Origin of the sequence: Tamlana sp. I1, assembly GCF_015355625.1 — a bacterium.
In the GTDB taxonomy this organism is placed as follows: Bacteria; Bacteroidota; Bacteroidia; order Flavobacteriales; family Flavobacteriaceae; genus Pseudotamlana.
Genome location: NZ_JACLAF010000014.1, coordinates 57672 through 115342 on the forward strand (window position 1 = coordinate 57672; position 57671 = coordinate 115342).

Here is a 57671-nt window from a genome sequence, read left to right on the forward strand (position 1 = left end):
TTGTTTTATGGCAAATTTAAAAGAAATACGTAACAGAATATCATCGGTATCTTCAACCATGCAGATAACCAGTGCCATGAAAATGGTATCGGCTGCAAAGTTAAAGAAAGCCCAAGATGCTATTACGGGCATGCGTCCTTATTCAGATAAACTTACTGAACTTTTACAAAACTTAAGCGCTACTTTAGAAGGTGATTCTAAAAGTAAATATGCTGAAGTTCGTGAGCTAAAGAAAGTGCTTATTGTGCCAATTACTTCTAACAGAGGATTAGCAGGTGCTTTCAACTCTAATATTATCAAAGAGGTTACGCGTTTAACTTCAGAGAAGTATGCGAATAAAGATGTTTCTTATTTAACAATTGGTAAAAAAGCAAACGATGCTTTCAAAAAAACCAATAAAGTTATTGCTAATAAAAGTGATTTATTTGACGATTTAACCTTTGAAAATGTTTCTGAAATCGCCGAGGTTTTAATGCAAAAGTTTATTGATGGTGAGTTTGATAGAATTGAGATTGTTTACAATCAATTTAAAAACGCAGCTACTCAATTTGTAACAACCGAGCAATTTTTACCAATCGTTCCTGTTGAAGGTGGTCAAGCAAGCGATACTTTTTATATTTTTGAACCTTCTCAAGAGGAAATCATTGAGCAATTAATCCCTAAGTCTTTAAAAACTCAGTTATATAAAGGGATTAGAGATTCGTTTGCTAGTGAGCACGGTGCGCGTATGACAGCCATGCACAAAGCAACTGACAACGCTAAAGAGTTAAGAGATCAACTTAAATTGACCTATAACAAAGCACGTCAAGCTGCCATTACTAACGAGATCCTTGAGATTGTTGGTGGTGCCGAAGCGTTGAACAATTAGAATTTTTCTACTGAATTTAGTTTCAGTACTCAAACATACAAAGCCTCACTTTTTAGTGGGGCTTTTTCATTTTCATAGAAATTTATACAACTGTAACAATTCTTTGCTTAACGTTTTGTAATACCGTACTTTTAACACAATTAACAAGACATTCTTGGGCGCACTTAAAAATTTATTCAAACAGACATTCATCTATGGTTTAGCCACGGTTTTACCACGAATGTTAAGCTTTTTATTAGTCCCGCTTTATACCACTAAAGGGATTCTTTCCTCGGTGGCAGAATACGGTGAGATTTCTGTGATTTTCTCATATTTTGTGCTTTTTAATGTGGTTCTAGCCTACGGTATGGAAACTGCGTTTTTTAGGTACTTCAATAAAGAGGACGATACTAAAAAGGTAACAGGTACGGTTACCATTTCATTAATAATATCTTCTTTAAGCTTTTTTACGCTAGCCATACTCTTTCAAAATCAAATCGCCCAACTTATTGAAATTAAAGTAAAATACCTTCAATTGGTGTTTTGGATTTTACTTTTGGATGCCCTAGTGATTATTCCATTTGCCTGGTTACGCGCTAACCAACAGCCCATGCGTTACGCCGCTATTAAGATTTTTAATGTGATTATTAATATCGGATTGAATTTATTCTTTTTATTAGCCTTGAAGAATTTAGTGACTAAAGGCGTTGTTTTTGAAAGTTTGTATATTCAAAATTTCGAAGTGAGTTATATTTTAATCGCAAACCTGGTGGCGAGTGGAGTAACTCTTTTATTAATGCTTCCATTTTATATTCGCGTTACCTATACTTTCGATTTTAGTTTATGGAAAAACATGATGAAGTATGCCATTCCTGTATTAATTGCGGGCGTTGCTTTTTCTGTTAACGAAACTTTCGATAGAATTCTTTTAGACCATCTTTTGCCGGCCGATGTTGCAAAAACACAAATTGGTTTATATTCGGCATGTTATAAGTTGGCCTTGTTTATGACACTTTTTGCAACGGCCTACCGTTTGGGAGTTGAACCTTTTTTCTTCAGCAATGCAAAAACAAAAAACCCTCAAAAAAATTACGCGACTATTTTAGAGTTTTTTGTCGTTTTTGGTTCTGTAATTTTGCTTGGCGCTATTGTGTTTGTCGATGTTTTAAAAATTATAATCGTTAGAGGACAAGGCTACTGGGAAGCCATGTGGATTGTTCCTATCATTCTTATCGCCAATTTTTGTTTGGGCATTTACCACAACCTTTCCGTGTGGTATAAAATCACCGACCGCACTAAATTTGGCGCTTATATTTCAATTTTTGGGGCTTTAGTGACCTTAGGTTTAAATTTTTGGCTCATCCCTATTATTGGGTATCGCGGGTCGGCTATCGCTACTTTAGCAGCGTATGCATCCATGATGTTTTTATCGTATTATTTCGGAAGAAAATATTATCCCATTCCATACAATTTGAAAAAAATTAGCCTTTATATGGGGGCTTCAATAAGTCTTTCCTTGCTTTCTTTTTATCAATTTAGGGGGAATTATGTTATCGGAATTTCGATGTTAATTGTATTTTTGGGAATCGTTTATTTCTCCGAACAAAAAGTGATTAAACAACTATTAAGCAGAAAATCATGAAAATTAAAATCATAAACAAATCCACACACGAGTTGCCTAATTATGAAACTTTGGCTTCTGCAGGTATGGATTTAAGAGCAAATTTATCAGAATCAAGAGTTTTAAAACCTTTAGAACGTAGTATTGTAGGCACAGGATTGTTTATAGAATTGCCAGTTGGTTACGAGGCACAAGTACGCCCTAGAAGCGGTTTGGCTGCCAAAAAAGGCGTAACGGTTTTAAATGCTCCTGGAACGATTGATGCCGATTACAGAGGAGAAATAGGCGTGATTTTAGTCAACCTTTCCAACGAAGATTTTACCATTCAAAACGGCGAGCGTATCGCACAAATAGTGATTGCAAAACATGAACGCGCCGAATGGGAGCTTGTTGAAGAGCTTACTGAAACCGATAGAGGCGAAGGCGGCTTTGGAAGTACTGGAGTGAAGTGATAATAGCCCCTTTAATTCCCCAAAGGGGAAAACTCAGAAGGGGATAAAAAAATAAAAATAATTTAAACATAATAGATTCTCCCCTTTGGGGAGATTAAGAGGGGCAGTATGAAAATAATAGTACCAATGGCGGGACGCGGTTCCCGTTTAAGACCACACAGTTTAACCGTACCAAAACCATTAATTCCAGTTGCTGGACAACCTATTGTGCACCGGTTGGTAAAAGATATCGCTAAAGTTTTAAAACAACCCATAGACGAAATCGCCTTTGTTTTAGGGGATCCCGCTTGGTTTGGCGACGATGTGGTGTCTAGTTTAGAAGATTTAGCTAAAAGTTTAGGAGCCAAAGCTTCCATTTACCGTCAGGACAAACCTTTAGGAACAGGCCACGCTATTATGTGTGCTAAACCATCGCTTTCTGGGCCAGCCGTTATTGCTTATGCCGATACCTTAATTCGTGCGCAATTTGATTTAGATCCTAGTGCCGATAGTGTGATTTGGACCAAGCAAGTGGATAATCCAGAAGCTTATGGTGTTGTGAAATTAAACGCAAACCAAGAGATTGTAGAATTGGTTGAAAAACCAGAAACCTTTGTTAGCGATCAAGCCGTTATTGGCATTTATTATTTTAAAGACGTAGCGGTTTTAAAAGGAAAATTACAAGAAATCCTTGATGAAAACGTTATGAACGGAGGCGAATACCAGATTAACGATGGTATTAAACGTATGATGGCTGAAGGGAAAGTTTTTAAAACAGGAACGGTTGATGAATGGATGGACTGCGGAAACAAAGCCATTACTATTGAAACCAACCAACGCATGTTAGGCTTTTTACAAAATGATGGTGAAGAGCAACTTATTGCAGATTCGGTTACTTTAGAAAACGCTACTATTATCGAACCTTGTTTTATAGGCGAAAATGTTGTGATTAAAAACGCTACTGTTGGTCCGTTTGTATCGATTGGAAACGATAGTGTTATAGAGAATTCAACCGTTAAAAACAGTTTAATTCAAACGCATACAAGTATTAAAAATGCTACTCTAGAGGAGGCTATGGTTGGAAATCATGTAAAATATAACGGGGAATTTAGGAGCATTAGTATCGGTGATTATTCTGTTTTAGACTAATTCCTGCGAAGGCAGGAATCTCATAGAGCTGAGTTGCGAATATCAATTTATCCTAAAAGTCTTGCTGAGCATGTCGAAGCATCATTTTAATATAAATTTTCATTAACGCCATATGTACATTGTTATTTATAGGTTTATAGTCAAACAAAATCTAGATCAGGATTTCATTAAATATTGGAAAGGTCTTACCGATTTAATCTATAAATATGAAGGCAGTCTAGGGTCTAGGCTACATAAGGAGAAACCAAATCATTATATCGCTTATGCCCAATGGCCTAGTAAAACAGTATTTGAAAACTCAGGCGGTAAATTACCAATTGAAGCGAATAGGTACAGAGACGCCATGCGATTAGCTTGTGAGAAGATTGAAATTAGTAACAAACTAGAAGTTATAGAAGATTTACTAACGGATAAAATACATGTTTAAAATATAGCTTAAAGTTACATTGAAACTGATTAGTTTTGTTTTAATTATTGAAGCATCATAAAAAATGAAAAATAAAATCTACATCCTTTGTTTGCTTTTCGGAATGCTATTGTTTCCGCAGGTAAACTATGCTCAGGTTGATTTTAATAAAAAGCCAGATGATGATTTAGGCAATAATGAAGATGAATTTCAAGAACTTTTTTATGAAGCTTTAAAACAAAAAGGTATTGAAAACTACGATAGAGCTGCTGAAACATTTCTAAAATGTATTAAAATAGACAAATCGGTGCCTGTGCTTTATTTCGAATTGGGAAAATGCTACAACCAGCTTAAAAATTTTGGTGCTGCTGAAGATGCTTTTGAAAAGGCTGTTGATAAAGACCCTGAAAACGAATGGTTTTTAGATGAATTATATGGGTTTTACGCCTCACAAAACGAACATGCCAAGGCGATTAAAACCGTAAAGCAGTTGGTAAAATACCATCCGGATTACAAAGAAGATTTAGCTGCATTATATGTGCGCACCGAAAAATACGACGAGGCTTTAGAGATTTTAGATGCTTTAGATGCCGAATTTGGCACGACCATGAGTCGTGATATTATGCGAAATCGTATTTACGAAGCTACCGGGCGTAAAAAGGACCAGATAAAAAACCTTGAGGAACGTGTTGAAAATAACCCCGAAAAGGAATCGAATTATTTGGCTTTAATTTATAGATACAGCGAAAATAACGAAAAGGAAAAGGCTTTTGAAACCGCTAAAGAATTGCTTAAGGCCAATCCGAATTCGCAGTTAGTACATTTGGCTTTGTACAAGTTTTATTTGGATGCCAATGATGCTGAAAACGCTATAAAATCTATGAAAATTGTAGTTTCTAGCAACGAAATAAAACCCGAAGCGAAACTAAAAGTACTTACCGATTTTATAAGTTTTGTAGGTGAGCATCCCGAATATGAAGCCGATTTGGTAGAGGCGACAGCACTAGTTAGCGATGCCAATAATAGCAAAACCGTTATGGAGTTGGGACAGTATTATTTGTCTAAAAACGATAAGGAAAAAGCACTTGCTTATTTTGAAACCGCTTTGCGACTAGAGCCTAATAATTTTAATATGATGCGCAACGTGATGTTGCTTTATGTAGATTTGCAAAAGTTTGAATTGGCAAAAGAAAAAAGTGCCGAAGCTCTAGAAAAATATCCTTCGCAACCTTTGTTTTATCTTATTCATGGCGTATCGTTAAATGCTTTAAATGAGCCAAAACAAGCCTTGGAATCTTTAGAAATGGGATTGGATTTTCTGGTTGAAGACAGCCAAATGGAAGCCGATTTTTATGTTCAAATAAGTAAAGCCTATACCTTGTTAAACAATACAACAAAAGCCAAAACGTTTAGTGATAAAGCCAAACAAATACAATCTTCAAATTAATGCGTAAACACTTATTTTTTAGTTTTAGTTTAGTTTTTTTATGTCTGTTTAATTGTAAATCTTCCAAATCAATTAAATCGGGCGAAGCAAACTATAAATTATCCACAAAGCAATTAATAAAGGAGAACGAAAAACGTGTGGCCGACTTTAAAACGCTGCAATCAAAACTTAAAATAACCTATACTCAAAACGGAAAATCGCAAACCTATTCGGTTAGTTTTCGCGCTAAAAAAGATGAAGTGTTATGGATAAATGCTCCTTTTTCAGTAATTAGAGCCTTAATTACGCCCGAAAAAGTGAGTTTTTACAATAAGTTAGACAATACTTATTTTGATGGCGATTATCAATATTTAAGCGATTTATTGGGTACCCAACTCGATTTTCAAAAAGTGCAAAACATTCTTTTTGGCGAATCTTTATATCCTTTAAAAAGTACTGATTACACCTCGGAAGTTTCAGATGGTTCCTATGTTGTAAGTCCGAAAACGCAGCGCGCCCTTTTTGAAATCTTCTTTTTGTTAAGTCCGAAAAACTTCAAAGTAACCTCGCAGCAAATTTCACAGCCTTCAGAATTCAGACATTTACAAGTGGATTATTTATCGTATCAAACCCTCGAAAATCAGCTTATTCCAGAACGTGTTAAAGTGATTGCTGTAGAAGCCAATGAGGAAACCCTTATCGACTTAGAATTTAAAAGTGTGTCTTTAAATGAAGATTTTAGGTTTCCGTTTAAAATTCCATCAGGATTTAAAAAAATTGAACTTTAAATGAAGCTATCAAATCCCTCATATAAAGCCTTTTTTTTAAGTTTGGCACTTCTTTGTTGCAGCATAAGTTTTGCGCAAAGCAACAAGCAAAAACAGCTTGAATCGCGTCGCCAAGAGCTGCGTCGTGAAATTCAGAAAATAAACGAACTTCGTGTTGAGCACAAGTCCAAAGTACAATCGGAATTGAGCTTAATTGAAGATTTCAATTATAAAATTAACGTGCTGTCTAACTTAATCAAAGTTACCAATCAGCAAGCTAATTTATTGTCGCGTGAAATTAATTCGAATCAGAAAATTATTTCCGATTTGCGAACCGAATTAAAACAACTTAAAGAAGATTATGCAGCGATGATTGTGAAATCGTATAAAAGTAGAAATCAGCAAAGCCGTATTATGTTTTTGTTGTCTTCTGAAGATTTTAAACAAGCCTATAAGCGTATTCAATACATCAAACAATATTCTAACCATCAAAGAAAACAAGGCGAATTAATTAAAGCAAAAACAGCAGAATTACAAGCTACAAACACGCAATTATTAGAGCAACAGGAATTGAAGAAGAAGCTTATTTCCGAAAATAAAATCATTCAATTATCCTTAGAAAAAGAGCGTAAAGACCATCAAGCTTTAATGGAATCTATTAAAAAGAATTTATCGATGTATGCCGCTCAAATTCAGCAAAAACAGCGTGAAGCCGATAAAATAGATAAGGAAATAGACCGCCTTATTAAAGCTGCTATTGCTAAATCGAATGAAAAGGCTGGTAAAAAATCGAGTTCAGAAAGCTTTGCTTTGACGGCAGAAGAAAAGGTGTTGGCCTCCAATTTTATTGCTAATAAAGGGAAATTACCTTGGCCTGTAGAGCGCGGCGTGGTGCGTTTGGGCTATGGTACGCAGCGTCATCCTATCGATAATTCGTTAACCATTAAAAGTAATGGAGTGCGTATTGCAACGGCAAAAGGAGCCAAAGCAAGAGCGGTTTTTGAAGGGGAAGTGAGCGAAATATTAAGAATGAAACACGTGAATCCTATCGTTATGATTCGTCATGGTAACTACTTAACCATTTATAAAAACTTATCGACCGTTTATGTAAAAAAGGGCGATAAAGTAACCACCAAACAAGAGATTGGTGAAATTGCTACTAATTCAAGCAACGGCGAAACTATTTTAAGTTTTATCTTATCGAAAGGCAGAGAAACCGAAAATCCTGCAAGTTGGATTTATAAGATGTGATTTGGTTTTTAGTTGGTTTTTGAACTTGCAGGGATAGTATACTTTGAATGTGGGGATTCGATGTTTGAGATTTAGTTAATAGACCATTTTTATAGAAAAATTAAGGTTATGTCCAACTACAACTACCACAGTTTTAAACCTTCAGATTACGATTTTAAAAACTTTAAAGGGCCAAAAGCTGGCGAAAAATACATCGATTTTAAAGCCACAACCTTAGAAGGAAAACAGGTCGCCTTATCCGATTACTTAAACAAACCTATTGTATTGGATACAGGCAGCATAACCTGCCCCATGTATGCAAACACCCAGAAGGACATGAATGCCTTAAAAGCCGCATATCCCAATTTTCATTTTTTATTGCTTTATGTTCGCGAAGCTCATCCTGGAGCTAAAACCAAGCCTATTAAGACTATGGCAGAGAAATTAATTCATGCAAAATCAACCTGTGAATTATATCCAGAAACTAGAGCTATTTTAGTGGACTCATTAGATGGTCACGCCCATTTACTTTACGGGGGCATGCCCAATATGACTTACGTAATTGGTACCGATGGTATTGTAAAATTTAGAGCCAATTGGACGAATATTGAAGCCTTAAAAAAAGTTTTAAATAACATTAATAAAATAGAACCCAAAGCCTATTATCCCGTTGTAAAACCACCACTAAACATTGCTTTAAGAACCTTATTAATAGGTGGTGTTAGAGCCTTATTTGAGTTTATGGTGAATTTACCAAAGTTATTAAAACAACATAAAGACGCGGGTTCGATGTGATTTGAGTTGAAATCATGAAAGTATAATTAACGCTTTAAAAATAATCAGTAAATTAACATACGTTTACTGATGTAATTATTTTAAGAACTAAACCATTAAATGAAACACTTACTCCTCTTTTGTCTTATCAGTTTTAATGTCTATGCACAATCTACGCAAGAAAAATTTTTCAGAAATAAATATGAAGAATTCGATTATTACGCTAAGCCAAATAAAAACAATAGTCTATCGGAATATTTTAGAAATCATATCAACACAAAATTGCTTGAAGCTGTAAAGTTTCCAGCAAATGATGCCTATAAAAAACGCATATTTTTAACCTTTAAATTTGATTTTAATAATGCAGTTAGAGAAGTAGAAGTGAATTCTCCTTATTCAGAACTGAATGAAGGCATTAAAAAGGCATTTATGAAATATAACATTTCGAATCTTCATATTCCTGAAAAAAATAGTTTGAATATTTATGTATTACAGATTATTTCAAAAGAAGGCGATCATGCCATAATTAATTGTAGCAGTAAAGTTGTTTATGATAGATATCCTGTTTTTGAAGGTTGTGAATCTATACCTACCTACAGCCGAATGAAACGTTGTAATGATAAACAGCTTGAAAGGTATGTTGTTAAGTATATTTCTCCAAAGGAAATTATGGATGCAAAAGTGATTGGAACTTTGAAACTGCAACCCAAATTTTTAGTAGATAAAGCAGGGGATATTAAAAATATAAAATCGAAAGCGCCTACAGAAGGTTTAGCAGCCGAATTAAATCGGGTTTTAGCATTAATGCCTAGAGTGAAATATCCGCCTACACGAAATGGACTTCCAACGAATATGACCTATAACGGAAAAGTTGTTTTGCAAATAGAAGGTGTATCTGATGAATATGAAAAAGAGATTGAAAGCTCAAATGATTCCATTTATAGCCCTAATAGTGATTTAGCACTTCATTTTAAAAAGTTTTTAACTGAGAAAGACCTTAAAAGTGTTGTTTTTTATAAGAATAATAAGGATGTAAGCATTTCTTTTAGCGTTGATAAAAAGGGCAAATTGGTGCATTTTAAAGCAAACTCTAAAGACCAGAATTTTAATGATAAATTAATTAAAATTTTTAAAAAATTTCCCGCTGAAAAATTAAACATTAAGTCAACTAGTGTTTTAGAATTATTTAGGTTTAATGTGATAACAAAAGGCTATACTAAAAATAGTATTGAATGTAATGAAAACCCCATGGTACTTATTAGTCCCATTTTTAGTGAAAAATGTGCAAAATCAAAAAACCCAGCGGAATTACGAAAATGCATGTCTGTCAAAATAAGTAAAATTGTTGAAAAACGGTTTGATACAAGTTTAGCCCAGGAAACTAAGCTCACAGGAAATATAAAGATATATTGTATTTTTAAAGTAGATACTAAAGGCAAGATTGTAGATGTAAGGGTTAGAGCTCCAAATCCCTTTTTAGCAAACGAAGCCGAAGAGATTTTAAACAGTATTCCAAACTTATACAAGCCAGGTTATTTAAACGGAAAACCTGTTACTGTACCTTTTAGTTTACCTATCAATTTTAGCATTAAAAAACCAGAAATTGGTGAGCCTTTTAAAACATCGAATAAAGTGACCAAGTAGAGCTAAAATATTTTTGGAAAATAAAAAATCTATAGATTTTTTTACAAATTTTTATAAAAACCAACACCCTTAACTCATGCCAAAATCCAGCAGTTCCATTAGAGAAATTACAAAAGCACCCCTCGATTTTGTAGAATTAAATCTTGATTCTAAACGTTTAAAAGAACTTAATCCAGTAATTAAAGACTGTTTAAATTTAGAAATTCTTTCGCTTCAAGCTAATAAATTAACTTCTATTCCTGATTGGATAGGTGCATTGTCTCAATTAAAAACGTTGGAATTAGGAGGCAATCAATTAGAAAGTTTGCCTGAGGAAATTGGCTCTTTAACCCAATTAAAAACATTGAGTTTAGGTGGCAATCCTATTAAAAAATTACCTGATACCCTTGGTGATTTAAAAAACTTGGAACAACTAAAAGTAGATGATGGACAGTTAACAAGTTTTCCAGACTCTTTGGGTGCCTTAGCAAATTTGAAGGTCTTGGATTTATTTAGAAACCCTATAAAAACCTTTTTAGAAGATGTTTCAGGGTTAGCAAAGCTGACTTCCTTAAATGTCTCTCAAACACAATTGAGTGCGTTTCCAAAAAGCATTTGTTCATTAACAAATTTGGAGTATTTAGCCATAAGTTCGGATGCGATTACAGCAATTCCAGAAGACATTAAAAACCTAAGTCATTTAAAACAATTTGTTTTATCGGGTTGTCCTATTACGGCGTTTCCAGAAAGTATAAGTCTGCTTAAAAATCTTGAAGAACTCAGTTTATACGACACAAAAATACCTGTAGAAAGTGCCAAAAGTCTCTTTGAAAAAATGCCAAACTTAGTTAGGCTAGAGCATCCAGACGCGTATCTTTCACGCTAGAAACTATTTTTGAAAACCTTTTACTCAAATAAAGCCTTTAACTCGGTGGCGTCTTGAGGTTTCATTTTTCCGGCTAGAAGTAAACTCAGTTGTTTTCGGCGTAAAGCAGCTGCAAAACGTTCTTTTTCTAAATCGGATTCCGGTTCCACTTGCGGAACAGCAATGGGTCTGCCTGTTTCATCAACAGCCACAAACGTGTAAATGGCTTCGTTGGCTTTGGTGCGCTCGCCAGATTCGCGGTCTTCAATCCAAACATCAATAAACACTTCCATAGAGGTTTTAAAAGCACGCGACACTTTAGCTTCAACAGTAACCACACTACCTAAAGGAACGGCTCTATTAAACGCGACGTGGTTTACAGAAGCCGTTACTACAATGCGTCTAGAATGTCTTCTAGCGGCAATACTAGCAGCACGATCCATTCTAGCTAACAATTCGCCTCCAAACAGATTGTTTAAAGGATTGGTTTCACTTGGTAGCACCAAGTCGGTCATTATTGTTCTAGATTGTTGAGGTGTTTTTGTTGTCATCTCCGTGTTTTTAAAGTGCAAAGGTACTGCGATTTATGCGATTTTTTTGGGTTTACAGTATTTCGATGGGATTTTTACCAACTATGAATTGTTACCCGTTATTTGTTTGTAATCTACCTTGTAATACCTGTTAATTTTTTTCATAAAAAGTAACATTTACAAGAATTTGTTACAGCAATTAACTTCCGTTTATGTCATTATTGCTGGTTTTAATCTTAAAAAAAGTGCGTAGATGTGGTTTATTTCTGAAGGCTTTAAAATTGATAAAAATGCATCATTTTACGAAAATTCTAGTAGCCTTTCTTTTTAATACCAAATCGGTACTGAAGTCCTGTTAATATAAAACGCTGGGCATCCGAAAGGCTATATTCCCCTCTAAACATCCAATTTTTATTAATTTGTAGATTAAACCCCATTTGAAAGGTAACGGTTTGAACAAGGTCTTTTTTGATGTTATAATCTATTTCTGTTGTAAACACACCGCTATCATTAACCTTATCTTCAATGGTTTGCAAGGCTTGATTTTGAGCTTGTAATTTTATTCTTTCTGAAGCTGAGGTGTTTGGGTTGTCTATAATGTCTTGATTGCTTGCAATTTTACTATCTACAGTTTCATTAAATTTGGTGTCTATATCGGGGAAAACTTCGTTGAATTTAATATTTCCTGTACTTCCTCGGGCGCCAACAAAATCTCTGTACATCACACCAAGATACGGGGCAATAGTAAAGTCTTTATTCTTTTTTGAGAGCTTAAAATTATGTCCAAATCTTCCTGAGAGTGTCGCGTAGCCAATTTGATTATCTAGTAACTCGGTGCTAGTTCTAGAATAGTTAAAATCGATGCTCGTAAAATAGCCATGCCATCCAAAAATGGTGGTAGCTCCAATACCATAGGAAAATGCATCAAAATTTACATGTGATGAGAATTCTGGGAGCTGTAAGATAATTTCACCTTCCAAATCTTTCCAGGTTGGTTGGAGCGATACATTGGTTCCTCCTGATACTGTTGATACCAACGCGTAAACATTTAGAAAAGGTAATATCCAAGCGTCGGCTCTAAAATTTAAACCATTAGTTGTCGCACTAACCTGTTTGAAGTTTAAGGTTTCAACGTTTACAATATTTGTGAGATCATGACCATCAATGGATAAACCAAATTCTGTGATTTCTAAATCCATGAAGGTGTTCACATAATTTAAATTCAAACCAAACGGAAGCTGAAGCTGGTCTGCCATGCCACGTTCTGCTACTTTATCTCCCCAAATAGGTAACACATAAGGAAAAGTTATAGAGTCTTGAGTTTGGGCTAAGGATTTAACGGGTAAGTATAGTGTAACAAGAAATAGAACTATAAATCGCTTCATATTAAATACGCGGTTTGATACATGGTTTTATGCGCTCTAAAGTAATTAAAACTGTGCACTTCAGTAAAAAATATTTTATTTAAGTTAAAAATAGGTCTTGAATTTTAACTTTTGAAGATCGTGGGTAGGTGTGAAAACATCAGGTATTTCTGAATTAATTACCTGATTTTATTATGTGTACTAAATAAATCACACGTAAGTGTACAAAAAACTAAGCTGTATTTTAGAATCAGCTTGCGTGTTATAAAAAGGGTGTTTAAAATGGTGGTTTTGAGTCTTAATCTAAGGCTTTTACCAACAACCAAGCATCAGAATTATGCGTGTTTTTAATATTACGCAAAGCTTTTAAAGCGTCTAGTCGGTCTTCGTAACTCGCATAAACCACTTGGTGTAAACCGTATTTGTTTACGCCAATTTTTCTTGCGCTAAAACCTTCAGATTTTAGTTCGTTAACTTTTTTATCGCAGTTTTCTTCAACTCTAAATGCCCCAGCAATAATGTGGTAATTTCCAGTTTGTTTGGTCACATTTATGGTTGCTGCAGGAAGCGGATTTAAACTAAAAGTCGCTTGTTGTATTTTGGTATCCAATTGTTTTGTCGCTTCTTCTTGTGCTAATTGATTATGTGTTTCAATTTGATTCACATAGAAGTTAGAAGCCCCAAATCCGCCTAAAGTCAAAGCAATTAAGGCTACTGCCGCATATTTTAAATACGGTTTAGACTGGCGTTTTTCTGGCGTAACAGCAATAGGAATAACTTTCTCGATTTTTTCAACCTCTTGTTTTAAAACTTCACGAGTTACAGCAGGTGTTGTAAATTGTGATAAGCCAAAAGCATCGGTTAAATAATTAAGTTGGTAAGTTGGTTCAAATAAAATTTTACCTTCTTTATTAAAAACAATGTCGCCAATGTTTTTAAAAGTAAGCGTTTCGCCTTGTGTTAAATACGATTTTATAATTCGAACACGTTTGGCAATTTTTTTGTTTGCAACTTCGAAAGGGATTTTTTCTACATCGGCAATATAATGTGCTAATAAGCCATCGTTTTGCTGAATTTGCTCATTAAAAGACAATACTTTTTTAGGCGCATGAAAGGCATTGGTGTCGGCATTTATGGTTGCCGATACAGATTGTGTTAAAAATGCACCAAATTCTGGAATGGTAACACACTCATATCTATAGAGTAAGTCGCTAATGTAAGTTTCTAATTGCATAACTCAAAGTTATAAAATTATAGTTTTATATGAAATTTAGGCTTAACTATTTATTAACAGTGTGAAAATTAATTTATTTTAGTTTAAAAATCAATGAGATAGGATGACAGAAAATGATTTGCTTTACACGCTTGCGCTCCAGCATGTACCCAATATAGGCGATGTAACTGCTAAAAAACTAATTGCCCACTGCGGTTCTGCGGAAGCTGTTTTAAATGAAAAAAAGCACAATCTGCTTAAAATTGATGGGATTGGACAAGTTATTTTGAGTGAATTGCATAAACCACATCATTTAAAGGAAGCCGAAAAAGAACTTACATTTATTAGAAACAACGCGATACAAGTATCTTATTTTGAATCTGAAACGTATCCTGAAAAGCTTAAACATTGTATTGATGGCCCCATTTTATTATTTCAGTCGGGAAAAATTAATTTAAAGCAGCAGCGTATTATTAGTATTGTTGGCACTCGAAAAATTACAACAAACGGTGTGGCTTTTTGTGAAGATTTAATTGAACAGCTTCTGCCTTATAATCCTGTTATCGTTTCTGGTTTTGCCTATGGTACCGATATTACAGCACATAAAGCAGCGATGAAACACGGCTTGCAAACGGTGGCTTGTTTGGCGCATGGATTAAACCAAGTGTACCCTAAAGTGCATAAAAAGTATATGGTAGGTATGGAAGAAAACGGTGGTTTTTTCTCCGATTTTTGGAGCGATGCTGTTTTTGATAGGAATAATTTTTTAAAGCGAAACCGGGTGATTGCCGGTTTAAGCGAAGCTACTATTGTTATTGAATCTGCCGAAAAAGGCGGAAGTTTAGTAACAGCCGATATTGCGAATTCTTATAACCGCGATGTTTTTGCCGTTCCCGGAAGAACCACCGATAGTCAAAGTTTGGGCTGTAATAATTTAATAAAACATCAAAGAGCACACATGCTTACCACGCCAGCAGATGTGCCCTATATTTTAAACTGGGAATTAGAGGATGCTAAAAAACCAGCCATACAAAAACAACTTTTTGTGGAATTAGATGCTTCGGAAAAATCGATTTATAGTTATTTAAAAGACAACCAAAAACAGTTATTAGATGTTATTGCTTTAGAATGCCAGTTGCCAATTTTTAAGGTAGCAAGCATTCTATTAAATATGGAGTTAAAGGGTGTTGTGAGGCCTTTGCCAGGGAAGCTGTTTGAGGTGATTTAATTCCTGCGAAGGCAGGAATCTTATTAGCAATACTTAGGTTTTTAAAAGTTTGTTGTCATTCTAACGAAATATGAGGAAGAATCTGTTCGTGTAACTATTGAAACGCTAGTTACACAAAGGTTCACAGAGTTATTTTTCATCTAAACATTATGAAAACCAAAAACGTTCAAAATCAACAGAAAATAATTCTATTGAAGTCGAACGTTTTAAATCTGGTATTTATATTTATAAGATTCCTGTTTTCTCAGGAATTAGAAGCCTACTTTTTCACGAACCCTTCCTAAAACCTCGTTTGCTACCAATTTTGCTTTTTCGGCACCAATGGTTAAAGCGGCATCAATTTCGTTGAGGTTATTCATATAGTAATTATAACGCTCGCGTTGAGTAGCGAATTTTTCAACAACTAATTCATATAATGCCTGTTTGGCGTGACCATAACCATAATTGCCGTTTTCATAATTGGCTTTCATGGTTTCTATCTGTGCCTCATCAGCTAATAATTTATAAATGGCAAAACAGTTACAGCTTTTCCAATCTTTTGGGTCTTCAAGTGCTGTACTATCGGTTTGAATGGCCATAATTTGCTTGCGCAATTTTTTATCGGTTTCAAAAATATTAATGGTGTTGTTTCTACTTTTACTCATTTTTTCACCATCAATCCCTGGAATAAGCATGATGTTTTCTTCTACTTTTCCTTCAGGCAATACAAAAACCTCTCCCATTTTAGCATGGAATCTAGAGGCTACATCGCGGGTCATTTCAATATGTTGCAATTGGTCTTTTCCAACAGGAATAATATTGGCATCATAAAGTAAAATATCGGCTGCCATAAGCATAGGATAGGTAAAAAGCCCTGCATTAACATCTTCTAATCTATCGGCTTTATCCTTAAAACTATGCGCTAAGGTTAAACGTTGGTACGGAAAAAAGCAGCTTAAATACCAAGACAACTCTGTAGTTTGTGGCACATCGCTTTGTCTGTAAAACACAGTTTTTTCAATGTCTAATCCAAAAGCTAACCAAGTCGCGGCCACCGAGTAAGTGTTTGTTCTTAAGGTTTCTGCGTCTTTAATTTGTGTTAAAGTATGCAGGTTTGCAATAAATAAAAAGGATTCGTTTTCAGGATTATTAGCCATGTCGATGGCTGGAATAATTGCGCCTAAAATGTTTCCTAAATGTGGTGTTCCTGTACTTTGAATGCCTGTAAGTATGCGTGCCATATATTTTTTATAAAGCGCAAATTTAAAGATAAGTTGGACAATAAAAAAAGTGGCAGACGCCACTTTTAAAAATAAGCTCTAATATGTTTACTTTTTAAATAAGCTGGCGATAAATAATATAACGCAAGCACCAATGGCACCGGTTAAAACATCACCAATAAAGCCATCGATAAAAGAAATGCCAAGTGTGGCAAATAACCAGTTACCTACTAGTCCGCCAATAATACCAATAACGATGTTTAGTAAGATTCCGAATCCGCCACCTTTCATTAAATTTCCAGCTAACCAGCCAGCTAGTGCTCCAATTAGTAAAGCATAAAGTAATCCCATAATATCTATTTTTAGTGAACTCGTTTTGACTTTTTCTATTTCCTAAAAAATGTTTAAAATTCACCCATATTTTGCTGTTTTTATTAGCCGTAGCGCTACTATGACTTTCTAAAAACACCTCATCTGGTCAAATTTTATTTCATTTTCGGTTAAACATAAAAAGTCAAGATGAGTTCAGTTAGTATGTTTTAAAGATAATCAAATTATAATAGTATTTTTGAAGCTTATGAAAATTCTGAAATACATATTTTGGATCCTCTACCGTATTTGGTTTTACATTTTAGTGTGTTTGCCAATACTTATCTTGTTTCCGTTTTTAATACTATCTATTTTAAAGGAATCTTGGTATCCTTTCTTTTTTAAGTTGGCGCGTATTTGGGCGAAATTTATTTTAATAGGCATGGGCTTTGTTCCAATTATTAAACGTGAAGAAGCTTTAGAAAAAAGCAAAAGCTATATGTTTATTGCTAATCATACCTCTATGGCAGATATCATGCTCATGTTGGTTACGGTTAAAAATCCTTTTGTGTTTGTTGGGAAAGCCGAGTTGGCTAAAATTCCGTTATTCGGATTTTTTTATAAGCGTACTTGTATTTTGGTAGACCGCAGTTCGGCAAAAAGCAGGCATGCTGTTTTTTTAAGAGCTCAAAAGCGCTTAAAATCGGGTTTAAGTATTTGTATTTTTCCTGAAGGAGGTGTGCCCGAAGAACATATTGAATTAGATACCTTTAAAGATGGGGCTTTTCGACTGGCGATTAATCATCAAATTCCAGTGGTGCCATTAACGTTTGCCGATAATAAGAAGCGATTTTCCTTTACTTTTTTTAGCGGAAGCCCTGGTCGTATGCGTGTGAAGGTGCATAAACTTATTCCAACCAGTGGTTTAACAACTGAAGACACCAAATGGTTAAATAACAAATCTCGTGAGGTTGTTTTGAAACAGTTGGCGGTTTTTCAGTGAAAAGTGAAAAGTGAAAAGTGAAAAGTGAAAAGAATTTTCTTAACTACCTAGATTAAAAATAGAATTTATACTTTTTAAGAGCCAAGAGTGCATATATAAATATACTGTTTAAATCCAATTATTCACATGTGATTGCTCACAGAAAAATACAATTTGAAATCGTTTTTTTAGCTATGTTTAGCTAGTTTTTCAAATGAAAACCTTTAAATATTCATTAAATAGCCTGTTAAATTTTGTTGTCTTTTTAGCTCTAGTTTTTTCCGAAGTCGGTAACGCGCTAATTCAACGCCTCCAGTAGAAATATTCATAACTTCAGCAATTTCTTTAGTCGACATATTTAAAAGCAAATAGGTGGATAAATCCAATTCTCTAGGAGAAATTTTAGGGTGTTTCTCTTTAAGCCGTTTTAAAAAATCGAAATGCACATTTTTTATGTGTTTTTCTAAATCTTTCCAGCTGCTATCATTATTAATTTCTTTTATAATACCGCTTTTTAGCTTTTCAAATTTATTTTTAGTGGCTTCATTTAACGCATCTGTTTCAATGGCTTTTAGTTTGTTAACAATTCCTTTTAGCAGTTTGTTTTGTTTGGCAATTTGCAAAGAGTTGTTTACCAGTTGCTTGTCTTTAGTTAATATTTTTGTTTGTAGTTTTTCGTTTTTTAAAGCTTCAATTTCTTTTTCTAAATGGTGTTGCTGTTTAATAATTTTAGACTCTTTTTCAAGGTATAATTTACGCTGCTCTATGGTTTCGTAATATTTGTTTTTTCTAATTTTTAATTTGGCATTTCTAGATGTTAAATAGAAAGCAAGGGCAATTATTAACAAGTAAGCTAAATAGGCTAAAAAATGACGGTACCATGGCGGGGCAATTGAAAAGGTTAATAGTGCTTCTTTTGAGGATACACCATAACTGTTTTTAGCTTTAATTTTCATGGTATATTGGCCCTCCCTAAGGTTGGTGTATTCCTTCATGGTAGTGTTGGACCAGTCACTCCAATGTTTGTCGTAATCCACCAATTGGTAACTGTATACCACGGTGTTTGCGTTTTCATAAACAGGTGCCGCAAATGTGAATTTTATATTGTTTGCACTATATGGAAGCGCTAACTCGGGAGTTTTAGTTTTAAGGTTACCAAGATTAAGGGTTTTCTCGCCATATGAAAAACTTTTAATGCTCAGCAAAGGCTTTGTGGTATAATCTTTATTGAAATCGAAATCGAAATGCGCCAAGCCATCGGTTAGGCCAATAAAAACATTGTTTTGATCTAAAGTGTAAACCGAAATATAATTAGAAACGAGGTTGTCTGTTAATTTTGAAAATGGAGCTGTTATATCTTCATAGTTTAAAGAGTCTGTTTTTTTTAGCACGCCTAAAGATTCCTTGTAATTGTACCATAAATTCCCGTTAAGGTCTTCTGTAACAGAGTTTATTAGGGGTTTGTCTTTAAATAAATTGGAGATATTTTGATCTAAAATAAATGTATTTTGATTTTTTTCGTACCGATAAAACTTATTATTAGTTTGAAAATAAACGGTGTTATCAATTTTTTGAATGCTATGTATGTCATTTGTGTTTGGAGCTAATTGATTGATAACTTTTTGAGTATTTACATGCTTAAAATCTTTAGATAGATTGAGCTGATAAATTAAATTTTCTTTAAACACCCATAAATACGACTCCGATAACTCGTAAGTATTAGATTCTTTATCGAATCCAGATATTTGATCGATGTATTTTATGCCCGTATCTGTTTTTTCAAATAAAGCAAAACCATCATAATTCGCACCAATTATAAAGTTTGTATTACTAGGAATGGTTTTAAAATTATAATAGCCTTTGGAGTCTAGTGTATTTACTACTTTTCCGCCTTCAATAACTAAAGCCCCTTGGTTGTTTGCGCAAATTAATTGATTATTTATAACTTGTACATTCCAGCTTTGTGCTGTGGTTCCTTCAACTAAAACAAAACGATCGTCCTCGTTAAAATTGCTGCCCCAAGGATGGTAAAATACGCCCTGATTGGTCGCAATGTAAATATTGTTTTTGTAAATGGCAGTGCCATAAACGGTACTAATGTTATAGTTTACGCCAAAGAAAGTAAGCGGCGAATTTTCATTTATATAGGTGATACCGTTATCTAAGCCTAGCCAAATATTGTTTTGGTTGTCGACAAATGAACTTAATATGGTGTTGTTTTGAAGTCCCTTATCTAAATTTAAATGTTGAATAATTTCGCCATCGGTATTAACAATAATCATTCCGTTTAAAACCGTGTTCAATGCGATCGTATTATTATTGTATGTGGTGCCGCCTAGCGAATTATTTTCTTTTAAAAAGTCGTTGGCCTTAGTTTTCCACGGGGTAACGGTTTTGAAATCGTAAATAAATGCGCCTTTTTTTAGGGTGGTAATGAGTAGGGTGTTATTAGGCATTTTAAAAAGTCCCCAAATTTCTGTTTCGTTTAAAACATCTGTGCCCTTAAGTTTTTTTAAGATACCATTTTGGTATTGATGCAGACCAAATTTAGTGTCTTGTAAATATAAAATATCATCTATTTTAAATGAAAATTGAAATTGGTGTGGTGCTTCTAAGTAGTTTATACTGTTACTTTCTTTATTGTAAATGAAGGCTCTTTCGAAGGATTGGAAAATAATTTCATCATGCATCATATGAATTTTCCAAATGTGACCAAACTCTAATTTGTTAGCCTCTTCAATTAAAGGGGTAAGTGTCTGGTATTGGAGTATTCCGTTTTCATCCGATTCAAAATAACCCAAGTCATTATAGCTACCCACATAAATTCTGCCACTTTCAGAATCAATATTAAGGGCACGAATGGAGCTGCCTTTGGGAAGTTGATGATTTTGCCAAGTTACACCATCAAACTGCAGTAAACCTTTGTTGTTAGCAAAATAGATGTTGTTTTTCTGGTCTTGAGCAATATTCCAGTTTTGAGTTCCGGCGAGATAATCTGTTTTCTTAAAGTTTTTAATATTAGGGATGCCAAGTGTTTTAACCTGAGTGTAGCTAATTAGACTATTTAAGAAAAGGCATATTGAAAAAATAAATTTTAAATAAGTGTGCATTTTAAAAATGGTTTTATTTAAAGAATTACATGTGTTTTTTTATTTAACAAAGGAGGGATTTTTGGCTTATTTATCTAATATACATGAAATCTTCAATTTGTAGTATTAAATTAATATTTAATATTTAATTAACAATCTATTTTTTAAAATTAAATCACTGAAATTCAGTTAACTAATTTTGTTTTGATGTGTTTTTGTAAATGTAATATTTTATTTTGATGTGTTTTTGTTACAGGTTTAAATGTGAGAATATGAAAATTTAAACCTTATAATTGTGACAAATTAATAAACAATAACTTGAAAAATTATGAAAATTAAACTAAACAAATCTTTGATTTTTTGTGTTTTGTCTATTCTCTATTCTAGTTTAACATGGGCGCAGTCGCTTAATGTAACTGGAGAAGTTTATGACGTAGACGGTGTGCCAGTAACCGGGGCTTCCGTTTTAATAAAAAACACGCTTAATGGAACTGTTGTCGATTATGATGGTAAGTTTCAATTGGAAGTGCCTAAAACAGGCATTTTAGTAATAAGTAGTATTGGGTATGTTACTCAAGAAATTCCTGTAGCAGGACAAACGCAATTAAAAGTTGTATTGAAGGAAGACGTTGAAAGTTTAGATGAGGTCGTTGTCGTGGGGTATGGAACCCAAAAGAAGAGTGTTGTAACTGGAGCTATTTCTGGAGTTAAATCATCCGATTTGGAAGATATGCCAATTACTCGTGTAGAGCAAGCTTTACAAGGTCGTGCTTCTGGTTTAACCATCGCAGCAAATTCGGGACAACCTGGTTCGGCTTCAACAATTCGAGTAAGGGGTATAACTACCTTTGGTAATAACGAACCACTTTGGGTAGTAGACGGTGTTGTGGTTGATGCCGGAGGTATTGGTTATTTAAACCAATCGGATATTGAGTCGATTGAAGTTTTAAAAGATGCAGCTTCTCAAGCCATTTATGGGGCGCGTGCAGCAGCAGGGGTTATTCTTGTAACGACTAAAAAAGGTAAAGAAGGCAAACTTTCTGTTAATTATAACGGTTATACAGGGGTGTCTGCACCAGCTAGAAAGTTAGATTTATTAAATGCTAGAGAGTATGCTACTTTAATGAACGAGAAATACGCTAATGGATACAATAAAGCCATTAACGGAAATTTCCAATTGCCTTTTGCTAATCCAGATGCTTACGGAGAAGGAAGCGATTGGCAAGATGCTATTTTTAACAATAGTGCACAAAGACAAAACCACGAGTTTAGTATTAGTGGTGGTAATGAAAAATCTATATTTTATGCCTCTTTTGGGTTGTACGATCAGGAAGGTATTGTGTCCAGCAATATTTCTAATTATAACAGAAAGAGTATTCGTTTAAACTCAACTCATAAAATATCAAAAGTTATTACTTTCGGTCAAACTCTTGGTTACTCTCATGAAAAAAATATAGGTATTGGAAATACAAATAGTGAATTTGGAGGGCCTTTAAGTTCAGCAATAAATTTAGATCCTATTACACCTATTGTAGAGCGCGATCCAAATTTGGCTAATGCAGCACCTTATAACAGAGCTGAAGGTGGAATTTTTAGAGATGCAAACGGTTATCCATACGGTATATCTTCTTTAGTAACTCAAGAAATGTCTAATCCTTTAGCGTATGCACAAACCAGATTAGGAAATCACAGTTGGGCAGATAATTTTGTTGGGAATGCTTATTTACAACTTGAGTTTCTTGATGGTTTAAAAATTAGAAGTACCATTGGTGGTAAATTAGCATATTGGGGTGATGAAAATTTCACACCTGTAGCGTATTTAAATTCTACTTATATCGTTCCAGAAAACAGTTTGTATAGAAGTTCTAACAAAGGTTTTGGTTGGAATGTAGAAAATACGGTTTCGTATACCAAAAGCATAAACAATCATAATTTTAGTGTTTTAGTTGGACAAGGTGTTTATGTTGAGAATATAACCGATGGCCATAATGTAACTTATAAAGATCTGCCAATTGATAGTTATAAGGATGCTTCTTTTAATTATGATATTCCTTCAGATCGTATAACCGCTTCTGGGTACACTAATGCCGAGCATATTGTAACTTCATTGTTTTCTAGATTAACTTATGATTACAAAGAAAAATATTTGCTAACTGGTATTATACGTCGAGATGGTTCATCTCGTTTTGGATCTAACAACCGTTACGGAGTGTTTCCTTCGTTTTCTTTAGGTTGGGTGCCTACAAATGAAGATTTCTGGCCAGAAAATGATGTTTTAAATACTTTAAAAATTAGAGGAGGTTACGGTGTAACGGGTAGTGATGCTATTGGAGATTTTAGGTATTTAGCCACCATTGGAGATGGAAGGAACTATACTGTTGGAAACGGTTATGATGGCGCAGTAACCATTGGTAATAGTCCAAACGCACCATCTAACCCAGATTTAAAATGGGAAGAAACATCGCAAACCAACATTGGTTTCGATTCTCGATTTTTTAATACCATCACACTTAGTTTAGATTGGTACACTAAAAAAACTACAGGGATTTTACAGGATATTACCTTACCAGGTTACGTAGGTTCTGGGAGTCCTGCAGGAAACGTAGCAGATATGGAAAACCGTGGTATCGATATTGAATTGGGTTACAATAAAACCTTTGGAGATTTTAACATCTCTTTAAATTCTAATTTATCATTGTTAGAAAACGAAGTAACCTATTTAGGTAGAGATGTTGATTACTTAACCGATGGGACACAAACCATTCAATCCAGTAGCTACCCAATTACAAGAACCCAAGTTGGGCAACCTGTGAACTCATTTTTCGGATTTAGAACGGATGGGATTTTTCAAAATCAAGCAGAAATTGATGCTTATGTAAACGAATCGGGTAGCCGTATTCAACCAGATGCTGTTCCTGGAGATTTCCGTTGGAGAGATGTAGATGGAAATGGAACAATTGATGCTGACGACCGTGATTTCTTAGGAAGCTCTATTCCTAAATTCTCTTACGGATTAACATTAAACTTGACGTATAAAAATTTCGATTTCTTAATTTTTGGTCAAGGCGCAGGAGGAAACAAAATCTTTCAAGGTTTAAGACGATTAGATATAGGAAATGCCAATTATCAAACTGCTGCTTTAGGAAGATGGACCGGAGAAGGTACATCAAATACCTTTCCTAGATTAACATCAAACGATACCAATAAGAACTTTAATAACCCGTCTGATTTTTATTTAGAGGATGGCGATTATTTCCGAATTAAAACCATTCAATTAGGGTTTTCTATGCCTAAAAATGTTATAGAAAAAATAGGTATGCAAAACCTTAGACTTTATGTTACGGGCGAAAACCTATTCACTTTTACAAAATATACAGGTTTCGATCCAGAAATTGGTGGCGGTGTTATGGGAATAGATAGAGGATTTTATCCACAAGCTATTTCTGGGTTATTAGGATTAAATGTAACATTTTAAAAAAGACGAAGATTATGAAACGAAATAAAATACTATCATCAATAGCCGTTTGTAGCCTTCTATTTTTAGGAGCGTCTTGCAGCGAAGAATTTTTAGCGGTTGAACCAAAAGGAACACCTTTAGAAGATAATTATTATAAAGATGCCGATCAAGCATATTCAGGATTAATAGCCGTATATGATGTTTTAGGGAAGTATTCTAGAGGCTTTGAAAACATGATTACCTTTTTTAATGCAGGATCAGATGATTTTTTTGCAGCAGGAGGTGGTGCAACAGATGGAGCTGGAATTCATGCTATAGATGATTATAGCATAGACGAAACAACCATTCCAAACAGTTACTGGAACGATTATTATGCCGGAATTTTTAGAGCAAATGTATTATTAGAAAAGCTTCCAAATGTACCAATGGATGCCGCTTTAAAAGCAAGATTCACTGCCGAAACAAAAGCTTTGCGTGCATTTTACTATTTTGAATTGGTGCGTATGTTTGGAAATGTGCCACTTATTTTGGCGCCAATTCCACCTTCAGATATTTATAATTTGATGCAAGCCACGCCAGCTGAAACTTATGCTCAAATTGAAATGGATTTAAAAGAAGCAGAACCAGGTTTGCCAATGCAAATCACCAATTTGGCAGATGAAGCAGGACGTTTTAGTCAAGGTTCTGTAAAAGCTTTATTAGGTAAAGTGTATTTATACCAAGGTAAAAACAGTGAAGCTGCTGCAGAATTTGCCGCAGTAAATGGTACACCAGGTACTACGAGTGCTTATGGTTATAAATTGGTTGATGATTTTGCTTCTTTATGGGACATCAATAACAAATTTAATTCTGAAGCTATTATTGAAATATCTCACACCGATAAAAGTAATGCCGACTGGGGTTGGTGGGGTGCTGGTAACGACGAAGGTAATACGGTTTGTATTATGGTTGGGCCAAGAGGTTATGTAAGACCAGATGGTTCTACAGCTCCAGATTATGTTTCTGGTTGGAGTTTTAACACCGTAACACAAAACCTTTACGATACGATGAAAGGCGACCCAAGATTTGATGCCACTATTTTAGATATGAAAGCATTAAAAGATGCAGGAGAGGCAGATTGGGCACCAAATTATCAAGACACAGGGTATTTCTTAAAGAAATTTATGCCTTTAAATTCTGAGACCTCTACAGGTGGAGGTGCTACGGCGCTTAATTATAAACAAGATACCTACGCCATTCGTTTAGCTGATACCTATTTAATGGAAGCTGAAGCTTTAGGTGGTTCTGGCGCTAGAGCACAAGCTTTATTAGATGCTGTTCGTGCTCGCGTTGGCTTGCCTTCTACGCCAGTATCTATGCAAGCAATTGCTAAAGAACGTCGTATTGAGTTAGCAGGCGAAGGTCACCGTTGGTTCGATTTAGTACGTACAGGTAACGCTGCTTCAGTTTTAGCAGATCGTGGTTTTACAGCTGGAAAGAATGAGTTATTACCTATTCCTTTAAGAGAACTAGAGAATACTCAAATTGTTCAAAACCCTAATTATTAATTCTAAAACAGAATCTCATGAAATTAAAAATAAATTTAAAATCATATACAGCATGGGCACTTTGTTTAGTTGGCGCCTTTGTTTGGACAAGTTGCCAACCTGATGAAGTAGGTGAAGGTAATGGATTAACCGATACCAATGTTGATGCTTCTTTTACAGTAACCGAAGTTGAAGGATTAACAAATACATTCAAATTTACTTCAGCAAAAGATGTTATAACCTCATATTGGAATGTAGATGGGGTAGATTATTACGGTAATTTAGAGCTGGAGGTAGCCTTGCCTGATGCAGGAGTATATCCTGTTACGCATACTGCTGTTGGCCGAGGAGGTGCCACCAATGTTTTGGTTCAAGATGTAACCGTTGCTACCTCAGATCCTGTTGCTGGTAACTTAATTCAAGGTGGGAAATTTGCTTCGCAAGATGATTATTCTAAATGGACCATATTAAACATTAGCGATTCTGGTGCTGCTTGGACTTTTAACGATGGGAGTGCAACTATTAATGCATCAGGATGGGCACAACAAGGTATTTATCAAGCCATTGAAATAGAGGCTAATAAAGACTATAAAATAGACATGAAAGTTTGGGGACAAGGCTCGACGGATACTTGGTTTGAGGTGTATTTGTCTAAAACACCTCCTGTTCAAGGGCAAGAGTACACAGCCGATGGCAGACGTATGGGGATGAGTACCTGGGATGGCTGTGCTACGGCACCGTTTGAAGGTAAATTATCGCTTGTTGGCTGTGTAGGGTCTGGTAATATTGTGAGTTTTGATACTGCAGGAACTGTATATCTAGTGGTTAGATGTGGTGGTGCAGATGTTGGGCCTACTGGTATTTCAATGACTAATGTAGAAGTACGAGGTGCAAATTAATTGAGTAGTAGTTTAGTTTTTTAACATCCCATAGTATCGTGCTATGGGGTGTTTTTTTAACGAATCTCAAATGAAATCCATAAAAATTTTATTAAGAAGATAGCAAATGAAGATAAATCATTTAGCCATGTTAATGGCTTTAATGGCTACAACTGTGTTTTCACAGGAAGCTAAAGCACAGGAGGTAACCGTTTACACAACGGCACAGAACTCTAAATTACGATTATCAAAAACCGATAAACTTTCATTTTCCAAAGCAATTCAGCCAGTAGAAACTGAGATTTCGGTATTTGTAGAACCTAAAAAAAAGTTTCAAGAATTTATTGGTATTGGCGGTGCCATTACCGATGCTAGTGCAGAAGTTTTTGCAACATTAAGCAAGAAAAAGCAAAAGGAACTTTTAAATGCTTATTACGATAAAGATAAAGGTATTGGGTATACGCTTTTAAGAACGACTATTCATAGTTCCGATTTTGGTAGTGGAAGTCACACCTATATCGAAGAAGGTGATGCCGATTTAAAAACCTTTTCTATTGATAAGGATAAGAAATTACGCATTCCCATGATAAAACGCGCCACGCAAGTTGCTGGCGGAACCCTAATGTTGTACGTGTCGCCTTGGAGTCCTCCAGCGTTTATGAAAAGCAATAAAAGCATGTTAAAAGGTGGTAAGCTATTACCAGAATTTAATCAGTCTTGGGCAAATTACTACGCAAAATTTATAAAAGCTTACGAAGCAGAAGGCATGCCAATCTGGGGCTTATCGGTTCAAAACGAACCTATGGCTACTCAAACTTGGGAATCTTGTTTGTATACAGCTGAAGAGGAACGCGACTTTGTTAAAAATTATCTAGGACCAACTTTAGAAAAAGAAGGTTTGGGTGATAAAAATCTTATTGTTTGGGATCATAACAGAGACCTCATGAACCAGCGCGCGAATGTAATTTATTCCGATCCTGAAGCTGCAAAATATGTATGGGGTTTAGGATTTCATTGGTATGAAACTTGGGCAGGTGGCGAACCAATGTATAATAACGTTGGTAAGGTAAACGAAGCTTATCCTGATAAAAAGTTAATGTTTACCGAAGGTTGTAACGAAAAATTTGATGCTGCTAAATATCAATATTGGCCAAATGCAGAACGCTACGGAGCTTCTATGATTCACGATTTTAACAACGGAACCGTAGGTTGGACCGATTGGAATATTTTATTAGACCAAAACGGGGGGCCAAACCACGTTGGGAACTTTTGTTTTGCGCCAATCCATGCCGATACTAGAACCGGCGAATTAATTTATACGCCATCATATTACTATATCGGGCATTTTTCAAAATTTATCCGTTTGGAAGCAAAACGTATTAGTACAGCGGTAAGTAGAAGCCATATAATAAGTACCACATTCCAGAATAAAAATGGCGAAATGGTAACCGTGGTGATGAATAAGTCTGACGAGCCTATTAATTATAATTTAATAGTTTCAGAAAAACAGACCAAGGTAACCATTCCAGCACGTGCTATTCAAACTTTAATTTATTAACAAAAAACAATTCAAAATGCATTCAAACGCCTTTCTACTCATGTTATTTTTGCTCTTTCAGGTTGGCTGTTCATCTTCAGATTCAACACCCGAAGATAATACAGATGATGGGGGAGTAACGCCTCCTGTTGTTACAAACGATGTCGACTTTTGGTTAACAACTGGAAATAAAAGTAAATTGTTAGAAAAGCAAACCGATGTATTGGGTTTTGGAACTTCAGCAAATAATTATCCAACTATTGAGGTGAAACCAGGAGAGACTTTTCAAGATATTGATGGCTTTGGTTTTACCTTAACAGGCGGAAGTGCCGAGGTTATTAATTCCTTAGATGCTTCAAAAAAACAAGCCTTACTTCAAGAGTTATTTGGAACTTCAGAATCGTCTATTTCAATAAATTATTTACGCGTTAGCATAGGGGCTTCCGATTTAAATGCGGCGCCTTTCACTTATAATGATTTAGCTGATGGCGAAACCGATTTAAACCTAGAACAGTTTAGTTTAGAACCCGATAGAGCAGGGGTTATCGCTGTTTTAAAAGATATCTTAAAGATTAATCCGAACATTCAAATTTTAGGATCGCCATGGTCGCCTCCCGTTTGGATGAAAGACAACGGTAGCTTTAAAGGTGGCGAATTACAAGCACAATATTATGGGGTTTACGCCCAGTATTTTGTAAAATATATTCAGCAGATGAAAGCCGAAGGCATTACAATGGATGCGATTACCATTCAAAACGAACCGTTGCACGATGGAAATAATCCGAGTTTGTACATGCCCGCTGCAGATCAAGCTGAATTCATAAAAAATCATTTGGGACCAGCTTTTGAAACAGCTGGAATTCAAACAAAAATTATTATTTGGGATCATAATTGCGACAATCCGCAGTATCCCATTACAGTTTTAAATGATGCCGATGCTAATAAATACATAGATGGTTCGGCTTTTCATTTATATAGCGGCGATATTAAAGCCTTAAGTACAGTCCACAATGCATTTCCTAATAAAAACTTGTATTTCACAGAACAATACACACCTTCAGATGGGAGTTTTCCTGGCGATTTAAAATGGCATTTAAAAAATGTAATTATAGGGGCGACTAGAAATTGGAGCCGTAATGCTTTAGAATGGAATTTGGCTAACAACAGTGAGTTTGGCCCGCATACCGATGGGGGTTGTACCACTTGCAAGGGCGGTTTAACTATAAGTAATTCAGGAAATATTACTCGAAATGTGGGTTATTATATTGTGGGACATGCTTCAAAATTTGTGCCTTCAGGTTCAAAACGTATAGCGAGTAATATTGCAGGAAACCTTCAAAATGTTGCCTTTCTTACTCCTGATGGGAAACAGGTTTTAATCGTGGTAAACGATAGTGAGAAAGCCGAATTTTTCAACATAAAAGTTAACGGAAAATGGGTAACAAGTTTCATCGATGGCGGTGCTGTTGCAACCTATATCTGGAAATAAACCTTTTAAACAGTAAATAACATAATGAGGAAAATCTTTTTTATACTTTCAGTTTTGTTTTTAACAAATGCCTTCGGACAAGGATTTTTGCACCGCGATGGCCAACGTATTGTAGATGGTGCAGGTAAAAATATATTGCTGCGCGGTCTGGGTGTTGGTGGTTGGATGGTACAAGAAGGCTATATGCTAAAAACACAACCTTTTGCCAGTCCGCAGCACGTTATTAAACAGAAGATTGAAGGCGTTATAGGAAAAGAAAATACGGCAGAATTTTATGAAACCTATCTAGAAAACGGCATTACTAAACGCGATATCGATTCGCTTGCAGCTTGGGGATTTAATTCCGTGCGTTTGCCCATGCATTATAATTTGTACACACCAGCGATTGAAGATGAGAAAAACGGTGACATTACTTGGTTAGAAAAAGGTTTTAAAATGACCGACGATGTTTTAAGATGGTGCGAAGCAAATAATATCTACCTTATTTTAGATTTACACGCCGCGCCAGGAGGCCAAGGCAAAGACGCTGCTATTTCAGATTATGATGAAAGTAAACCGTCTTTGTGGGAAAGTGAAGCGAATCAGAAAAAAATGATTGCTTTTTGGAAAAAAATAGCCGAACGCTATAAAGATCACCCTTGGATTGGGGCTTATGATATAATAAACGAACCCAATTGGAATTTTACTGGAACCAATAAAAATGGTTGCGACGAAAAACAAAACGGACCACTAAAAGATTTAATGGTTTCGGTAACAAAAGCCATTCGAGATGTAGATAAAAATCACTTAATTTTTATTGAAGGCAATTGCTGGGGAAACAATTACAGCGGGGTGTTTCCGCTTTGGGATGATAATATGGGTTTGAGTTTTCATAAATACTGGAATTATAATGACACAGCCTCTATTCAACAATTTTTAGATTATCGCGATATGCTGAATGTGCCTATTTGGTTGGGCGAAAGTGGCGAGAATTCCAATGTTTGGTTTACCGATGCGATTGCTTTGGTGGAATCACATAACATTGGTTGGGCATTTTGGCCTATGAAAAAAATTGCGAATACTGCGGGTGTAACTTCAGTAAACATAACCGAAGATTATCAGGCTTTACTGAATTATTGGAAAGATGGCGGCAAAAAACCCTCGGTTGAAGCAGCTAAAACCACTTTAATGCAGATTGCCGAAAACTACAAAATGGAAAACTTAACCATCAATAAAGATGTTATAGATGCCATGTTTAGGCAAGTGTACACTAAACAAACCTTGCCGTATGCCAATCATGAATTGCCAGGCAAAATATATGCCTCGGCTTACGATTTAGGTCAGCAAAACTACGCGTATTTCGATACCGATTTTATCAATTACCACGTGTCTACAGGAAAAGAGCGTTCGGCATGGAATACAGGACGTATAATGCGTAATGATGGGGTAGATCTTCAAGTGTGTTCAGACAAACATTCCAACGGGTTTTCGGTAACCGACATCAAAGATGCCGAGTGGTTGGTTTTTACAGTTGATGTAAAAAAAGCAGGGAATTATAGTGTTCATGCACGTATAGCAAGTGAAAATTCCAACGGAAAGCTTCGTATAGAAACAGCATTAAATACAATTTCAAAAGCCGTTAGTGTTTCAAATACAGGCGGTTTAAATTCATGGGAAACCATTGAAATATCAAAAGTAAAACTACAAGAAGGCACTCAAAAAATTAAGGTGCTTTTTGATAAAGGGGGCTTCAACTTGAATTATATAGAATTTAAAAAACACTAAATATAAGTTCCTGTCAATTTAAAAAGGAAAAATAAATATACAATGGAAATACGGTTAAAAAGACTTTTAAATATTGGGTTTGGTTCGTTAATTATTATGGGTAGCATTGCTTGTAATAATGAAAAGTTAACTAAGCATGAAGATGATTTAGAAACAAAAATAGACTCTGTTTTATCTTTAATGACACTTAAAGAAAAAATAGGACAAATGAATCAATATAGTGGTGGTTGGGAAGTTACTGGAACACCTTCGGATATTGATACACAAACCAAATTAGAAAAGCTTAAAAATGGCGAAGTTGGCTCGATGCTTAATGTGTTAACTGCAAAAGAAACGCGGGAAGCGCAGGAAGTGGTTATGACACATTCGCGATTAAAAATTCCGTTAATTTTTGGTTATGATGTGATTCACGGTTACAAAACCATGTTTCCAATTCCCTTAGGTGAAAGTGCGAGTTGGGATTTAAATGCCATGGAAAAAAGTGCCCAAATTGCGGCTAAAGAAGCTGCGGCTTCAGGACAGCATTGGACCTTTGCTCCTATGGTTGATGTTTCTCGCGATGCGCGCTGGGGGCGTATTATGGAAGGTTCTGGTGAAGACCCTTTTTTAGCCAGTAAAATTGCTGTAGCGCGTGTTAAAGGATTTCAAGGTGATGATTTAGCTAGCGAAAACACCATTGCAGCTTGTGCAAAACATTTTGCGGGCTATGGTTTTGGTGAAGCAGGACGAGATTATAATACGGTTAATATTGGTGAACATGAACTGCAAAATAGCATCTTGCCACCTTTTAAGGCCGCTGCTAATGCTGGCGTTGCTACGTTTATGAATGCCTTTAATGAAATTGACGGTACGCCTGCAACTGCCGATAAATATTTACAAAGAGACCTTTTAAAAGGCGAATGGGGTTGGGATGGTTTTATGGTGTCCGATTGGGGATCTATTGCCGAATTAATTCCGCATGGTTTTGCAAAAGATAGAACAGATGCGGCTAGAATTGCTGTTGAAGCAGGTAGCGATATGGATATGGAAGGCCGTGCTTACGAGGTTGGCTTAGAGACTTTAGTACATGAAAACAAAGTAGATGTTGCGTTAATTGATGATGCTGTAAAACGTATTTTACGTGTTAAGTTTCGTTTAGGTCTTTTTGATGATCCTTACCGTTATAGCAATACAGAACGTGAAAAAAGTGAGGTTTATACCAATGAAAATCGCGATATAGCACGAGATGTGGCTAAAAAATCGATAGTACTTTTAAAAAATCAAAATCATATTTTACCCCTTGATAAAAACATTAAAAGTCTTGCAGTAATTGGGCCATTGGCAAACGATAAAGATACACCAATAGGGAATTGGAGAGCGCAAGGGGAAGCAAATTCGGCGATTTCTGTTTTCGAAGGTATTCAAGATGCTATTGGCGATGATACGAGAATATTTTATGAAAAAGGTGTCGATTTAGGCGTTGGCGAACGTTCGTTTTTAGCACCTTTAAAAATTAATACAACTAACAAAACTGGAATTGAAAGTGCGGTTAAAGCAGCTAAACTGGCTGAGGTTGTAGTCATGGTTTTGGGTGAAGACGCCTTTCAATCGGGAGAAGGTAGAAGTCAAACGCAAATTAGTTTTGCAGGATTTCAACAAGAATTACTTGAAGCCGTTTACGCTGTGAATAAGAATATTGTTTTGGTATTAATGAATGGTCGTCCGATGGAAATTAGCTGGTCGGCAGCACATTTACCAGGCATTCTAGAGGTTTGGCAATTAGGGTCGGAGCACGGTCATGCTGTAGCCGATGTGTTGTTTGGAAACTACAACCCTTCAGGGAAATTGCCTGTTTCTTTCCCAAGATCGGTGGGGCAGGAACCTTTTTATTACAATCAGAAAAATACAGGACGTCCTGCAGATAACGGCGAAGTGACATTTTCGCATCATACCGATGCTTCAAACGATCCTTTATTTGCCTTCGGATTTGGTTTAAGTTATACTACGTTTAAATATTCCGAAGTAAAATTATCGGCTTCAACTTTAAAACCAGGGGAAACGGTTACGGCTTCTGTAGCACTTACAAATTCAGGAAACCGTAGCGGGAAAGAGGTTGTGCAATTATACATGCGCGATTTAGTAGGAAGTATTACGCGTCCGATTAAAGAATTAAAAGGTTTTGAAATGGTAAGCTTAGAGCCTGGAGAATCAAAAACAGTAACTTTTGAAATTACTCCAGAATTGCTTCAGTTTTATACCGCTAATAAAAAGTGGGAGACTGAAGCTGGCGATTTTCATGTGTTTATTGGTTCCGATTCTAGAGTAAGCACTTTTGCAGAACTTGAATATGTAACCCCGTAAACTATGAAACTTAAAGCCCTAATTTTATTATGTATTGTTTTTATTATACTGTCATGTAGTGATGATACGACCGAAGACATAAAAGAACCTATTTTATCCGATCTTAGGGTAGAAGCTGTTGTTAAAGGCACTAGTGTCGATAATCCTAATGGCGATGGTAACGGTTATGTGGAATTTAAATTTACAGCAACCAATGCTCTTTATTATCAAATAGAGGTAGAAGGCCAATCTGAAACTGTAAAAACAAACAGTTATACTTATGGCTTTATTGCTCCTGGAACTAACCAGTACACCGTAAAAATTACAGCCTTTAACAATGAACAACAACTTTCGGAAACTCTAATAGTTCGTGTTTTTGTTACTGAAGAAGAAGAAACTGACCTTGGAGTCTCTGGAGAATTAGTATGGTCTGACGAGTTTAATTCTGGAACTCTAGATTTGTCCAAATGGAGTTATGAAACGGGTACAGGAGTTAATGGAGATTGGGGTACAGGGCAATTGGATCGTGCCACTGATCGTGTAGAAAATGTAAGTTTTAAAGATGGTATTGTTGGTGCCGATGGCGGTTGTTTGGTTATTACCACACGTGCGGAAAATTTTGAGGATAGAAATTATACGAGCGGAAGAATACGCACTTTCGATAAAGCATCTTGGGGACCAGGACACCGTATTGTAGCACGGGTTTATGCACGTGACGTTAAACATCAAGGTCAGGGTTTTGCTTTTTGGATGATGCCTCAAGAAATTCCTGCGAACGAAACCTATTTAATGTGGCCTCAAGGCGGAGAAATTGATATTATGGAATATGTTGGCGCCATTCCTTATAATAATTTAGGTACTGTACATTATGCCTGGGAATGGCAAAATAACGAGTGGCAGTCTTGGAATCACGGCCATTTAGGAGGTTATTATAACTATAAAGATAAGCAAACCCCAACTCCAGCCGAGCCTGGTTATGGGAATTATCCGCCGCCAGATGGCGATTTAGATGCTGGAAGTGCTGCGTTTCATACCTATGGTATTGATTGGTATAATGATCGTTTGGAGTTTTTTGTTGATGATAATGTGTATCATATACATTATTTTAATGATGGTGGCGCTTATGCAATTGATGGTCAGGACCAAATAGCTGTACAGAACATTGATGGTAAACGCGTAAGTGTTTCAGAATATTCAAATCATTTTGATGAATGGCACCCTTTTGAACATAAAATGTACGCCATTTTAAGCGCAGGGGTTGGGGGAGCAGACCATACTTATGGTGGTCCAATTGTGCCAGAAGCCAAGTTTCCGTGTTCTGTTTTTATCGATTGGGTACGTGTTTATAAACTTTAACGGAGTTAATTTATTTTAAAGTAGTTTGTTTGAATTGTTTTAGTCATTAAGCGGGTTGGTTTTGCCAATTCGCTTTTTGCTTTTATATGGCTATGAAAAATAATCTACTTTTTTTGGAACGTTATACCAATTCTGAACAGTAACTCATAAACCAAAAAACTGCTCTCGAACCAGAAAGAGCAGTTTTTGTATCTGGGTTTTCTTCTATAAATAAAAACCAAAAACGCTAAGGCCAACCAGAGACCTAGAATTTTATAGAAAACCCTGTATAAACACCTATAAAGTAAGGTGTAAAATGACCAGATGTATTGTTAAAAGTATTTAGTTGATACTTAAACATGGGCTCTAAATTCAAATCAATTTTTTTAGAGAATTTATAGTTTAAGCCCAGACCAACATTAGCACTGTAACTTGTTTTATTAACGTTGTTGGCTTCGCCTAAATAAGTGCTTGAGCCATCTTCACCCCTAGAAAATAAATCATTATCATTTAAAAAGAAGGAGCTAAAGCCACCAATAACATTTACGCCTAAGCGTTTTTCCGAAAGGGTATATTCAATTTCAACAGGCACTTCTAAATAATCTAAATTTTGATGAATAGAAACGTTTGATGCGGTAAGCGATTGCGGAAAATCTTTAGCAGAACTTGAACTGACTACCGAAATGTTGTTGGAACTGTTTTTAGGCGCATCTATGTTTTGTAGGGCGCTTGTGGTTGTGCCTCTAGATTCGAAAATTACCACATCGTTAGTGTTATAACCCAAGTTAACCTTATTAATTCCAGAGCGTATGGTTATTTTTTTAGTAACCGCATAACTTGTAGAAATACCGTAACTCATATTAATATCACCCGTTTTTTGATTGCTGTTAAACTGCGGATCAATAGACGAACCTTCACCCAAACTATTAAAATATATAGGGGCAACATTAGGCGAAACACTCCATTTATTTTCTTTTTTTGTTTGCTCTGTTTTAATTTTGCCTTCTTCTAAAGCGTCTTCAATAGTACGCGTATTTTTATTGCGATTATTAGCTTCCGCAATAGCGTTATTGTTTTGCGACGCGGCATTAATTAGCGCTTTTGCTTCTGCTTTATCAATTAAAGGTGTTTCATTTTTAGAAGCGGTATTGTCTTTTTCGATGGTTGAAGCAACAGCCGTATTATTATTGTTTTTATTTATGATTTCTGATAAGTCATCTTCAACAATTTTGACTTCGGAAGTATTTGCGATAGCACCATTTTGTTCAGAATACACCGATTTGTTTTTTGTTGAAGGCTGAACTAATTCATTTTCACTATCTATTTTTTCATCTGAAGATTCTGCAATGGCTGAAGCTTTAGAAGGCCTTATAATATTTTGTGATGCTTTTTCAGAAGCTTTTTTTGAGCTGTTATTTAAGGGGTTTTGATTGTTTTCATCATTCGAATTGGCTAAAGTCGTTGAAGCAGCTTCAATAACATTATTAATTACAGGCTGATTCTCTTTTGAAGTGTTCTCAATACGAGTTTCATTGGTTTCAACAACTTGAATGGTTGAAGCCTCATCAGTATTAAGAATAAAGTTTCCAACCGTTAGAAAAAGTAAAAGTAGGGCAGCTGCACCAGCGTAGCGCCACCAAATTGGAATGACACGACGTTTGTCTTCTTTATCGTTTAGATTAGCCGCTATGTTTTCCCACACAGCAGGGCTAGGCGTAGCTTCAAAATCTTTGAAACTTTCCTGAAATAATCTGTCTATATGTTTCTTATCACCCATTATAATGATTGTGAGCGTTCGCTATTGTTATATTCTTCAATCGTTTGCTTCAAAATGTATCTAGCACGTGCTAAATTCGATTTTGATGTTCCAACGTTTATGTTTAGCATATCGGCTATTTCTTTATGCGAATAGCCATCTAATACATATAAGTTGAAAACCAATCGGTATCTGTCTGGTAATTCCTGAATAATTTTTAAGAGATAATCAATGGAAACGGTGTCTTCATCAATTTCAATTTCTACATCTTCAATGGCACTTTCGTTTACAAGTTCGAAAACTTTATCGGCGCGGTAACGTTGTAAAACGGTGTTTACGGTAATGCGTTTTAGCCAACCTTCAAAAGAGCCTTTGTTTTTATACTGTTCTATTTTTTTGAAAATAGTTAAAAAGGCGTCTTGCAGATTGTCTTCCGCTTCGGCACGATTTCGCGAATACTTTAAGCTTATGGCGAATAACTTGCTGGAAAACAAGTTGTATAATTCGCCTTGAGCTTTTGTATTGTTGGCTTTACAATTTTCTATGAGCTGATCTAAACTCAATATGGAACATGTATTAAATTAATACTTAAATTTATTGTTTGTTTTAGAAAACACGCAACAGTTTACATTCTTTTTAAAGTGCTGAGGTTTCTACTACAGGAACCTCAATAGTAAGGTATTGCGATTCGCCATCTTCATCTTTTCCTTGCCAAAACTTAAAAATGTAAGAGCCGTTTCCGGTCACTAAAAAATCGAAGGTGGCTTCTGCCATTTCATTTTCTGGCGTTTCACAATTGTTACTTTCTAATACAATATCAACTGGTGCTACGGTGCGCTCGTTATTGTGTTTTGAATAATAAAATTCACTAAAGCCATAGCAGGTTGATGGTCTTGAATAATGTATCGTAATTGGGTAGGTTTCTCCCATTTCAAACTCGTCTGGGATATCAACACTATCAACAGGTAAAATTTCATAATGATAAGAACTACCTTCATCGGTACTACAAGATGAAAATAATGCCAATGTTAGGCAAATTGCTATTAATCTTTTCATTAGGTGCAAATTTAGGGGTTTATTACATATTTCTATGTAGATGCATATGAAAAGAAAAGGTTGCGTTTAAGTCAAAAAAAAATCCCGAATTAACGGGATTTTAAAAATTATTTTTCTGTGATTATTTTTCTAACCTTGGCTTCAAGCTCATCCATAAGTTCTGGATTGTCCTTTATAATGGCTTTAACCGCGTCTCGACCTTGGCCGAGTTTGGTCTCTTCGTAACTAAACCATGAACCACTCTTTTTTACAATTTCGTGTTCTACAGCTAAATCTAAAATTTCACCAACTTTTGATACGCCTTCGCCATACATAATGTCGAATTCGGCTGTTTTAAAAGGAGGTGCTACTTTATTTTTTACCACTTTTACTCTGGTTTTGTTACCTGCAACATCACCGTTAGTTTCTTTAATTTGAGTAGAACGTCTAATATCTAAACGTACCGAAGCGTAGAATTTTAAGGCGTTACCACCGGTTGTTGTTTCTGGGTTTCCAAACATCACCCCAATTTTTTCACGTAATTGGTTAATGAAGATTACCGTACACTTGGTTTTGCTAATAGAACCTGTAAGTTTTCTTAAGGCTTGAGACATTAATCGTGCGTGAAGCCCCATTTTAGAGTCTCCCATCTCGCCTTCAATTTCACTTTTTGGTGTTAAAGCAGCAACCGAGTCAATGACTACAATATCAATAGCGCCCGAACGAATTAAATTATCGGCAATTTCTAAAGCTTGCTCACCATTATCTGGTTGCGAAATGATTAAGTTATCAATATCTACACCTAATTTTTCAGCATAAAAACGATCAAAAGCATGTTCGGCATCAATAAATGCCGCAATACCTCCAGATTTTTGAGCTTCCGCAATAGCGTGCAACGTTAAAGTGGTTTTACCCGAAGATTCCGGACCGTAAATTTCGATGACTCTTCCGCGAGGATATCCGCCAACGCCTAAAGCAATATCTAAACCTAACGAACCAGATGGAATAGCCTCGACATCTACAATTGCAGAATCGCTCATTTTCATTACTGTTCCTTTTCCGTAGGCTTTATCTAGCTTGTCTAATGTAAGTTTTAGTGCTTTTAATTTAGCTTCTTTTTCACTGCTCATTTATCTATTTTTTTACTGAAGTTACGCAGGCTAAAATACTATAACTTTTAGCATAACACAATAATAGTTTTCAACATAAATTCATAAAAAACAGAATTGTATTGCAGTGCCGTTGCTAAAATTAATTTTCTCGACGCAACCTTTTCTTTTCATAAGCATCTTCATTATAAATAAGCAATTTTTTTTTGCTGCCTATAAGTAGTAGGTGGGTTTGACTAACTCAATATTAAGCACTTAGATATTTGTCTGGGTGCTTTTTTTGTGTAAAAACTGGTAATCCTGCTATAAAGTTGTATTTTTGCAACTTCAAAAAAATAGTCTTTAACCTTAAAAATTAGTATAGCATGCAACTGTACAATAAATTAAGTGCTTTAGAGAGAGCCGAATTAATCGAAAAAGCCGGAAAGGATCGATTAACACTTTCTTTTTACCAATATGCCAAAATTGAGAATCCTCAAGAATTTCGTGATCAACTCTTCATTGTTTGGGATCAATTAGACGTTTTAGGACGTATTTATGTGGCCACCGAAGGCATAAACGGGCAACTGTCTTTACCTGCCGATCGTTTTAGCGAATTTAAATCACATCTAGATACTATCGATTTTTTAAAAGATATCCGTTTGAATATTGCCGTAGAGCAAGACAACATGTCTTTTTTAAAACTAAAAGTAAAAGTGCGTAACAAAATTGTTGCAGATGGTTTAAATGATGATACTTTTGATGTGACCAACAAAGGAGTGCATGTGGCTGCCGATAAATTCAACGAACTTATTGAAGATGAAAACACCGTTTTGGTGGATATGCGAAACCATTACGAGAGTGAAATTGGTCATTTTAAAAATGCCATCACACCCGATGTAGATACTTTTAGAGAATCGTTAGATATTATAGAAGACGATTTAAAAGACCATAAAGAAGATAAAAACCTAGTTATGTATTGTACTGGTGGTATTCGTTGCGAAAAAGCCAGTGCTTATTTTAAGCATAAAGGTTTTAAAAACGTGTTTCAGTTAGAAGGGGGCATTATTGAGTACACCAGACAAATTAAGGAAGACGGACTTGAAAATAAATTTATAGGAAAGAATTTTGTTTTCGACGAGCGCCGTGCCGAAAAAATTAGCGACGATGTGATTGCCTGTTGCCACCAATGTGGTGCGCCTGCCGATATTCATACCAATTGCGCTAACGATGCTTGCCATTTGCTTTTTATTCAATGCGATAGTTGTAAAGAAGAAATGAACAATTGCTGTTCTAACAACTGCAAAGAGATTCATGCCTTACCTTTTGAAGAACAAAAAGCACTTCGTAAGGGACAAGCCAATAGTAACGATATTTTCAAAAAAGGTCGTGCCGACCATTTACCATTCAAAAAAGATTTAAGAAACATTTTTGAGACACTAAAAAAATAATCCATGGACGTATATAAATTATTAAAACTTAATAGGAAAATTAAAAATTATCGCATTAAGTTTTTTGCACTTTGGATACTCCATGTTTTTAATAAACGCTATTTAGCTGTTAACCTTGACCCTGTTTTAGCCTGTAATCTTCGTTGTAAAATGTGTTATTTTACCGACAAGGAATTTGTTAAAAAACTAAAAGGTCAATTTAAAGAAGAAGAACTAGAACAAGTTGCTAAAGTTATATTTAAAAGGGCTTTAAAACTTCAAATAGGCTGTGGAACTGAACCTACTTTATATAAGAATTTACCAGAATTGGTGCGCTTAGGTAAAAAGTATCGTGTGCCCTACATTAGTTTAACAACAAATGCGAACCTATTAACTACCGAAAGCATAGAAGAACTATTAAAAGCGGGCTTGAATGAGTTTACTATTTCATTGCATGGCGTGACAAAAGCGAGTTATGAGAATTTTATGCAAAAAGGCAGTTATGAAAAGTTTCATGAAGCTTTCAGGTCTTTTCAGCAATTAAAAAAGCGTTATGATTTTAAAGTGAGAATTAATTACACTTTTAATAAAGATAATTTTTATGAACTAAAAGATTTGTTTAATCATTTTGATGGGAAAAGTTTTGATATACTTCAAATAAGACCCATACGAAAAATTGGGGAAACCGAATACAATGATTTTAATTTAGATAGTGTTAGAAATGATTACCCTAATGTTATAAAAAAGATAAAACAATCATGTGTAGAGAATAATATTACATTACTAGCTTCTGATGAAATTCCGAAGGAGGAAAATGTAAATAGTTCAAGTTTTATATATGATTATACTTTTTGTTATGTTTCTCCAACAAGCTTTTGGAAAGATAGTTTTAATTGGAAAGAAGAATCATTTAATAGTTATGCCAAAAAAATAGGCTGGGGAAAACTGCTTTTTTCAAGCATATTTAAGTCAAAAAGTGAGTTAAGGTCGCGATCAAACCGCTTGAATTATGAAATTGAACTGAATTAAAGTTTTTTAAGTTAAGAAATCATGCAAAAAATTGAATTAATGGCGCCTGCAGGAAACTTCGAATCCTTACAGGCTGCTTTAGACAATGGTGCCGATTCTGTTTATTTTGGTGTAGAACAATTAAACATGCGCGCTCGAGCAACGGTAAATTTCACTTTAGATGATTTAGATGAAATTGTAAAACGCTGCGAAGCTAAAAACGTAAGAAGCTATTTAACGCTTAATACCATAATTTACGATCACGATTTATCTATCGTAAAAACTCTTGTAAACAAAGCTAAAGAAGCAAATATTACTGCCGTTATTGCTATGGATCAGGCCGTGATTTCCATGGCTAGAGAAGCCGGCATGGAAGTGCATATTTCCACACAAATTAATGTTACCAATATTGAAACCGTTAAGTTTTATGCACTTTTTGCAGATACTATGGTTTTAAGTCGGGAATTGAGTTTACGTCAGGTTAAAAAAATAACCGAACAAATTGAAAAGGAACAAATAAAAGGGCCTTCAGGAAATTTAGTTGAAATTGAAATTTTTGGTCATGGTGCCCTTTGTATGGCGGTTTCGGGTAAATGTTACATGAGTTTGCATTCCGATAATTCTTCAGCAAATCGTGGGGCTTGCAAGCAAAATTGCAGAAAGAAATACACGGTTATCGATCAAGAAACGGGCTTTGAAATGGAGTTGGATAACGAATACATTATGTCTCCTAAAGATTTATGTACCATCGATTTTTTAAACGAAGTAGCCGATGCTGGCATTAAAGTTTTAAAAATTGAAGGTCGTGGTCGTGCTCCTGAATACGTTGCAAAAGTGATAAAATGTTACCGCGAAGCCATTGATAGTATTGAAAATGGAACCTATAGCAAAGAAGAAGTTATAGAATGGATGAAAACTCTAGAAACCGTTTACAATCGCGGTTTTTGGAGCGGATATTATTTAGGACAAAAACTTGGCGAGTGGAGCAAAGGGTCTGGCTCGCATGCTACACAAAAGAAAGTGTATATTGGGAAAGGTACACACTATTTCCCAAAAGCAGAGGTTGGCGAATTTAAAATTGAAGCCTATAATATTAACGCAGGAGACACCATTTTAGTTACTGGGCCGTCTACAGGGGCACAAGAATTGGTGGTTAACGAATTTATGGTTAACGATGAAAAAGGAACCGAGGGTAAAAAAGGCGATTTAGTTACCATAAAACTGCCTTTTAGAATCCGTCAATCGGACAAACTTTACAAGATTGTCGAAAATAAAGTGGAAGCCTAATGGTGGTTGTTACTCTTCAGCGTAAAAAGTGCATTGGTTGTAATTATTGTGTGGAATTGGCGCCCAATCAGTTTCAAATGTCTAAAAAAGATGGTAAAACCGTACTGCTTCATGGGCAGGATAAAAAAGGGTTTTTTACCTTAAAATCGAACGACGAACTTATATTTGAAGCTTGTGAAAATGCCGCTAAAGCTTGTCCGGTAAAAATCATATCGGTTAAGCAGATTTAGGAAAATAAAGGCATTGTATTTGGTTGCTGTCAACTATATTAAAATCTTCCTTTATAAGTACTGATAATAATCATATCTTTACATCGTAAAGTGTTTTTTGAAATACAGTTTCAAAATCCTAACAAAATTTGTTTTTCAATCAACATTGAAAGAACAAAAATTTATAAATCTTCATTCGTAATAAGTTAATTATTAGCGAATTCAATATATAAAATATGGCTTGCGCAAGTTGCTCAACAAAAGACGGCTCACCAAAAGGCTGCAAAAATAATGGTACTTGTGGTACAGATAGTTGTAATAAACTAACTGTATTCGATTGGCTTTCTAACATGTCATTACCTAACGGCGAAGCCCCATTTAACTGGGTTGAGGTACGTTATAAAAACGGCAGAAAGGAGTATTACATCAATTCCGAAAACTTAACTTTAAGTATTGGCGATATTGTTGCTACACAATCTAAATCTGGTCATGATATTGGAATGGTAACCCTTACGGGGGAATTGGTGCGTGTGCAAATGAAACGCAAAAATATTCCAGTTAATGAAGAAGAAGGCCTGAAAATTTACCGAAAAGCAAGTCAGAAAGATATTGATATTTGGCAAACCGCTCGCGAACGTGAAGAAGCTATGAAGGTTAAAGCACGCCAGTTTGCGATCGATTTGAAGCTGCAAATGAAAATTTCAGACATCGAATTTCAAGGCGATGCCAGTAAAGCCACATTTTATTACACCGCTGAAGATCGTGTCGATTTTCGTGAATTAATCAAAGTTTTTGCTCGCGAATTTAGAACGCGTATCGAAATGAAACAAGTTGGTTTTCGTCAAGAAGCTGCTCGACTTGGAGGTATTGGTTCTTGCGGCCGCGAACTATGTTGTTCTACCTGGTTAACAGATTTCCGTTCGGTAAGTACATCGGCTGCACGTTATCAACAATTATCTTTAAATCCTCAAAAATTAGCAGGTCAGTGTGGAAAGCTTAAATGTTGTTTAAACTATGAGCTGGATACGTATCTAGATGCTTTAAAAAGTTTCCCAAAATCCGATATTAAATTATACACCGAAAAAGGTGTCGCTGTTTGCCAAAAAACCGATATTTTTAAAGGACACATGTGGTATGCCTACGAAGGCGAATGGATGAATTGGCATAAAATAACCACAGAACATGCTAATGAAATTATCGAATTAAATAAGAAAAAACAAAAAATTACAAGTCTTGAAGAATATGCTTTAGACCTTGTTGAAGATACTAAAACCGAGTTTGAGAACGTTGTAGGTCAGGATAGTTTAACACGTTTTGATAGTCCAAAACCTAATAAAAAACGTAGAAATAACAAACGTAAAAAAGGAGGAAGCCCTGCTAATAAAGAGGCTGCTCCAAACAGACCTAATAAGCCTAAAGCAAACAACCCGAACAAACCAACTACCCCAAATAAACCAAAAGCAAAGCCTAACAGGCCTAATAACCCGAATAAGCCAAAAACGGAAGGTGCAGCTAAAGCTGGTGGAGCCAAAAATCCGAACCAGAAAAATAGAAACAAGAACAATAGAAGGAAGCCTAATAAACCTCAAAATAAACCTGAAAACAGTAAAAATGCTGAAAAATAGTGCCTTGTTACTTTTAGTAGTCGTTTTTTTTAGTGTTGTGTCTTGCAACTCTAAATATTATTTTGATGAGTATAAATCGGTGCCAAACAAATGGCATAAAGATTCTATAATTAACTTTAAAATACATCCCCCTGATTCTATAAACCCCTATAATTTGTTTGTAAATTTAAGAAACACAAACGCTTATAAATACAATAATATATTCTTGATTGTCGAAATGGTTTTTCCGCATGGTAAAACAGTAAAAGATACTTTAGAGTATAAAATGGCCGAACCAAGTGGCAAACTTTTGGGTACAGGCTATACTGATATTAAAGAAAATAAACTCTGGTATAAAGAGCAGGTTGTTTTCTCAGAATCTGGAGAATATAACGTAAACATTCAGCAGGCTATGCGCGAAAATGGTATGGTAAATGGCGTTGTAGAGCTGGAAGGAATCACCGATGTTGGATTTAGTATTGAGGTTCCTAAACATAAAAAATAAAGGCAACATCTTGTGTTTTCGCAGCTGCGCAATAGCATGAAGATGTATTAATAAATAGTACATGGCAACAGCAAAAAAAGAAACAAAAAAAGGGCAAGATTTTTCAAAGTATATTCGTTGGTTTTGGATCTTGTTTTTAGGAGGATTACTTTCAATTGTTTTTCTCTTTTTATTAGCTTCATGGGGTGCTTTTGGTGAAATGCCCGATCACACGGTTTTAGAAAATCCTAAAACAAATCTTGCTACCGAAATTATTTCTTCAGACGGAAAAACCTTAGGAAAATTTTATTTTAATGATAACCGAACGCCTGTAAGTTACGACGAGTTGCCTACACAGTTGGTAGATGCCTTAGTTGCCACTGAAGATGCGCGTTTTCATGAGCATTCTGGCGTAGATGCTCGAGGTACCTTAAGAGCCTTAGTAAAACCAGGAAGTGGTGGGGCGAGTACCATTTCGCAGCAATTAGCAAAACAATTATTTCACGGCGAAGGGTCTACAAATATTGTTGAAAGAATACTTCAAAAATTAAAAGAATGGATTATCGCTATTCGTTTGGAGCGCCAGTACACCAAAGAAGAAATTATCGCCCAGTATTTTAATATTTACGATTTTGGAAATAATGCCGATGGTATTCGTAGTGCGTCTCGAATTTATTTCAATAAAGAGCCTAAAGATCTCGATTTAAAAGAATCGGCGATGTTGGTGGGCATGTTTAAAAATTCATCATTATACAATCCAAGACCAGAACGTAATCCAATTGGGGTTAGAAACAGACGAAATGTGGTGCTGGCACAAATGTATAAGTACAATTATATAACTGAAAAAGTTAAAGATTCGCTTCAAAAAACAGAACTCGATTTAGATTATTCTCCAGAATCGCATCGTGAGGGTATTGCCACTTATTTTAGAGGCTATTTAGATGGATTTATGAAGGATTGGATTAAAAATAATCCGAAACCAGACGGTACCAAATGGAATTTATATAACGATGGTTTAAAAATTTATACAACTATTGATTCGCGTATGCAGAAATATGCTGAAGATGCCGTACAACAGCATATGCCAAGACTGCAAGCCGAGTTTTTTCATCAAAATACTCCAGAACGCAATCCTACAACGCCGTTTTCAGACCTAGAACCCGAGGAAATAAAAAATTTACTAGCACGTTCCATGAGACAATCGGAACGTTGGAGGCATATGAAATACGATTTAAAGAAATCGAATAAAGAAATTGAAGAATCTTTTCATAAGCCTATTAAAATGTCTGTTTTTAAATGGATTGACGGCAAACCTTCAGAGGTCGATACCATTATGAAACCTATGGATTCTATGCGTTATTACAAGTCCTTTTTAAGAACAGGGATGATGTCTATGGATCCGCAAACAGGACATGTTAAAGCTTGGGTTGGTGGTATGAACTACAGGCATTTTCAATACGATATGGTAAAACAAGGTAAGCGTCAAACGGGGTCTACTTTTAAGCCATTTGTGTATGCTACAGCAATCGATCAATTGCATTTTTCACCGTGCGATGCTTTTCCAGATACGCCGTTTTGTATTGAAGCGGGCAAATTTGGAAACCCAGAAGAGTGGTGTCCTAAAAATTCTGGAAACGAGTACGGTGGTATTCGAACTTTAAAAAATGCCTTAGCGAATTCAGTAAACACGATTACAGCTAGATTGATAGATAAGGTAGGGCCGCAAACTGTTGTCGATATGGTTAAGAAATTAGGGGTTGAGTCTAAGATTCTTCCTGTACCTTCAATTGCTTTAGGAACCACCGATATAAGTATTTACGAAATGGTGGGTGCTTATTCTACATTTGCAAATCAAGGGGTGTACACTAAGCCCGTAATGGTACTAAATATCGAAGATAAAAATGGTACTGTTTTATACCAATTTAAACCTGAAACTCGCGATGTTTTAAACGCTGAAACTGCTTATGTTACTGTAAAACTTATGGAAGGGGTAACCCAATATGGTTCTGGTGGTCGTTTAAGAGGGAAAGGACGCGATTCTTATAGAGCCGATTATAGAGAAATAGCAACAGGCTACCCTTACGAATTCACCAATCCTATAGCAGGAAAAACAGGAACGACACAAAACCAAAGTGATGGTTGGTTTATGGGTATGGTGCCTAATTTAGTAACCGGTGTTTGGGTAGGTGCTGAAGACCGATCGGTGCACTTTAAAACAATTACTTACGGACAAGGAGCAGCCATGGCATTGCCTATTTGGGGAGTGTATATGAAGAGTTGCTACGCCGATAAAGAATTAGACGTTTCTGCTGAAGATTTTGTAGCGCCAGAAAATTTATCTATAAATGTAGATTGTTCTACAACTTCGGAAACAGAAAATACCAATAAGCAAGAGGATGAACGCGTAGACGAATTGGAGTTTTAGTTTATCCCTTTTATAAAATTTTAAAAGCCATTCAGTTTCTGGATGGTTTTTTTATTTGATTGAACGTTTTCGCGTATCATGCAATTATTCGTAAATTTAGAGAGATAAAATCTAGTTAGAATGATTAATAAGAAAGTAGCTAACGTTGAAGCGGCATTAAAAGGTGTAACGAATAACATGACCTTTATGTTGGGTGGTTTTGGACTGTGCGGAATTCCCGAAAATGCCATTGCCGAATTGGTAAAACTTGGTGTAAACGGATTAACATGTATATCGAATAATGCAGGGGTAGACGGTTTTGGCTTGGGCTTATTGCTTCAAAAAAAGCAAATCAAAAAAATGATCTCGTCTTATGTTGGCGAGAATGATGAATTTGAACGTCAGATGCTTTCTGGTGAATTGGATGTAGAGCTTATTCCGCAAGGTACTTTAGCCGAACGTTGCCGCGCTGCTCAAGCAGGATTTCCCGCTATTTTTACGCCAGCAGGCTATGGTACCGAGGTTGCCGAAGGTAAAGAAACCCGTGAATTTGATGGTAAAATGTATGTTTTAGAACATGCTTTTAAAGCCGATTTTGCTTTTGTAAAAGCATGGAAAGGCGATGCTGCTGGAAACTTAATCTTTAAAGGAACTGCCAGAAATTTTAATCCCGTAATGTGTGGCGCCGCTAAAATTACAGTCGCTGAGGTTGAAGAATTGGTGCCGCTTGGGACTTTAGACCCGAATCAAATTCATATTCCAGGCATTTTTGTACAACGTATTTTTCAAGGAGCAAACTACGAGAAACGGATTGAACAACGGACGGTTAGAATTAAAAGTACTTAAGCTAAAAAAAAGAGTACTTAAAGTTAGAAGTACTTAAATTGCCTAAAGTTGAGTTTAACTGGTACCAGAAGTTAACTTACTTTCACTGATTAGTGATGTTGCTGGGTTCATCTTAAATATTAATATGACTAACTTTAAATACTTTAGGCACTTATAACTATAACACATACACTAATTATGTTAGACAAAACAGGAATTGCTAAACGCATTGCACAGGAAGTTCAAGATGGTTACTATGTGAATTTAGGCATAGGCATACCAACGCTAGTTGCTAATTATGTGCGAGATGATATTCAGGTTGAATTTCAAAGTGAAAATGGTGTCTTGGGCATGGGGCCTTTTCCGTTTGAAGGTGAAGAAGATGCCGATATTATTAACGCAGGAAAACAAACCATTACCACCTTGCCAGGAGCGAGTTTTTTCGACTCGGCTTTAAGTTTTTCTATGATTCGTGGGCAACACGTCGATTTAACCATTTTAGGCGCTATGGAAGTGGCTGAAAATGGTGATATCGCCAATTGGAAAATTCCAGGACGCATGGTAAAAGGTATGGGAGGTGCGATGGATTTAGTGTCGAGTGCCGAAAACATTATTGTGGCCATGATGCACACGAATAAGCATGGCGATTCCAAATTACTAAAACAATGTTCGTTACCGTTAACAGGCGTACGTTGCGTAAAAAAGATTGTAACAAACCTAGCGGTGATAGAAGTTACCAATAAAGGTTTCAAATTATTAGAACGTGCTCCAGGGGTTTCAGTTGAGACTATAAAAACAGCTACAGAAGGACATTTAATTATTGAAGGTGATATTCCAGAAATGGCTATTTAATATTGAAAAACAAGGGTTTAGGTTTTGGTGAATTTACTACGAATGTTAAAAATTCATGCGTTTTGTCGAATTTATATGTTTTTTATCGGATATATTGAAAATATATATGATATTAGACACAACCAATTAAACTAAATTAAATATAGATTTTCCCCCAAATCTATCATAAATTTTAAATCTTATGAGAATAGCAACAAATCTACCTGACCTACCTACAGAAAACCAAAGCAAATTCAAAGAATCGATGAGAGATACTGTACAATTTGTGAAAAGCTTATGTTATTTAACTAAAAAAATATTCATGCTATAGCCCTTTGGGAATAGCATGAATTAATTTTTTAGTGTATTCCTTTTTAGGATGCTCGTAGATGGTGTCTGCATCGTCTAATTCTTCAACTTTACCTTTGTTCATAACCAATAATTGATCGGACATATATTTTACAACCGCTAAATCGTGCGAGATGAAAATATAGGTAAAACCAAAATCTGCTTTTAAAGAATTTAGCAGGTTTAAAACTTGTGCTTGAACCGAAATATCTAGTGCCGAAACAGACTCGTCGCAAACAATTAATTTGGGTTGTAAAGCAATGGTTCTAGCAATGCCAATACGTTGGCGTTGTCCGCCCGAAAACTCATGAGGATATCTGTTAAAATAGTCTTCAGATAAACCTACCTTATTTAAAATATCAATAGTTTGCGCTTTGCGTTCTTCATCCGAATTATAAAGTTTATGTACCTTCATAGGTTCCATAATGGCTTCTCCAACAGGCATTCTCGGATTTAAAGACGAATAAGGGTCTTGAAATATAATTTGAATGTCTTTTCGAAGTTTCCGAGTTTCAGATTTCGATAATTTGGTAATATCAATGCCTTTATACAGTATTTTTCCTGCAGTTGCTTTATCTAATTGCAGAATGGCATTTCCTAGCGTCGATTTTCCGCAGCCAGATTCGCCTACTAAACCTAGAGTTTCGCCTTCATAAAGTTTAAAACTTACATCGTTTACCGCTTTAAATCCTTTTGATTTAGTAAACAAATTCGATTTTGAAAAGTATTCCTTTTCAACATTAATCACTTCCAATAAAGGGGTTTTGCTGTACAGTTTTTCATGATTTTTTTGACGTTCCTCAGTCGTTACAATAGCTTTGGAAATGCTGTTATTTAAAAAATCTTTTATAGTTGGTAAAACTTTTAAGCGCGTATCTAACGACGGGCGGGCGCTAATTAAGGCTTTCGTGTAATTGTGCTGCGGGTTTTTAAAAATGCTAGCCACTAAACCTTGTTCTACAATATCGCCTTTATACATGACTAAAACACGGTCGGCAATTTCAGAAATTAAAGCTAAATCATGTGTGATAAATATAATGCTCATTTTAGTTTGAGCCTGTAATTCTTTTAATAGAAGAATAATGTCTTTTTGTACTGTTACATCTAGCGCTGTTGTAGGTTCGTCGGCAATTAAAACATCGGGTTTACAAGCAATAGCCATAGCAATCATGACCCGTTGTTTTTGTCCGCCAGAAATTTCATGGGGGTAGGCGTTAAACACACGTTCGGGTTCAGGGAGTTTTACTTTTTCAAACAGGGCAATGGTTTCGCTTTTAGCCGTTTTATTTGAAATATGTGTGTGTTCTAATAAAATTTCTAAAAGTTGTTTTCCGCAGGTCATTGAAGGGTTTAAAGAACTCATGGGTTCTTGGAAAATCATAGCGATTTTATTCCCACGAATGCTTTGAAATTCATAGGAAGGCATTTGCGTTAAATCGTCGTCTTGAAAATAGATTGCCCCACTATTAATGGTTGAAATTTTCTTAGGAAGTAATCCCAAAATCGCTAATGAAGACACCGATTTCCCAGAGCCCGATTCGCCAACAATACCTAAAACTTCATTTTTATGGAGTTGGTAAGAGATGTTGTGAACCACTTCGTTTTCGCCAAACGAAACACTTAGGTTTTTAACTTGTAAAATTTGGTTTTCCTTCATTATATATGAATAATTTCATCGTCGGTTAAAATGGCATCACCACGTAGTCGTAAAAATATTTGAGCCACAGCTATGGTATCTTTTTCGCAATAGGTTACAATGCGATCTATTTCATTTTCTTCGTAATACACCCGATAAACTTCACTCCCATCAATGTCATCTTTTGGCGATGGTATGCCTAAAACATGGGTTAATAATTTTAAGGAGGTATAGGTTTTAAAATCGCCAAACTTCCATAATTCTAAGGTATCTAAATGCGGAACTTCCCAAGGTTTTTTGCCAAATAAATTGAGTTTATGAGGCAATTCGATGTTATGAATAATCATGCGTCTGGCAATATAAGGAAAGTCAAATTCCTTACCATTATGTCCGCAAAGTAAATGTTTTGGGTCGTTAAAATGGGTGTTTAAAAGGTTTTTAAAGTCTTTTAAAATGTTGATTTCATCACCAAAAAAAGAGGTGGTTCTAAACTTTCTTAAATCGTTATGAATCTTAAAATACCCAACCGAAATACAGACTATTTTGCCAAATTCGGCCCAAATGCCTGCACGATCGTAAAACTCTTCAGCCGTATAATCGTCTTTCCTTTGGTATTGCGATTTGTGTGCCCAAAGGTCTTGTTTTGTTTCGTCTAATTCAGAGAAATGTTGAACTTCCGGAACAGTTTCAATATCAAGAAATAAAATATTTTCAAGATTTAGTTTTCTAATCATTACCTAACATTTTATAGGCTTCTTCAATATAAACATCTTGGTCTTTAGTGAAGTGTGTGGTGCCTTCATCATCGGAGGTTCTTTGTCCAAGCCTCACAATTATTACATTGTCGTCTGGCTCGACCATAACCAATTGGCTGTGGTGCCCTAACATCATAAAAAATTTTTTGCCTTCATGCTTTCGCAACCACCAACCGTAACCGTATTCTGGACTTTCTTTAAAGCGAGGACGAATTGATTTTGCTACATAAGCAGAATCTAAAAGTTGTTTGCCTTGCCATTTTCCGTGGTCTTTGTAAAGTTTTCCAAAGCGTGCAAAATCTCTTGCATTACTAGAAATACAACAGAATGTTTTTGCCAAACGGTGTTCTTTACCATCCAATTGCCATAAAGCATCTTGAGCGGCTCCCATAGGTTTCCAAAAGTTTTCCGAAAGGTAAGCTGCAAGTGGTTGTCCTGTTGCTTTTTGAATAATCATGCCCAATAATTCGGTGTTCCCGCTTAAATACTCAAAGGATTTTCCTGGGGCTTCAATAACTTTTTGTTTTAAAATGGCTTTGGCTAAATTACTATCATAATTGGCTCTAGCGGTAACTGAAAACGGACTACTATAATGTTCAACCCAGTCTAAACCCGATGCCATAGACGCTAAATCGCCAACCGTAGTTTTGGCATAGTTGTATTGCGGATAAAAATCGCTAATAGGCTGGTCTAAACTTTTAATGTGCCCTTGCATAATGGCCTTTCCTAGTAAAGCTGTGGTAATGCTTTTCGCCATAGAAAAGGAGTTTGTTTTCGAGGCATCGCTATATTCTGGCGCATACCATTCGTAATAAATACTGTCGTTTTTAATTATTAAATAGGCTACAGTACCTAATTTGTCATTAAAAGTGTTAAGTCTTTCAGTAGATTCTACAGTGTTATAATTTTTATGAAGGGGCCATGGTGAAATGTCGTTTCCTTTTTTAATAGTGTCGTTTTCAAAATAAGGATAGTCGTCAATAAAAACGGTTTTATGTCCTGTGAAATATACAATTCTAGCACCTCTAAGGATGTAGCCATAATCGAAAACATATAGAAGAACAACACAAGTAAGGATGGCGATTAACAACCATTTAAAGAGGTTTTTTAGGAATTTCATAAAAATTATTTTTAGTTGAAATAAATATAGGAAAAATTTTATCTTAAGTTGTTAGTCCCCGATTTTATCTTCTTTTAGAAAAGTGTGTGTTGTTTGTTAGGGCTTTCATGATTTAAAAGCCATTGTTTTCGGTGTAAACCGCCTGCGTAGCCTGTTAAACTTCCGTTAGTTCCAATAACCCGATGGCAGGGTGTAATAATCCAAATCGGATTTTTAGCATTGGCATTGGCCACGGCTCGAATGGCTTTAACATCACCCAACTGTTTGGATAATTCGAGATAAGATAGGCTTTTTCCGAATGGAATTTGTTCCAATTGTTTCCATACCCGCTTTTGAAAATCGCTGCCTTGCGGATTTAATTCTAAACTAAATTGTTGGCGTTCGCCTTGAAAATATTCCTTAAGCTGAGTCGCACAATCTTCGAGTTCAATAGGAATAACATCCGTAATTTTTTCTTCAGAATTAAGTATAGTTACAGAAGTAATTCCCTCTGCATTTCCTGTGATTTTAGTGTAGCCTAATGGCGATTTTATAATGCAGGTTTCCACTATTCTGGAGGCGTATTTTCATCATTATATAACCCCAGTTTTTTGGCGCGTATTTCCCAGCTTTTTCGTGCCAAATGTTGCAGGTCTGAAACATTATCGCTTTCGTCCATAATCTCTAAACCTAGAAGGGTTTCAATCACGTCTTCCATGGTAACTACACCATTAACAGAGCCATATTCATCTACCACTAATGCCATGTGGTTACGACTATCAATTAGTTGATCGAACAAATCGGGAATGGGCATATTACGATCTACAATAATAATATTTCGCTTTAATTCGGATAGTTTTTTAGAGCCATTATCGAGTGCCATTTCTTTAAAAACTTCATCCTTTAGTACAAGGCCTTTAATATTGTCGGGCTCGTCAACATACACAGGGATTCTAGAAAAACGTAGATTTAAATTTTTATTGAAAAATTCTTCAACCGTAGTATTTTCATTTTCGGTTTTAATAACCGCTCTAGGCGTCATGATGTTTTTAGCAAAAACTTCTTTAAAAGTTAAAAGGTTTTTAATCACCTTACTTTCATTCTCTTTAAAAAGTCCTTCTTCATGGGCTAAATCCGTCATAACCATAAAGCTTTCACGAGTTAATATACTACCATGACCTTTACCACCAACAAGTTTTGTGGTAAGTTGTAACAACCATAAAATGCCAGTCCATTTTAAAGGAAATATTAAAATTTTTAAGGCTTTTGTGGTAAAATTGGCGAGTTGTTTCCAATAGGTTGCACCAATGGTTTTTGGGATAATTTCTGAGGCTACTAAAATTAAAAAAGTCATAATTGCCGAAACAATGCCCACCGTATTAATGCCAAAAAGTTCAATTTTAAAAGGTAGTTTTTCAGCTTCAATACCAACCATCATAGCGCCTAAAGTATGGGCGATGGTATTTAAAGTAAGAATGGCAATTAGGGGCTTGTCTACATCTTTTTTTAAGGCCTCTAAAGCTAAGGCGTACGATTTGCCTTCTTGCTTTTTTATGTTTATATAAGTAGGGGTTACGCTAAGTAAAACGGCCTCGAGTATGGAACATAAAAAGGAAAAAAAGATAGATAAGGTTGCCCAGAGAATTAAAGTGGTCATTAAAGAGTATTTTGTTAATAGCTAAATTACAAAATCAAATTAGATTAAGATAAGCTTTTAAAAAAGATCGTATAGTAACGCGGTTGATTAAATGAACAAAAACTATTAACTTAGTCAAATGAGCTCTTTATTCACTGGAAGACATTTTGATGTGAATTTTAAACTTAAAAAAAGCCATTCCGTTACAACATTCATGTCAAAAATTATGAAAGGAACTTTCCTATTTTCTTTGTGTTTATTTTGTGTACAACTGCAGGCTCAAGCAAATTTGAGTGAAATGGAACTGAATTTAATTTCATTAAGTTTAGAGAAGAGCTACGCCTTAAAAGAGGTAGGATACGATTTATCAATTGATAGTATTACACATAAAGGAATTCGTCAAAATTTTATACCAACACTAGAGTTTGATGCTTCTTATGGTTATGGTTCTACACGAATTACTGCAGATGTTCCAACCATTCAACTTCCCATTACTGGGCTTAATTTATTTGAAGGCGATACCCAATTTAATGCTAAAGGAAATATTCTTAACGCAAATCTTACAGCAAAAGCCTTGTTGTTTTCAGGGCTTCAAGTTAGCTATGGGTCAAAAGCATCCAGCAACAAAATAAAAGCGAAAAACTTTATGCTTTTTAAAGAACGTGCCGATATCATTAAAGATGTTATCGATACTTTTGATAAGATTGAATTGCTTAACCAATCTAAGCATGTTTTAGAAGCAGGAATATTAAGACTTAGTAAAGAAAAAGAACGGGTGCAAAAGGCGATTAACAATGGGCTAGCAACACCTTATGATCGAGGTAAAATTACCGCTGCAGAACTTAATTTAGCTTCTAAAAAAACTGAATTATACGGAAATCTGAACCTCTTGTATTTAAAATTATCCATGCTTACAGGCGTTGAAATTTCTAAATTGGAAGCACAAAAATTTGAGTTAAAACCTTGGCTTGTTAAATCAAATAAAAATACGTTTGTAGATCGTCCAGAGGTTAAAGCTTTAGATGCCTCCATTAATGCTTACGATTATAAATTAAAAATGAATAGAAATTTGTTTTTACCCAAAGTACAAGCCTTAGCATCTTTATCATATACCAATTTATTTAATGCCGAATTCGATACACCATATACCCTTCCTACAGTAAGTGATCCTGTGAATTTAGAGTTGAATAAATTAGAATTGTTTCCTACTTATTTTGTTGGATTGGGCATGAAATGGGACATTTTTACTGGACTAAAACATGATAATGAGATTCAAAAAACACGTATAGAAAAAAGCATATCTGAAAACAAAAAGGCAGATGCTATTGAGAAATTAGAGTTGTTTAATAAGAAAGTTCTAGTGGATTTTGAAGTTAAAAATCAACAAATATTATATAAAGAACAGGAGATGCAAGTGGCATTGAACACTTTAAATTTAGCCATCAAAAGCTATAAAATAGGCCTAATTTCCATTTCAGACCGATTAAAGGCTGAGACCGATTATCAAGATGTTGTGTTTGAATATTACAAGCTTATTGCCGAGCAACGTATGGTGGCGTTAGAGTTATTAATATCAACAGGAAGTTTACAATTACAGAATTTGAACCCATAGAAACATGAAAAATAAAAAACAAATCTTCATATTGATAATTCCTATAGTGGTAATACTTGTTGGTATTATTGCATTATATATTTTAAAACCCGATAAAGAATCGAACCGTGTTTTTGTGGGTTTATTTGAAACGGTTGAAATTAAAGTTGCTTCAGAAATCCCTGGCCGAATAGAATCCATTTACGTAAGCTTAGGTGAGGAGGTTGAAAAAGGTCAGTTATTGGCAACTATTGAAAGTGATATTTTGGATGCCAAAATTCAGCAAGCCGAAGGTATGTTTAATGCCGCACAGTCGATAAGCGAAAAGGCTAATTCTGGCGCTAGAAGTCAAGAAGTATTGGCCGCAAAAAACAGTTATAAAATGGCTTTAAGTCAGTATAATTATGCTGAAAAATCTTATAATCGTTTAAAAAATCTGGTAGCAGATAGTCTAGTTTCTCAACAACAAATGGATGAAGTCACCTTTAAGCGTGATGCCGCATTTGATCAAATGAATGCCGCAAAGTCAATTTATGACATGGCGACAGAAGGAGCAAGATTAGAAGATAAGAAAGCGGCTAAAGGACAAATGAATGCGGCGGGAGGTAAGGTCAATGAAGCAAAGGCGTATTATAAAGAACTAGAAATTTACGCTCCGGTTTCAGGTGAGATATCATCAAAATTGGCTGAAGAAAGCGAAGTTATGCCAGCAGGTTACCCCATATTTACCGTTCAAAAGCTTGAAACTATTTATGCGGTAATTCATATTAGAGAAGACTTCCTAAATGATTTTAAAATGGGTGCAGAAATTTCAGGTAAGTTACCCGCTTTTAATAATGATTCTTACAAATTTAAGGTGACTTATATTGCGCCCATGGCCGATTTTGCCGATTGGATTCCAACTGCCGATAAAGGCCGATTGGATATGAAAACATTCGAAATTCATTTAAAACCTGTTGATAAAATTGAAAATCTACGCCCTGGAATGAGTGTTAATATTAAACTTTGAAATATTCTATCGTAAACATAATTGTTAGAGAGTTTTTAATATTAAAAAAAAGACCAGCTGCCTGGGTTTTAATATTGGTAATTCCTACGGTTATATTTTTCTATTTAGGGTATATCTATAAAGAAGGTGGTATTGAAACTGTAAATATTGCGGTGTTAGATTTAGATCACTCTGCTTTAAGTAGAAAAGTGATTTCAAATGTTGAAGCGGCACCGAAATTAAAAATTATTAAGTTTTTAAATTCCGATGATAAGCTGGAAGATGTTTTTATTAAATAT

At 35.4% G+C, this 57671-nt stretch carries 48 protein-coding genes (1 of these 48 only partly in view); 33 read left to right on the forward strand and 15 right to left on the reverse strand.

Annotation, left to right across the window (positions count from 1 at the left end):
* Window positions 1-7 precede the first annotated feature (7 nt).
* From atpG to H6X70_RS13585, 11 genes are all read left to right on the forward strand, one after another.
* Window positions 8-868, forward strand: coding sequence for an ATP synthase F1 subunit gamma (gene atpG, locus H6X70_RS13535; RefSeq protein WP_194768222.1), 861 nt, complete (start codon window positions 8-10; stop codon window positions 866-868).
* A gap of 154 nt (window positions 869-1022) precedes the next feature.
* Window positions 1023-2489, forward strand: a complete 1467-nt coding sequence (locus H6X70_RS13540; protein ID WP_194768223.1) for a polysaccharide biosynthesis C-terminal domain-containing protein — start codon at window positions 1023-1025, stop codon at window positions 2487-2489.
* Window positions 2486-2920, forward strand: coding sequence for a dUTP diphosphatase (gene dut / locus H6X70_RS13545; protein ID WP_194768224.1), 435 nt, complete (start codon window positions 2486-2488; stop codon window positions 2918-2920). The genes H6X70_RS13540 and dut overlap by 4 nt, the downstream gene beginning before the upstream one ends.
* A gap of 108 nt (window positions 2921-3028) precedes the next feature.
* The gene (locus tag H6X70_RS13550) at window positions 3029-4048 is read left to right on the forward strand and encodes a sugar phosphate nucleotidyltransferase (protein ID WP_194768225.1); all 1020 of its coding nucleotides are present in this window, start codon (window positions 3029-3031) and stop codon (window positions 4046-4048) included.
* A gap of 112 nt (window positions 4049-4160) precedes the next feature.
* Window positions 4161-4475 carry an antibiotic biosynthesis monooxygenase family protein gene (locus H6X70_RS13555; protein WP_194768226.1) on the forward strand — a complete coding sequence of 105 codons (315 nt, stop codon included), beginning with the start codon at window positions 4161-4163 and terminating at the stop codon, window positions 4473-4475.
* 64 nt (window positions 4476-4539) lie between these two features.
* A complete protein-coding gene (locus tag H6X70_RS13560) occupies window positions 4540-5901 on the forward strand; it encodes a tetratricopeptide repeat protein (protein WP_194768227.1) in 1362 nt (453 codons plus the stop codon).
* Window positions 5901-6668, forward strand: coding sequence for a DUF4292 domain-containing protein (locus H6X70_RS13565; RefSeq protein ID WP_194768228.1), 768 nt, complete (start codon window positions 5901-5903; stop codon window positions 6666-6668). Before H6X70_RS13560 ends, H6X70_RS13565 begins: the two co-directional genes overlap by 1 nt.
* Window positions 6669-7898 carry a murein hydrolase activator EnvC family protein gene (locus H6X70_RS13570; protein WP_194768229.1) on the forward strand — a complete coding sequence of 410 codons (1230 nt, stop codon included), beginning with the start codon at window positions 6669-6671 and terminating at the stop codon, window positions 7896-7898.
* Window positions 7899-8006: 108 nt separating this feature from the next.
* Window positions 8007-8672 carry a peroxiredoxin family protein gene (locus H6X70_RS13575; protein ID WP_194768230.1) on the forward strand — a complete coding sequence of 222 codons (666 nt, stop codon included), beginning with the start codon at window positions 8007-8009 and terminating at the stop codon, window positions 8670-8672.
* Between the two features lie 99 nt (window positions 8673-8771).
* A complete protein-coding gene (locus tag H6X70_RS13580; RefSeq protein ID WP_194768231.1) occupies window positions 8772-10295 on the forward strand; it encodes an energy transducer TonB in 1524 nt (507 codons plus the stop codon).
* A gap of 76 nt (window positions 10296-10371) precedes the next feature.
* On the forward strand, window positions 10372-11160 hold the full coding sequence (locus H6X70_RS13585; protein WP_194768232.1) for a leucine-rich repeat domain-containing protein: 789 nt from the start codon (window positions 10372-10374) through the stop codon (window positions 11158-11160).
* Between the two features lie 20 nt (window positions 11161-11180).
* Here the strand turns inward: H6X70_RS13585 and H6X70_RS13590 are convergent, their stop codons facing one another.
* The 3 genes from H6X70_RS13590 to H6X70_RS13600 form a co-directional block, all read right to left on the reverse strand.
* Window positions 11181-11690: an acyl-CoA thioesterase gene (locus H6X70_RS13590; RefSeq protein WP_194768233.1), complete on the reverse strand. Its 510-nt coding sequence runs from the start codon at window positions 11688-11690 to the stop codon at window positions 11181-11183.
* A gap of 290 nt (window positions 11691-11980) precedes the next feature.
* Window positions 11981-13054, reverse strand: a complete 1074-nt coding sequence (locus H6X70_RS13595; RefSeq protein WP_194768234.1) for a hypothetical protein — start codon at window positions 13052-13054, stop codon at window positions 11981-11983.
* A gap of 277 nt (window positions 13055-13331) precedes the next feature.
* Window positions 13332-14267, reverse strand: coding sequence for an SPOR domain-containing protein (locus tag H6X70_RS13600; RefSeq protein ID WP_194768235.1), 936 nt, complete (start codon window positions 14265-14267; stop codon window positions 13332-13334).
* A gap of 103 nt (window positions 14268-14370) precedes the next feature.
* Between H6X70_RS13600 and dprA the strand changes: the two genes are divergently transcribed.
* Window positions 14371-15474, forward strand: a complete 1104-nt coding sequence (gene dprA, locus H6X70_RS13605) for a DNA-processing protein DprA (RefSeq protein ID WP_194768236.1) — start codon at window positions 14371-14373, stop codon at window positions 15472-15474.
* A gap of 251 nt (window positions 15475-15725) precedes the next feature.
* Here dprA and trpS read toward each other — a convergent pair whose 3' ends face one another.
* Window positions 15726-16694 (reverse strand): tryptophan--tRNA ligase, encoded by a 969-nt coding sequence (gene trpS, locus H6X70_RS13610; RefSeq protein ID WP_194768237.1) that lies wholly within the window; start codon window positions 16692-16694, stop codon window positions 15726-15728.
* An 87-nt stretch (window positions 16695-16781) separates the two neighbouring features.
* Window positions 16782-17024 carry a GlsB/YeaQ/YmgE family stress response membrane protein gene (locus H6X70_RS13615; RefSeq protein ID WP_194768238.1) on the reverse strand — a complete coding sequence of 81 codons (243 nt, stop codon included), beginning with the start codon at window positions 17022-17024 and terminating at the stop codon, window positions 16782-16784.
* Window positions 17025-17250: 226 nt separating this feature from the next.
* Here H6X70_RS13615 and H6X70_RS13620 point away from each other — a divergent pair, with 226 nt between their 5' ends.
* On the forward strand, window positions 17251-17985 hold the full coding sequence (locus tag H6X70_RS13620) for a lysophospholipid acyltransferase family protein (protein ID WP_194768239.1): 735 nt from the start codon (window positions 17251-17253) through the stop codon (window positions 17983-17985).
* A gap of 203 nt (window positions 17986-18188) precedes the next feature.
* On the opposite strand, the gene H6X70_RS13625 is transcribed toward H6X70_RS13620, so the two are convergent.
* On the reverse strand, window positions 18189-21074 hold the full coding sequence (locus H6X70_RS13625) for a triple tyrosine motif-containing protein (protein ID WP_194768240.1): 2886 nt from the start codon (window positions 21072-21074) through the stop codon (window positions 18189-18191).
* 307 nt (window positions 21075-21381) lie between these two features.
* Between H6X70_RS13625 and H6X70_RS13630 the strand changes: the two genes are divergently transcribed.
* From H6X70_RS13630 to H6X70_RS13665, 8 genes are all read left to right on the forward strand, one after another.
* Window positions 21382-24528, forward strand: a complete 3147-nt coding sequence (locus H6X70_RS13630; RefSeq protein WP_194768241.1) for a SusC/RagA family TonB-linked outer membrane protein — start codon at window positions 21382-21384, stop codon at window positions 24526-24528.
* Between the two features lie 14 nt (window positions 24529-24542).
* On the forward strand, window positions 24543-26057 hold the full coding sequence (locus H6X70_RS13635; RefSeq protein WP_194768242.1) for a RagB/SusD family nutrient uptake outer membrane protein: 1515 nt from the start codon (window positions 24543-24545) through the stop codon (window positions 26055-26057).
* Window positions 26058-26074: 17 nt separating this feature from the next.
* Complete coding sequence (locus tag H6X70_RS13640; protein WP_194768243.1) at window positions 26075-26935, forward strand: hypothetical protein; 861 nt, start codon at window positions 26075-26077, stop codon at window positions 26933-26935.
* A gap of 106 nt (window positions 26936-27041) precedes the next feature.
* On the forward strand, window positions 27042-28472 hold the full coding sequence (locus H6X70_RS13645; protein ID WP_194768244.1) for a glycoside hydrolase family 30 protein: 1431 nt from the start codon (window positions 27042-27044) through the stop codon (window positions 28470-28472).
* Window positions 28473-28488: 16 nt separating this feature from the next.
* The gene (locus H6X70_RS13650; RefSeq protein ID WP_228530375.1) at window positions 28489-29940 is read left to right on the forward strand and encodes a glycoside hydrolase family 30 protein; all 1452 of its coding nucleotides are present in this window, start codon (window positions 28489-28491) and stop codon (window positions 29938-29940) included.
* Between the two features lie 24 nt (window positions 29941-29964).
* Complete coding sequence (locus H6X70_RS13655) at window positions 29965-31704, forward strand: cellulase family glycosylhydrolase (protein WP_194768245.1); 1740 nt, start codon at window positions 29965-29967, stop codon at window positions 31702-31704.
* Window positions 31705-31746: 42 nt separating this feature from the next.
* Window positions 31747-34044, forward strand: a complete 2298-nt coding sequence (gene bglX / locus H6X70_RS13660) for a beta-glucosidase BglX (RefSeq protein WP_228530376.1) — start codon at window positions 31747-31749, stop codon at window positions 34042-34044.
* 3 nt (window positions 34045-34047) lie between these two features.
* Window positions 34048-35379 (forward strand): glycoside hydrolase family 16 protein, encoded by a 1332-nt coding sequence (locus H6X70_RS13665; RefSeq protein ID WP_194768246.1) that lies wholly within the window; start codon window positions 34048-34050, stop codon window positions 35377-35379.
* 244 nt (window positions 35380-35623) lie between these two features.
* On the opposite strand, the gene H6X70_RS13670 is transcribed toward H6X70_RS13665, so the two are convergent.
* The 4 genes from H6X70_RS13670 to recA form a co-directional block, all read right to left on the reverse strand.
* Window positions 35624-37135, reverse strand: a complete 1512-nt coding sequence (locus H6X70_RS13670; protein ID WP_194768247.1) for a hypothetical protein — start codon at window positions 37133-37135, stop codon at window positions 35624-35626.
* Window positions 37135-37677 (reverse strand): RNA polymerase sigma factor, encoded by a 543-nt coding sequence (locus H6X70_RS13675; protein ID WP_194768248.1) that lies wholly within the window; start codon window positions 37675-37677, stop codon window positions 37135-37137. Before H6X70_RS13675 ends, H6X70_RS13670 begins: the two co-directional genes overlap by 1 nt.
* A gap of 73 nt (window positions 37678-37750) precedes the next feature.
* Window positions 37751-38170, reverse strand: coding sequence for a hypothetical protein (locus H6X70_RS13680; protein WP_194768249.1), 420 nt, complete (start codon window positions 38168-38170; stop codon window positions 37751-37753).
* A 107-nt stretch (window positions 38171-38277) separates the two neighbouring features.
* Complete coding sequence (gene recA / locus H6X70_RS13685) at window positions 38278-39279, reverse strand: recombinase RecA (protein ID WP_194768250.1); 1002 nt, start codon at window positions 39277-39279, stop codon at window positions 38278-38280.
* 344 nt (window positions 39280-39623) lie between these two features.
* Between recA and H6X70_RS13690 the strand changes: the two genes are divergently transcribed.
* The 9 genes from H6X70_RS13690 (at window position 39624) to H6X70_RS13730 (ending at window position 49340) form a co-directional block, all read left to right on the forward strand.
* On the forward strand, window positions 39624-40688 hold the full coding sequence (locus tag H6X70_RS13690; protein ID WP_194768251.1) for a rhodanese-related sulfurtransferase: 1065 nt from the start codon (window positions 39624-39626) through the stop codon (window positions 40686-40688).
* Window positions 40689-40691: 3 nt separating this feature from the next.
* The gene (locus H6X70_RS13695; protein ID WP_194768252.1) at window positions 40692-41696 is read left to right on the forward strand and encodes a radical SAM protein; all 1005 of its coding nucleotides are present in this window, start codon (window positions 40692-40694) and stop codon (window positions 41694-41696) included.
* 21 nt (window positions 41697-41717) lie between these two features.
* Window positions 41718-42962: a peptidase U32 family protein gene (locus tag H6X70_RS13700; protein ID WP_194768253.1), complete on the forward strand. Its 1245-nt coding sequence runs from the start codon at window positions 41718-41720 to the stop codon at window positions 42960-42962.
* On the forward strand, window positions 42962-43192 hold the full coding sequence (locus H6X70_RS13705) for a ferredoxin (protein WP_194768254.1): 231 nt from the start codon (window positions 42962-42964) through the stop codon (window positions 43190-43192). The genes H6X70_RS13700 and H6X70_RS13705 overlap by 1 nt, the downstream gene beginning before the upstream one ends.
* 215 nt (window positions 43193-43407) lie before the next feature.
* Window positions 43408-44796 (forward strand): stage 0 sporulation family protein, encoded by a 1389-nt coding sequence (locus H6X70_RS13710; RefSeq protein ID WP_194768255.1) that lies wholly within the window; start codon window positions 43408-43410, stop codon window positions 44794-44796.
* Window positions 44783-45280: a gliding motility lipoprotein GldH gene (locus H6X70_RS13715; protein ID WP_194768256.1), complete on the forward strand. Its 498-nt coding sequence runs from the start codon at window positions 44783-44785 to the stop codon at window positions 45278-45280. Before H6X70_RS13710 ends, H6X70_RS13715 begins: the two co-directional genes overlap by 14 nt.
* Window positions 45281-45341: 61 nt before the next feature.
* Window positions 45342-47684, forward strand: coding sequence for a penicillin-binding protein 1A (locus H6X70_RS13720; protein ID WP_194768257.1), 2343 nt, complete (start codon window positions 45342-45344; stop codon window positions 47682-47684).
* A 120-nt stretch (window positions 47685-47804) separates the two neighbouring features.
* The gene (locus H6X70_RS13725; RefSeq protein ID WP_194768258.1) at window positions 47805-48509 is read left to right on the forward strand and encodes a CoA transferase subunit A; all 705 of its coding nucleotides are present in this window, start codon (window positions 47805-47807) and stop codon (window positions 48507-48509) included.
* A 177-nt stretch (window positions 48510-48686) separates the two neighbouring features.
* On the forward strand, window positions 48687-49340 hold the full coding sequence (locus H6X70_RS13730; protein ID WP_194768259.1) for a 3-oxoacid CoA-transferase subunit B: 654 nt from the start codon (window positions 48687-48689) through the stop codon (window positions 49338-49340).
* Window positions 49341-49644: 304 nt separating this feature from the next.
* Here the strand turns inward: H6X70_RS13730 and H6X70_RS13735 are convergent, their stop codons facing one another.
* From H6X70_RS13735 to H6X70_RS13755, 5 genes are all read right to left on the reverse strand, one after another.
* The gene (locus tag H6X70_RS13735) at window positions 49645-51324 is read right to left on the reverse strand and encodes an ABC transporter ATP-binding protein (protein ID WP_194768260.1); all 1680 of its coding nucleotides are present in this window, start codon (window positions 51322-51324) and stop codon (window positions 49645-49647) included.
* Complete coding sequence (locus H6X70_RS13740; protein ID WP_194768261.1) at window positions 51324-52037, reverse strand: 3'-5' exonuclease; 714 nt, start codon at window positions 52035-52037, stop codon at window positions 51324-51326. Before H6X70_RS13740 ends, H6X70_RS13735 begins: the two co-directional genes overlap by 1 nt.
* Window positions 52030-53178: a serine hydrolase domain-containing protein gene (locus H6X70_RS13745; protein ID WP_194768262.1), complete on the reverse strand. Its 1149-nt coding sequence runs from the start codon at window positions 53176-53178 to the stop codon at window positions 52030-52032. The genes H6X70_RS13740 and H6X70_RS13745 overlap by 8 nt, the downstream gene beginning before the upstream one ends.
* 74 nt (window positions 53179-53252) lie before the next feature.
* On the reverse strand, window positions 53253-53726 hold the full coding sequence (locus H6X70_RS13750; RefSeq protein WP_194768263.1) for a methylated-DNA--[protein]-cysteine S-methyltransferase: 474 nt from the start codon (window positions 53724-53726) through the stop codon (window positions 53253-53255).
* Window positions 53726-54814, reverse strand: a complete 1089-nt coding sequence (locus H6X70_RS13755; RefSeq protein WP_194768264.1) for a CNNM domain-containing protein — start codon at window positions 54812-54814, stop codon at window positions 53726-53728. The genes H6X70_RS13750 and H6X70_RS13755 overlap by 1 nt, the downstream gene beginning before the upstream one ends.
* A gap of 277 nt (window positions 54815-55091) precedes the next feature.
* Here H6X70_RS13755 and H6X70_RS13760 point away from each other — a divergent pair, with 277 nt between their 5' ends.
* The 3 genes in view from H6X70_RS13760 to H6X70_RS13770 are tightly spaced (at most 4 nt apart) and all read left to right on the forward strand, a layout consistent with a single transcriptional unit that may run on beyond the window.
* On the forward strand, window positions 55092-56405 hold the full coding sequence (locus H6X70_RS13760; RefSeq protein WP_194768265.1) for a TolC family protein: 1314 nt from the start codon (window positions 55092-55094) through the stop codon (window positions 56403-56405).
* A gap of 4 nt (window positions 56406-56409) precedes the next feature.
* The gene (locus H6X70_RS13765; protein WP_194768266.1) at window positions 56410-57393 is read left to right on the forward strand and encodes an HlyD family secretion protein; all 984 of its coding nucleotides are present in this window, start codon (window positions 56410-56412) and stop codon (window positions 57391-57393) included.
* On the forward strand, window positions 57390-57671 hold the 5' end (the start) of the coding sequence (locus H6X70_RS13770) for an ABC transporter permease (RefSeq protein ID WP_194768267.1). The gene runs 882 nt beyond the window's last position; 282 of the gene's 1164 nt are visible here — the first part of the coding sequence; it begins with the start codon at window positions 57390-57392; its stop codon lies off the right edge, out of view. Before H6X70_RS13765 ends, H6X70_RS13770 begins: the two co-directional genes overlap by 4 nt.

Excerpts from the sequence above, each read along its gene's own strand:
- atpG (WP_194768222.1), top strand. The coding sequence starts at position 8 with ATGGCAAATTTAAAAGAAATACGTAACAGAATATCATCGGTATCTTCA.
- dut (WP_194768224.1), top strand. The coding sequence starts at position 2,486 with ATGAAAATTAAAATCATAAACAAATCCACACACGAGTTGCCTAATTAT.
- H6X70_RS13550 (WP_194768225.1), top strand. The coding sequence starts at position 3,029 with ATGAAAATAATAGTACCAATGGCGGGACGCGGTTCCCGTTTAAGACCA.
- H6X70_RS13555 (WP_194768226.1), top strand. The coding sequence starts at position 4,161 with ATGTACATTGTTATTTATAGGTTTATAGTCAAACAAAATCTAGATCAG.
- H6X70_RS13560 (WP_194768227.1), top strand. The coding sequence starts at position 4,540 with ATGAAAAATAAAATCTACATCCTTTGTTTGCTTTTCGGAATGCTATTG.
- H6X70_RS13565 (WP_194768228.1), top strand. The coding sequence starts at position 5,901 with ATGCGTAAACACTTATTTTTTAGTTTTAGTTTAGTTTTTTTATGTCTG.
- H6X70_RS13570 (WP_194768229.1), top strand. The coding sequence starts at position 6,669 with ATGAAGCTATCAAATCCCTCATATAAAGCCTTTTTTTTAAGTTTGGCA.
- H6X70_RS13575 (WP_194768230.1), top strand. The coding sequence starts at position 8,007 with ATGTCCAACTACAACTACCACAGTTTTAAACCTTCAGATTACGATTTT.
- H6X70_RS13580 (WP_194768231.1), top strand. The coding sequence starts at position 8,772 with ATGAAACACTTACTCCTCTTTTGTCTTATCAGTTTTAATGTCTATGCA.
- H6X70_RS13585 (WP_194768232.1), top strand. The coding sequence starts at position 10,372 with ATGCCAAAATCCAGCAGTTCCATTAGAGAAATTACAAAAGCACCCCTC.
- H6X70_RS13590 (WP_194768233.1), bottom strand. The coding sequence starts at position 11,690 with ATGACAACAAAAACACCTCAACAATCTAGAACAATAATGACCGACTTG.
- H6X70_RS13595 (WP_194768234.1), bottom strand. The coding sequence starts at position 13,054 with ATGAAGCGATTTATAGTTCTATTTCTTGTTACACTATACTTACCCGTT.
- H6X70_RS13600 (WP_194768235.1), bottom strand. The coding sequence starts at position 14,267 with ATGCAATTAGAAACTTACATTAGCGACTTACTCTATAGATATGAGTGT.
- dprA (WP_194768236.1), top strand. The coding sequence starts at position 14,371 with ATGACAGAAAATGATTTGCTTTACACGCTTGCGCTCCAGCATGTACCC.
- trpS (WP_194768237.1), bottom strand. The coding sequence starts at position 16,694 with ATGGCACGCATACTTACAGGCATTCAAAGTACAGGAACACCACATTTA.
- H6X70_RS13615 (WP_194768238.1), bottom strand. The coding sequence starts at position 17,024 with ATGGGATTACTTTATGCTTTACTAATTGGAGCACTAGCTGGCTGGTTA.
- H6X70_RS13620 (WP_194768239.1), top strand. The coding sequence starts at position 17,251 with ATGAAAATTCTGAAATACATATTTTGGATCCTCTACCGTATTTGGTTT.
- H6X70_RS13625 (WP_194768240.1), bottom strand. The coding sequence starts at position 21,074 with ATGCACACTTATTTAAAATTTATTTTTTCAATATGCCTTTTCTTAAAT.
- H6X70_RS13630 (WP_194768241.1), top strand. The coding sequence starts at position 21,382 with ATGAAAATTAAACTAAACAAATCTTTGATTTTTTGTGTTTTGTCTATT.
- H6X70_RS13635 (WP_194768242.1), top strand. The coding sequence starts at position 24,543 with ATGAAACGAAATAAAATACTATCATCAATAGCCGTTTGTAGCCTTCTA.
- H6X70_RS13640 (WP_194768243.1), top strand. The coding sequence starts at position 26,075 with ATGAAATTAAAAATAAATTTAAAATCATATACAGCATGGGCACTTTGT.
- H6X70_RS13645 (WP_194768244.1), top strand. The coding sequence starts at position 27,042 with ATGAAGATAAATCATTTAGCCATGTTAATGGCTTTAATGGCTACAACT.
- H6X70_RS13650 (WP_228530375.1), top strand. The coding sequence starts at position 28,489 with ATGCATTCAAACGCCTTTCTACTCATGTTATTTTTGCTCTTTCAGGTT.
- H6X70_RS13655 (WP_194768245.1), top strand. The coding sequence starts at position 29,965 with ATGAGGAAAATCTTTTTTATACTTTCAGTTTTGTTTTTAACAAATGCC.
- bglX (WP_228530376.1), top strand. The coding sequence starts at position 31,747 with ATGGAAATACGGTTAAAAAGACTTTTAAATATTGGGTTTGGTTCGTTA.
- H6X70_RS13665 (WP_194768246.1), top strand. The coding sequence starts at position 34,048 with ATGAAACTTAAAGCCCTAATTTTATTATGTATTGTTTTTATTATACTG.
- H6X70_RS13670 (WP_194768247.1), bottom strand. The coding sequence starts at position 37,135 with ATGGGTGATAAGAAACATATAGACAGATTATTTCAGGAAAGTTTCAAA.
- H6X70_RS13680 (WP_194768249.1), bottom strand. The coding sequence starts at position 38,170 with ATGAAAAGATTAATAGCAATTTGCCTAACATTGGCATTATTTTCATCT.
- recA (WP_194768250.1), bottom strand. The coding sequence starts at position 39,279 with ATGAGCAGTGAAAAAGAAGCTAAATTAAAAGCACTAAAACTTACATTA.
- H6X70_RS13690 (WP_194768251.1), top strand. The coding sequence starts at position 39,624 with ATGCAACTGTACAATAAATTAAGTGCTTTAGAGAGAGCCGAATTAATC.
- H6X70_RS13695 (WP_194768252.1), top strand. The coding sequence starts at position 40,692 with ATGGACGTATATAAATTATTAAAACTTAATAGGAAAATTAAAAATTAT.
- H6X70_RS13700 (WP_194768253.1), top strand. The coding sequence starts at position 41,718 with ATGCAAAAAATTGAATTAATGGCGCCTGCAGGAAACTTCGAATCCTTA.
- H6X70_RS13705 (WP_194768254.1), top strand. The coding sequence starts at position 42,962 with ATGGTGGTTGTTACTCTTCAGCGTAAAAAGTGCATTGGTTGTAATTAT.
- H6X70_RS13710 (WP_194768255.1), top strand. The coding sequence starts at position 43,408 with ATGGCTTGCGCAAGTTGCTCAACAAAAGACGGCTCACCAAAAGGCTGC.
- H6X70_RS13715 (WP_194768256.1), top strand. The coding sequence starts at position 44,783 with ATGCTGAAAAATAGTGCCTTGTTACTTTTAGTAGTCGTTTTTTTTAGT.
- H6X70_RS13720 (WP_194768257.1), top strand. The coding sequence starts at position 45,342 with ATGGCAACAGCAAAAAAAGAAACAAAAAAAGGGCAAGATTTTTCAAAG.
- H6X70_RS13725 (WP_194768258.1), top strand. The coding sequence starts at position 47,805 with ATGATTAATAAGAAAGTAGCTAACGTTGAAGCGGCATTAAAAGGTGTA.
- H6X70_RS13730 (WP_194768259.1), top strand. The coding sequence starts at position 48,687 with ATGTTAGACAAAACAGGAATTGCTAAACGCATTGCACAGGAAGTTCAA.
- H6X70_RS13735 (WP_194768260.1), bottom strand. The coding sequence starts at position 51,324 with ATGAAGGAAAACCAAATTTTACAAGTTAAAAACCTAAGTGTTTCGTTT.
- H6X70_RS13740 (WP_194768261.1), bottom strand. The coding sequence starts at position 52,037 with ATGATTAGAAAACTAAATCTTGAAAATATTTTATTTCTTGATATTGAA.
- H6X70_RS13745 (WP_194768262.1), bottom strand. The coding sequence starts at position 53,178 with ATGAAATTCCTAAAAAACCTCTTTAAATGGTTGTTAATCGCCATCCTT.
- H6X70_RS13755 (WP_194768264.1), bottom strand. The coding sequence starts at position 54,814 with ATGACCACTTTAATTCTCTGGGCAACCTTATCTATCTTTTTTTCCTTT.
- H6X70_RS13760 (WP_194768265.1), top strand. The coding sequence starts at position 55,092 with ATGGAACTGAATTTAATTTCATTAAGTTTAGAGAAGAGCTACGCCTTA.
- H6X70_RS13765 (WP_194768266.1), top strand. The coding sequence starts at position 56,410 with ATGAAAAATAAAAAACAAATCTTCATATTGATAATTCCTATAGTGGTA.